Origin of the sequence: Metabacillus crassostreae (assembly GCF_016908395.1) — a bacterium.
Taxonomy (GTDB): domain Bacteria; phylum Bacillota; class Bacilli; order Bacillales; family Bacillaceae; genus Metabacillus; species Metabacillus crassostreae.
The window spans coordinates 115,344-173,014 of sequence record NZ_JAFBDU010000001.1; the positions used below are offsets into that span (position 1 = coordinate 115,344).

Annotated in this window: 49 protein-coding genes (2 of these 49 cut by a window edge); 33 read left to right on the plus strand and 16 right to left on the minus strand. The window is 32.4% G+C overall.

What is annotated here, in order from left to right:
• Positions 1-980, plus strand: the 3' portion of a protein-coding gene (locus tag JOC75_RS00660) for a DHH family phosphoesterase (RefSeq protein WP_204952211.1). Its footprint begins 217 nt before the window's first position; only the last 980 of its 1,197 coding nucleotides appear in the window; the start codon falls outside the window, past its left edge; the stop codon is at positions 978-980.
• Positions 981-1,364: 384 nt separating this feature from the next.
• On the opposite strand, the gene JOC75_RS00665 is transcribed toward JOC75_RS00660, so the two are convergent.
• From JOC75_RS00665 to JOC75_RS00675, 3 genes are all read right to left on the minus strand, one after another.
• Complete coding sequence (locus tag JOC75_RS00665; protein WP_158638518.1) at positions 1,365-1,517, minus strand: hypothetical protein; 153 nt, start codon at positions 1,515-1,517, stop codon at positions 1,365-1,367.
• Positions 1,518-1,613: 96 nt separating this feature from the next.
• A complete protein-coding gene (locus JOC75_RS00670; RefSeq protein WP_204952212.1) occupies positions 1,614-2,057 on the minus strand; it encodes a cupredoxin domain-containing protein in 444 nt (147 codons plus the stop codon).
• A gap of 337 nt (positions 2,058-2,394) precedes the next feature.
• A complete protein-coding gene (locus JOC75_RS00675) occupies positions 2,395-2,739 on the minus strand; it encodes a YflT domain-containing protein (protein WP_204952213.1) in 345 nt (114 codons plus the stop codon).
• A 511-nt stretch (positions 2,740-3,250) separates the two neighbouring features.
• On the opposite strand from JOC75_RS00675, the gene proC reads away from it, so the two are divergent.
• Positions 3,251-4,045: a pyrroline-5-carboxylate reductase gene (proC, locus tag JOC75_RS00680; protein WP_204952214.1), complete on the plus strand. Its 795-nt coding sequence runs from the start codon at positions 3,251-3,253 to the stop codon at positions 4,043-4,045.
• A gap of 229 nt (positions 4,046-4,274) precedes the next feature.
• Here the strand turns inward: proC and JOC75_RS00685 are convergent, their stop codons facing one another.
• Positions 4,275-4,484, minus strand: a complete 210-nt coding sequence (locus JOC75_RS00685) for a cold-inducible protein YdjO-related protein (protein ID WP_204952215.1) — start codon at positions 4,482-4,484, stop codon at positions 4,275-4,277.
• 194 nt (positions 4,485-4,678) lie between these two features.
• Entirely contained in the window at positions 4,679-4,858 is a 180-nt protein-coding gene (locus JOC75_RS00690) for an H-type small acid-soluble spore protein (protein WP_146945989.1), read from the minus strand.
• A gap of 166 nt (positions 4,859-5,024) precedes the next feature.
• Between JOC75_RS00690 and JOC75_RS00695 the strand changes: the two genes are divergently transcribed.
• The 8 genes from JOC75_RS00695 to JOC75_RS00730 all read left to right on the plus strand — a co-directional run bounded on the left by JOC75_RS00695 (position 5,025) and on the right by JOC75_RS00730 (position 12,434).
• Positions 5,025-5,645, plus strand: coding sequence for a DUF421 domain-containing protein (locus tag JOC75_RS00695; RefSeq protein WP_204952216.1), 621 nt, complete (start codon positions 5,025-5,027; stop codon positions 5,643-5,645).
• Between the two features lie 336 nt (positions 5,646-5,981).
• Positions 5,982-6,545, plus strand: coding sequence for a tetratricopeptide repeat protein (locus JOC75_RS00700; RefSeq protein ID WP_204952217.1), 564 nt, complete (start codon positions 5,982-5,984; stop codon positions 6,543-6,545).
• A 2-nt stretch (positions 6,546-6,547) separates the two neighbouring features.
• Positions 6,548-8,494, plus strand: coding sequence for a hypothetical protein (locus tag JOC75_RS00705; RefSeq protein WP_204952218.1), 1,947 nt, complete (start codon positions 6,548-6,550; stop codon positions 8,492-8,494).
• A gap of 60 nt (positions 8,495-8,554) precedes the next feature.
• A complete protein-coding gene (locus tag JOC75_RS00710; RefSeq protein WP_204952219.1) occupies positions 8,555-9,307 on the plus strand; it encodes an amidohydrolase family protein in 753 nt (250 codons plus the stop codon).
• Between the two features lie 46 nt (positions 9,308-9,353).
• Complete coding sequence (locus tag JOC75_RS00715; protein ID WP_204952220.1) at positions 9,354-10,460, plus strand: 3-dehydroquinate synthase II domain-containing protein; 1,107 nt, start codon at positions 9,354-9,356, stop codon at positions 10,458-10,460.
• 20 nt (positions 10,461-10,480) lie between these two features.
• Positions 10,481-11,242 (plus strand): 2-amino-3,7-dideoxy-D-threo-hept-6-ulosonate synthase, encoded by a 762-nt coding sequence (locus JOC75_RS00720; protein ID WP_204952221.1) that lies wholly within the window; start codon positions 10,481-10,483, stop codon positions 11,240-11,242.
• A gap of 12 nt (positions 11,243-11,254) precedes the next feature.
• Positions 11,255-11,449: a hypothetical protein gene (locus JOC75_RS00725; protein ID WP_204952222.1), complete on the plus strand. Its 195-nt coding sequence runs from the start codon at positions 11,255-11,257 to the stop codon at positions 11,447-11,449.
• A gap of 361 nt (positions 11,450-11,810) precedes the next feature.
• Positions 11,811-12,434: a CAP domain-containing protein gene (locus JOC75_RS00730; RefSeq protein ID WP_204952224.1), complete on the plus strand. Its 624-nt coding sequence runs from the start codon at positions 11,811-11,813 to the stop codon at positions 12,432-12,434.
• A 179-nt stretch (positions 12,435-12,613) separates the two neighbouring features.
• Here JOC75_RS00730 and JOC75_RS00735 read toward each other — a convergent pair whose 3' ends face one another.
• Together JOC75_RS00735 and JOC75_RS00740 are read right to left on the minus strand one after the other, a co-directional pair.
• Positions 12,614-12,790: a hypothetical protein gene (locus JOC75_RS00735; RefSeq protein ID WP_204952225.1), complete on the minus strand. Its 177-nt coding sequence runs from the start codon at positions 12,788-12,790 to the stop codon at positions 12,614-12,616.
• A 229-nt stretch (positions 12,791-13,019) separates the two neighbouring features.
• On the minus strand, positions 13,020-13,226 hold the full coding sequence (locus JOC75_RS00740; RefSeq protein ID WP_146945981.1) for an alpha/beta-type small acid-soluble spore protein: 207 nt from the start codon (positions 13,224-13,226) through the stop codon (positions 13,020-13,022).
• A 454-nt stretch (positions 13,227-13,680) separates the two neighbouring features.
• Here JOC75_RS00740 and JOC75_RS00745 point away from each other — a divergent pair, with 454 nt between their 5' ends.
• Positions 13,681-14,463 (plus strand): alpha/beta fold hydrolase, encoded by a 783-nt coding sequence (locus JOC75_RS00745; RefSeq protein WP_204952226.1) that lies wholly within the window; start codon positions 13,681-13,683, stop codon positions 14,461-14,463.
• A gap of 150 nt (positions 14,464-14,613) precedes the next feature.
• The gene (locus tag JOC75_RS00750) at positions 14,614-15,660 is read left to right on the plus strand and encodes an aldose epimerase family protein (RefSeq protein WP_204952227.1); all 1,047 of its coding nucleotides are present in this window, start codon (positions 14,614-14,616) and stop codon (positions 15,658-15,660) included.
• Between the two features lie 45 nt (positions 15,661-15,705).
• Here JOC75_RS00750 and JOC75_RS00755 read toward each other — a convergent pair whose 3' ends face one another.
• Complete coding sequence (locus tag JOC75_RS00755) at positions 15,706-15,897, minus strand: hypothetical protein (RefSeq protein WP_146945978.1); 192 nt, start codon at positions 15,895-15,897, stop codon at positions 15,706-15,708.
• A 147-nt stretch (positions 15,898-16,044) separates the two neighbouring features.
• Here JOC75_RS00755 and JOC75_RS00760 point away from each other — a divergent pair, with 147 nt between their 5' ends.
• The gene (locus JOC75_RS00760; RefSeq protein ID WP_204952228.1) at positions 16,045-16,329 is read left to right on the plus strand and encodes a hypothetical protein; all 285 of its coding nucleotides are present in this window, start codon (positions 16,045-16,047) and stop codon (positions 16,327-16,329) included.
• Positions 16,330-16,475: 146 nt separating this feature from the next.
• Here the strand turns inward: JOC75_RS00760 and JOC75_RS00765 are convergent, their stop codons facing one another.
• Complete coding sequence (locus tag JOC75_RS00765; RefSeq protein ID WP_204952229.1) at positions 16,476-17,246, minus strand: hypothetical protein; 771 nt, start codon at positions 17,244-17,246, stop codon at positions 16,476-16,478.
• Positions 17,247-17,596: 350 nt separating this feature from the next.
• Between JOC75_RS00765 and JOC75_RS00770 the strand changes: the two genes are divergently transcribed.
• From JOC75_RS00770 to JOC75_RS00780, 3 genes are all read left to right on the plus strand, one after another.
• Entirely contained in the window at positions 17,597-18,253 is a 657-nt protein-coding gene (locus tag JOC75_RS00770) for a hypothetical protein (RefSeq protein WP_204952230.1), read from the plus strand.
• 685 nt (positions 18,254-18,938) lie between these two features.
• Positions 18,939-21,263, plus strand: a complete 2,325-nt coding sequence (gene helD, locus JOC75_RS00775) for an RNA polymerase recycling motor HelD (RefSeq protein WP_204952231.1) — start codon at positions 18,939-18,941, stop codon at positions 21,261-21,263.
• Positions 21,264-21,286: 23 nt separating this feature from the next.
• Positions 21,287-21,568 carry a hypothetical protein gene (locus JOC75_RS00780; protein WP_204952232.1) on the plus strand — a complete coding sequence of 94 codons (282 nt, stop codon included), beginning with the start codon at positions 21,287-21,289 and terminating at the stop codon, positions 21,566-21,568.
• A gap of 248 nt (positions 21,569-21,816) precedes the next feature.
• Here the strand turns inward: JOC75_RS00780 and JOC75_RS00785 are convergent, their stop codons facing one another.
• Positions 21,817-21,963, minus strand: a complete 147-nt coding sequence (locus JOC75_RS00785) for a hypothetical protein (RefSeq protein ID WP_204952233.1) — start codon at positions 21,961-21,963, stop codon at positions 21,817-21,819.
• Positions 21,964-22,357: 394 nt separating this feature from the next.
• On the minus strand, positions 22,358-23,119 hold the full coding sequence (locus tag JOC75_RS00790; protein ID WP_204952234.1) for an NADPH-dependent oxidoreductase: 762 nt from the start codon (positions 23,117-23,119) through the stop codon (positions 22,358-22,360).
• Positions 23,120-23,359: 240 nt separating this feature from the next.
• Here JOC75_RS00790 and JOC75_RS00795 point away from each other — a divergent pair, with 240 nt between their 5' ends.
• A complete protein-coding gene (locus tag JOC75_RS00795; protein WP_239589227.1) occupies positions 23,360-24,160 on the plus strand; it encodes a glycerophosphodiester phosphodiesterase in 801 nt (266 codons plus the stop codon).
• Positions 24,161-24,192: 32 nt separating this feature from the next.
• Here the strand turns inward: JOC75_RS00795 and JOC75_RS00800 are convergent, their stop codons facing one another.
• Positions 24,193-24,375 carry a hypothetical protein gene (locus tag JOC75_RS00800; protein ID WP_204952235.1) on the minus strand — a complete coding sequence of 61 codons (183 nt, stop codon included), beginning with the start codon at positions 24,373-24,375 and terminating at the stop codon, positions 24,193-24,195.
• A gap of 500 nt (positions 24,376-24,875) precedes the next feature.
• Positions 24,876-25,175, minus strand: coding sequence for a putative sulfate exporter family transporter (locus tag JOC75_RS00805; protein WP_204952236.1), 300 nt, complete (start codon positions 25,173-25,175; stop codon positions 24,876-24,878).
• Positions 25,176-25,678: 503 nt separating this feature from the next.
• Here JOC75_RS00805 and JOC75_RS00810 point away from each other — a divergent pair.
• Positions 25,679-26,560, plus strand: a complete 882-nt coding sequence (locus JOC75_RS00810) for a LysR family transcriptional regulator (RefSeq protein WP_204952237.1) — start codon at positions 25,679-25,681, stop codon at positions 26,558-26,560.
• Between the two features lie 131 nt (positions 26,561-26,691).
• Here the strand turns inward: JOC75_RS00810 and gltC are convergent, their stop codons facing one another.
• Positions 26,692-27,594 carry a glutamate biosynthesis transcriptional regulator GltC gene (gene gltC / locus JOC75_RS00815; protein ID WP_204952238.1) on the minus strand — a complete coding sequence of 301 codons (903 nt, stop codon included), beginning with the start codon at positions 27,592-27,594 and terminating at the stop codon, positions 26,692-26,694.
• A 140-nt stretch (positions 27,595-27,734) separates the two neighbouring features.
• Here gltC and gltB point away from each other — a divergent pair, with 140 nt between their 5' ends.
• The 5 genes from gltB (at position 27,735) to JOC75_RS00840 (ending at position 37,983) form a co-directional block, all read left to right on the plus strand.
• Positions 27,735-32,303, plus strand: a complete 4,569-nt coding sequence (gene gltB / locus JOC75_RS00820; RefSeq protein ID WP_204952239.1) for a glutamate synthase large subunit — start codon at positions 27,735-27,737, stop codon at positions 32,301-32,303.
• Between the two features lie 15 nt (positions 32,304-32,318).
• Complete coding sequence (gltD, locus tag JOC75_RS00825; RefSeq protein WP_204952240.1) at positions 32,319-33,803, plus strand: glutamate synthase small subunit; 1,485 nt, start codon at positions 32,319-32,321, stop codon at positions 33,801-33,803.
• Between the two features lie 354 nt (positions 33,804-34,157).
• Positions 34,158-35,795, plus strand: coding sequence for a PAS domain-containing sensor histidine kinase (locus JOC75_RS00830; protein ID WP_204952241.1), 1,638 nt, complete (start codon positions 34,158-34,160; stop codon positions 35,793-35,795).
• Positions 35,796-36,524: 729 nt separating this feature from the next.
• Positions 36,525-36,938 (plus strand): YuzC family spore coat inner layer protein, encoded by a 414-nt coding sequence (locus tag JOC75_RS00835; protein ID WP_204952242.1) that lies wholly within the window; start codon positions 36,525-36,527, stop codon positions 36,936-36,938.
• A gap of 325 nt (positions 36,939-37,263) precedes the next feature.
• Positions 37,264-37,983: a response regulator transcription factor gene (locus JOC75_RS00840; RefSeq protein WP_204952243.1), complete on the plus strand. Its 720-nt coding sequence runs from the start codon at positions 37,264-37,266 to the stop codon at positions 37,981-37,983.
• Here the strand turns inward: JOC75_RS00840 and JOC75_RS00845 are convergent.
• Positions 37,964-38,110 (minus strand): anti-repressor SinI family protein, encoded by a 147-nt coding sequence (locus JOC75_RS00845; RefSeq protein ID WP_204952244.1) that lies wholly within the window; start codon positions 38,108-38,110, stop codon positions 37,964-37,966. The genes JOC75_RS00840 and JOC75_RS00845 overlap by 20 nt on opposite strands.
• 125 nt (positions 38,111-38,235) lie before the next feature.
• On the opposite strand from JOC75_RS00845, the gene JOC75_RS00850 reads away from it, so the two are divergent.
• From JOC75_RS00850 to JOC75_RS00870, 5 genes are all read left to right on the plus strand, one after another.
• Positions 38,236-43,332: an AAA family ATPase gene (locus tag JOC75_RS00850; RefSeq protein ID WP_204952245.1), complete on the plus strand. Its 5,097-nt coding sequence runs from the start codon at positions 38,236-38,238 to the stop codon at positions 43,330-43,332.
• 104 nt (positions 43,333-43,436) lie between these two features.
• A complete protein-coding gene (locus JOC75_RS00855) occupies positions 43,437-43,889 on the plus strand; it encodes an SRPBCC family protein (protein ID WP_204952246.1) in 453 nt (150 codons plus the stop codon).
• A 419-nt stretch (positions 43,890-44,308) separates the two neighbouring features.
• On the plus strand, positions 44,309-46,180 hold the full coding sequence (locus tag JOC75_RS00860) for an electron transport protein (protein ID WP_239589228.1): 1,872 nt from the start codon (positions 44,309-44,311) through the stop codon (positions 46,178-46,180).
• Positions 46,181-46,197: 17 nt separating this feature from the next.
• A complete protein-coding gene (locus JOC75_RS00865; RefSeq protein WP_204952248.1) occupies positions 46,198-47,334 on the plus strand; it encodes an alcohol dehydrogenase catalytic domain-containing protein in 1,137 nt (378 codons plus the stop codon).
• 107 nt (positions 47,335-47,441) lie between these two features.
• Positions 47,442-48,089, plus strand: coding sequence for a DsbA family protein (locus tag JOC75_RS00870; protein ID WP_204952249.1), 648 nt, complete (start codon positions 47,442-47,444; stop codon positions 48,087-48,089).
• Between the two features lie 226 nt (positions 48,090-48,315).
• Here JOC75_RS00870 and JOC75_RS00875 read toward each other — a convergent pair whose 3' ends face one another.
• Positions 48,316-49,803: an RQC-minor-2 family DNA-binding protein gene (locus tag JOC75_RS00875; protein ID WP_204952250.1), complete on the minus strand. Its 1,488-nt coding sequence runs from the start codon at positions 49,801-49,803 to the stop codon at positions 48,316-48,318.
• A 386-nt stretch (positions 49,804-50,189) separates the two neighbouring features.
• Here JOC75_RS00875 and JOC75_RS00880 point away from each other — a divergent pair, with 386 nt between their 5' ends.
• The 5 genes from JOC75_RS00880 to JOC75_RS00900 form a co-directional block, all read left to right on the plus strand.
• Positions 50,190-51,356, plus strand: coding sequence for an LL-diaminopimelate aminotransferase (locus JOC75_RS00880; RefSeq protein WP_204952252.1), 1,167 nt, complete (start codon positions 50,190-50,192; stop codon positions 51,354-51,356).
• A gap of 302 nt (positions 51,357-51,658) precedes the next feature.
• Positions 51,659-53,683: a choice-of-anchor I family protein gene (locus JOC75_RS00885; RefSeq protein WP_204953458.1), complete on the plus strand. Its 2,025-nt coding sequence runs from the start codon at positions 51,659-51,661 to the stop codon at positions 53,681-53,683.
• A 626-nt stretch (positions 53,684-54,309) separates the two neighbouring features.
• The gene (locus JOC75_RS00890) at positions 54,310-55,380 is read left to right on the plus strand and encodes a branched-chain amino acid aminotransferase (protein WP_204952253.1); all 1,071 of its coding nucleotides are present in this window, start codon (positions 54,310-54,312) and stop codon (positions 55,378-55,380) included.
• 273 nt (positions 55,381-55,653) lie between these two features.
• Entirely contained in the window at positions 55,654-56,595 is a 942-nt protein-coding gene (locus JOC75_RS24315) for a VanW family protein (protein ID WP_204952254.1), read from the plus strand.
• A gap of 386 nt (positions 56,596-56,981) precedes the next feature.
• Positions 56,982-57,671: the 5' portion of a Cof-type HAD-IIB family hydrolase gene (locus JOC75_RS00900; protein ID WP_204952255.1), read on the plus strand. It continues 129 nt past the right edge of the window; 690 of the gene's 819 nt are visible here — the first part of the coding sequence; the start codon lies at positions 56,982-56,984; its stop codon lies off the right edge, out of view.

Sequence of the window (57,671 nt, forward strand, 5' to 3'; positions counted from 1 at the left end):
GATTAAATGAATTTGCAAATAAAGGTGGAAAAGTTCAACTAATTGATCATCATAAGACAGCTTTGCACTTTAACGAATATAATTGGGGAGCTGTTAAGGTTGAAGAATCAGAAGGTAAGCTTGCTTCTGCTACTTCATTATTTTATACATATTTAGTTGATAAAGGTATGATCGAAACAAATAAAATTCTTGAGGATTATGTAGAGTTAGTTCGCCAGTACGATACATGGGAATGGGAAAAAAATGAAAATCTTCGTGCAAAACGATTAAATGATTTATTGTATTTACAATCAATTGAAGAATTTGATGAAAATATGTTAGCAAGAATAAATAACGATGAAGAGTTTTCTTTTAGTGAATTTGAAGATAAATTATTAGATGTTGAAGAAGATAAAACTGAACGTTATATAAGAAGGAAGAAAAGGGAGATTATTCAAGCCAGGGTTGGTAAGGTATGTATAGGTATTGTTTATGCGGAACTTTATCACTCTGAACTTGGTAATGCACTAGGCAAAGAATTCCCTTACCTTGATTGTATAGCTATATTGAATATGGGAAATAGAAAAATTAGTTTTCGTACAATTCATGATACCTTTGACGTATCAGAACTAGCTGCTAAATATGGTGGTGGTGGCCATGCGAAAGCTGCAGGTTGCTCATTAACAAAGGATGCTTATAAAGAATTCGTAGAAAAGCCTTTCTCGTTAAAACCTATAAGACAGGACTCTTCTTATAATAAAATAAACATGAAAGAGCAATGCTCTCATTATGAAAACCATGAAAAGGAAGAATTTTTACTTTTCGAAAAAGAAAAAGGAAATTGGGCAGTAGAGAAAAATCATGAATTGCTAAAAGAGGGCTACCAATCGTTTGAATTAGCTGAACGTTTTATAAAAAGGTCTTATTCAGCAAGTTTATCAAAAGATGATCAATTAATAGGCTATTTAATGAAAAATTATAAAAATAAGGTAAAGAAATAAAATTTTTCTTTACAGTTTTTAAATAGATTTATGTTAGCTCATAATGTGGATGATCTTACTTAGAGTCACTGTATTTAATGAGGGTCAATAATAGAAGAGGCTGGGACAAAAGTATTTTAACAATAGGAAAACCGAACAATGGTTTTTGGTTTAGTTAGGACGATATTTAAAGATACGTTTGTTACCGCAGGAAGCTTGCAAGCCTCCTGGTGCTTACGCTGTAGAGTCATGCTGATGCTTTTCCCCCAAGGATATACGTATATACAATCGCTAAGCTATTACTATGTTCGGAATTTTCGCTAATTACTTAAGTTATGTTCCAGCCTCTTTCTCTAAATAGTAAATAATCATAAATAAAAGATATGAATGCATGGTATATATGAATTATGAGGCATTATGTTCTAATTGAGATATTTCAGAGCGGTGAACTAGTATAATATCATCAATTACTGAATCAATCTTTTTAAGTTCAATATATCCACTGCTGTATGCATAAAACACTTGATATAACTCTTTATTATAGATGACAACTTCCAAAACTAATCACCTGAACCTTTCCATATTTTTGTATAGTTCTGTACCCTTTATGCTATCTACTTAAACTAGGTATTTATTCCTATTTTTAGTGAGGGATTAATCAACTACAATATAAGCTATCATTGGAACTCCATGACCATTATGTGTATGTGTATCACAAATTAGGCGATAAGTTCCCTCTTCATTAAAATGCAAGGGGATTACTGTTTCTTCACCTTTTTTTACAACTCCTTTTATATCTGTTCCTTCAATATAAAAAGGATGTTCTTTTCCATTTACTCCATAAATACTCAAAGATACATCTTCTCCTTTTGGTATAACAATTGTTCCGGGATCCCATCGATATGCTTCAATTTTCTTTCCATCTGAGGTTGTTGAGGTAAATTCACCAGTTACCATATTAATGACAATATCATTTTGTGATTCGTGACTATTTTGAAATGTTGGTAAAGCTTCTTGATTAAAGTAATATAAACTACCTACTAGTAAGCCTGCTAATACAACAAATAGCCATTTTCTTTTAATAATAATAAAGCGCATATAAATCCCCCCTTAGCTTGGCTTATATATCTATATGTATTTGTAAGGACAAACTTGTCTATAAATTAATAAAAATTTAAAGATGAGGATTTTCGAGGATAACTAGCTTGAAGGTCTGATAGTCCAGTTTATTTCTTTATATGGTAGCGACCTATATCATCGCAACATTTGGTATTAAGAGAGCCACAAAGAAAAGCATTATTGCCTTGTTCATACCTAAAAAGAGCAACACCTGAGATAAAGGCAATAAGGTAAGTGAGATGTTGACATATCGTAGGGCATTTTAGCCTTTTTCTAGTCAAAAAAAGAAGCTGGAAAAATTCCAGCTTCTTTGTATTTATACTAATTGATATTTTTCAGGATTCGTTACAATTAGTAAAACCTTCCCTTTATCTAGTTTCTCTTCATATGTCTCAGCTTCGGTTTTTGAAAAGCCAATTTCGCTTAATTTGTTTCTTAGTTCATCACCTTTTTTATTGAAAAAGTTACCGACTGCATTAGAAATTCCCGTTTCTTCAGAACTGATTGTGTTTGTTTCTGCTTTTTCCGAAATTCTTTCTGTTCGTTCATCATCATGTGAAAGAACATAAACATCATCTGATTTAACACCTTTGTTCTTTAAATCATTTACAGCTTCTTCAATTCGTTCTTCATTCTGATACTCTTCGATATAAGGTTTCATATATTATATTCCTCCTTTAAAAGTATATTATTCTATTACACGAAAGAGGTAGCTTCAAACATAAAATAATAGATTTTATTAAAAATAGTCATATTCTACTAATGATTAATTTGTATGTTTAAGCTTTTTTATACACCTTTACTGTAAGATTTTATGAGTAACATTAAGCTAAATAGAGTCGATTTAGATCAAGCTTTACTAGTAAAAGAAATAGAATAGAAATCATTACCACTTATTAAATGATATTTTCTAGTAATTTTTCTAGCTTTTTTATGTTCATAATGTTATAGTAATAAAGCGATGAGCTGAATTGTGTAAGTCGAATGACATGCCAACTGGCTAAATGCACTATGTGGCGTGCAGTTGTTCGCCTCAATACGCAAAGGACGTCTAATTAGACGTCCTTTTTTATATGTAGAAAAACAAAAAGATTATACCGATAAGTTTTAGAAAGGTCTATGACATGATATAGTAATCTTACTCACTACATAAAATGTAAAGGAGAAATAGGATGAAACCTTCTATATTATTTATTGGGGCTGGAAGAATGGCAGAAGCAATCATTTCAGGTCTCCACAATAAAGGGCAGAAACAAATCAATCAGATTTTTGTAGGAAATAGATCGAATTCAGATAAGTTAAAGGAACTAGAAGATAGATATGGGATTATTCCTGTAAATCAGTTGCAAGATTGTATAAATCAAGTGGATATAATCGTTCTTGCCATGCCTCCAAATGAGCATGAGGTGGTTCTTGAGAATTTATTTTCATTCATTTCTAACCAGTTTATCGTTACGATTGCAGCAGGAATGGGACCAGAATCTTTAGAGAAAAGATTACCTTATGGAACTGCTGTAGGGTGGATAATGCCAAATACTGCTGCAGAGGTTGGTCGTTCTATTTCTTTATATACATATGGTCAATTTATAAAAAATGAACATAAGCAACAAATGGAAATACTTGTAAATGCGATCGGGGATTCACAGTATTGTACTGAAGAAGAAATACATAAACTGACAGCCATTACAGGTAGTGCTCCTGCATTTCTTTATCAGTTTGCAGAAATCTTAATATCTATGACAGAGGATATGGGCGTAGAAAGGAATATAGCTCAAAAGCTTGTAACTGAAATGGTTATCGGTTCTGCAGAAATGCTTAAAACGGGTAAGTTACCTATGGAACTCAGAGATCAAGTAACAACACCAGGTGGTGCAACAGCTGCAGGACTTGAAGTGTTAAAGAAAGGTCATTTTGGTCAACTAGTAAAAGAAGCTGTGATTGCTACAAATAAAAAAGCTAAAGGCTAATGATAAATTTTGTAGAGGAATCTTTAGAATTCCAAATAAATAACCCATGGCTAATTTTATAACCATGGGTTTTTATTTATAACTTTGTTGCAGTGGCTATCTTAAAAGGAAATGGCACTGTTTAAAAGTCTAGTGGCATCTTTAAAAATATGTGTCTAACTGATAAAGAGATCAAATTAAACCATCTTTAAAAAAGCCATTATAAAAGAAGTGTTTCTAATTTATGAAATTATTCTTTTTTAATACTAACAGCAGAAAAATTCTCTAACACAGGCAGTGTCTTTTCATCTTCTACCATTGCGTGTCCACATAGAGGACATTCTGGTTCTTCATCTGACTTGAAATTATCTCTCATCCAACCGTTACAGTCATCTGAATCACATGACCATATTTTTAGGTTTACCTCTGGTGGTTTTTCTACTTGCTGTTGAAATCTCATTTGAACACATCCTTTAGTAAGGAGATTTAGTACTACATACATTATACACATTTTACCTGGCAATATGTATAATTGTTAACAAATTCCTGACAATCCATAAGAAAATCCGTATAACTCAAGTTGTTTTATGTATAAAAACTTAAAATTATATGTCAGAACTCCAGTTCACAGAAATTCTGACATAATAATTTCACTTAAGCCTCGATTAATTCTGAAACTGCTACCTGTGACCTTTCTTCAAGTGGACCTCGTAAATGACAAGTAACCATTTCTTGCTCTTCATGTAATTCATCAATCCAAACAGAAGTACCATTATACATAACTTTAATATCAGCTGATGAAGATAGAATTTGTTTTACACGATTAATATCCATTACAATACCTCCAATAAATTGATCACTTTATTTTGTACAAAAATTTACTGTTTTATACATTTAAGAATTAAACCTCTTATGACAATGTTTTTTATAGCTATTATGTATAAAAAGGTCAAGTAAACAAAAATTAGTAGTAGAAGATGAAAAGGTGGTTAAGTTGGATATGGATTACAGTTTAATATGGAAAGCGATTGTTATTGTTGTTGGAGGTACAATCTTATTAAGGATAGCTGGGAGAAAATCAATTTCGCAGATGACACTTGCTCAAGTTGTCATAATGATTGGACTTGGATCATTACTTGTTCAACCACTTGTTGGTAAAAATGTATGGAGCACTTTAATAGTAGGTCTTATGTTAGTACTTACTCTTGTTTGCTTAGAATTTAGTCAAATAAAAATGGATGGTATTGAAAAGTTTATTACCGGTAGAGCAAAAGTGATCATAAAAGACGGACAGTTACAGGAAAATCAATTAAAGAAAGTACGCGTTTCAGTGGATTTATTAGAAATGAAACTAAGACAAGCAAGTGTAAGTAAAATAGAAGATGTGAAATTTGCAACGATAGAGCCTAATGGTCAAATTGGCTTTGAATTAAAAGATAACAAAAAACCTGCTACTAAAGAAGATATTGATAATATATTTCAAGAGCTTCAGGTCCTTAAACAGTCATTAAATATTCTACCTTCTATAAATAAGCAAAACATACCTTCAAATCAACCTGACTTATTTACTGAAGTTGTCAAGAATAGGCATGATATAAAACCTCCAGAACATTTACAGTAAGTAGTAAAGTTCAAATTACGGCCCTACAAAAGTAGGGTCTTTTTTGTGCAGAATTACTTCGACATTCTTCACTAAAGAAAAACTTAATATAAGACTGCTGAGTTTATTTTGTATATAGCACATTTTATATTACTAGTATTTTCATCCACACATCTATTTTTTTATAGGAGAAAACATTGAAGAAAGTCACATTAATGTAGACTCTATTATCAATTAAGTTCTTTTCCATTATCGTCTATCACCATCTTCTCTCTTTTACATAATGTGTAAATGTATTCTAAAACTATGAAACGTTAAAGAGTTCATAGTTGCTTTCTGAAGGAGGTGCAAAATATTTTGAGCAATAAAGAAGATTGGAAAGAAGATCTTAAAGCAGCGGTTGCACTTCATCAAAAAGCCATAGAGGGTGATAAAGAAGCTGCAAAAAAGGCACTTACGATACTAAAAAAACTTAAAACAGATGTAATTAATAATCCAACAATTGAAGCCTATTTTGGAAGTGCCTCTGCTTTAGTAGCGAAAGATCATATAGATTTAATTGAAAAAATGAATCTAGCAAAAAGGGGTCTTAAAGCATTAGATAAAGCTGTTAAGGCAGAGCCGGAGAATTATGAATTTAGATTACTAAGAGGTAATGTAGCATTTCGATTGCCTGAGATGTATTTCAAAAGAACAAAAACTGCAATAGAAGATTTTCAATTCCTTATCAGTGAGTATAAAAGTAGGAATAAAAATATAACGAAAAATCTATATTGTGAAATTCTATTAAATCTAGGTAAATGCTATCAAACACTTGGTGATTTTGAGAAAGCAGATCAAGCTTGGAATCAATTGTTGAAAGAAAATAATAGAAAATATAACACTCTTGTTGAAAATGCTAAACGAAATGGAGGTGAATAATCATGAATTTACAAAAAAGAAAGTTAATAGAAAAATTAGCAAAAGCTAATCCTTATTTATTAGAAGCAGGATTTGCAAATAACCTAAATGAAGAGCATGAACATTATCAATACAAACAGCATGTTAATTCAACTACTTCTTCAGGTGAAGAAAAAAAACCAGTAAACACAACTAACAAAAAAAATAGAGTTTTAAAAAGTACTAATAATCTAACATTTAGATTACGCAAGCAGAAAAAAACAATAAATGAAAATCCAACTGAAAGTCACTCAGGAGTATTAGACGAGGTTATAAAAGAACATGATGCTGGGTTAAAAGGAAATAAACAATCAGTTAAAAATGCCTATGATCAATTAAAAAAGTTGTATGAACAGCAGCCTAATCATAAAGAGATTAAAGCTTATTTTGGAAGTGCAACATGTTTAATAGCCAGAGATACACATAGTGTGACAGATAAGATGAAATTTGCTCTAGAAGGCTTAAGCCTATTAGATGAATTAATTGAATCAGATTCTGATTGTATTGTTGCTAGATTTTTAAGAGGGCATGTTGCATATCGACTACCTGACCTTTATTTTCAACGTTCCAAAACAGCAATTGAAGATTTTTCCTATTTAGTGGAAGTTTATGAAAAGAACTCAACAATATTAAATGATGATGAGTATACAGAAATTTTAAAAAACTTAGTAGAAGTTTACAAACGGTCAAATCAGATAGACATGGCAAAGAACTATCAAGAGAAACTTAGAGCCTTCAAAATGTTAAGAAATCCATCAATAAATAATACTGAATTAGACAGTGAACAAGATATTGATGGTCAAATAGAGATGGAAGGAATGACAGATGAAGCTTTCTCTATTTATAGCAAGGCTCTAAATGGAACATCAGATGAAGTAAAAGAAGCTTTAGACTTTTTTGAGGTGTTTGTTTTAACAAATTCATCTCCAGAAGTAGAAATGTATTATATCGATTTACAATCGATGCTTGGCAGAGATTCTATTAACACCTATGAAATGTTTGGTGCAGCTATAAAGTCAATGAAAGCGATGGATAGTTTGATTACTGAGCATCCAGATCTTAATGAATTAAAACTTATTCGTTCAAGACAGAGTTTAAGATTACCTGAATTATTTTTTAGAAGAGCTGCAATAGCTAGTGCAGATATCGAATGCTTAATAAAGAATCAGGAATTTCTGGAAGAAAAGGGTTCAGAGATTCACCATCAATTATTGTTTGACCTTGGTATTGCCTATGAAAAGCTAGGTATGATACAAAAAGCAAAAGAAGCTTGGGCAAAATTAAATAACCTTAATCCTTCTATGGAAATACAAGAAAAATTGGAAGAGAAAAAGGAAATTTATGCGTATAAAAAGATTGATTTAAGAACACTTACTGTGGCAACAAAAGACAAATTGTATGAGAAAGCCAAGGAAATGCATTTTATGGGTGCTAAAGGATGCAAGGATGCGGCTATTCAAAGTTTAGAAGCATGGGAAAAAGCAAGGAATGCATTTCCAGAATGTGAAACAGCTCAAACCTACTATGCAGCATCAGTGGCATTAATGGGTAAGTTCGCTAATGACCCACAGGAAATGTTCAAGGATACCATACGGGGTATAAAGTTGTTGAATGAATCGATTCATTCAGAAAATCCTGAGTTGAAATATCTAAGAGGAGTTATCTATCAATCTCTTCCTGAAGGTTTTTTTCATACAAGTGATAAAGCAATCAAGGACTTTAAAGCTGTAAAATCTGCATATGAACAAAATCTTGAAAAACCTCCAATAACAAGAGAGCAATACTTGAAATTATTATATGATTTAGGTCATTTATATAAAAAAACTAGTTTGATAGATCTTGCTGAAAAAACATGGAGTGCATTATATAAAGAAGATTCTGAATCAATGTACGTTGCGAGATTAAAAGCTCGAGGTATGACATTTGAATAATCGAGTTTTCAATCCAAACTAAAAGAAATTATAAAGAGCAAGGAAACAGAGGTGAAAAGTATGATTATTGACGCACATGCCCATTTATCTAATACAGAGTATGGGAACATAGAATTATATCAGAAGTTAATGAGCGAGATCGGTATTGATCAGGTAGTGGCAGTTCCTGGAGCAATGCTAGATGTACGTAAAATGACTGAGTATATCACAGGTAGAGCAAAACCGGATAATCCTGTTCCAGATAATCAATATATTGAAAAAGCATGCCATGAAAATAAGAACATCCATGGTTTTATCTGTATTAATCCGCATGACAAAGATGTAGAGCAACAGCTTGAAAAGGGTAAGAAACAAGGATTTAAAGGACTAAAGCTTTCTCCGCTATCACATCAGTTTTCGTTTTCATCAAAAGGAATTACAAGCTTAGCGTCTCTATGTGGCGATTATGATTTTCCATTTTATACACATGTTGTATATAGCCCAGGTGCATCAACTGCAAAGTTTATTCAGCTTGCAAAGAAATTTCCAAAAACTAAATTTATTATTGGTCATATGGGATTTGGTCCAGCAGACCAAGAGGCATTGGAAGCAGCAAAATCGTTAGATAACTTTTTTTTAGAAACATCAACAGGTAATTTCCTTCATATACAGGAATCAGTTAAAAAAGTAGGCTCCTCAAAAGTGATTTTTGGATCAGAATATCCACTATCACATCCAGGAATAGAACTGGAAAAAATCATGAAGCTAAATATTACTGATCGTGAACGTGAAGATATCGTAAGTGGAAATATAAAGCAATTATTAAAAATTTAAAGTGTGATAACTGTTAATCTAGGTGAAATTGAAGGGAGAAATTATTATGCAACAAAAACAACGACAAGTTTGGTATGACGGTAGAGGAGTTTCAGTTGAAAATATGGATGTTTGGGAGTTAATTAATCACTCTCCTATTGATAAAGCGTTGGTAACAGTTCAGCAACGTCAAGAAGGATATTTTCCACAAAAAATGTCTTTCATTACAGAAGTATCAAATGTTGAGGAATTAGAAAATGTTCCTTCAGAGGATGTTGTTTTTTCTGATAATAAAGCTTTACTAGAAGAAGCAAAAAAGCGAAACTATAAAACTTGTATTTTTTATTCAGTTGATGACCGTGAAATGCTAGAACGTTGCTCAAGAGAAGCTAGTGAATATGACTTTGCTGCAGTTGACTTTGATTTACCAACAAATATACCTCTAGAATTAATCATTGCTAGGCTGGAAGAAAGTAACACAGTGTTATTACGAGCAGTTAATACAGCGATTGATACAGAAATTGCTTATGGAACCCTTGAAAAAGGTAGTGATGGCGTATTATTTGCAACAACTGATATTGATGAGGTTAAACGTTTAACTGCATTTATGTCAAAGCAAGCATTACCGAGCTTAGAATTACATCCAATGGTCGTAACAGAGGTTGTTCATGCTGGTATGGGTGTTCGAGCTTGTATTGATACGACTGGTATTATGAACCAGGACGAAGGAATGATTATTGGTTCAACTTCTGGTGGTGGAGTTTTTGTTTGTTCGGAAACTCACTATCTTCCTTATATGAATTTAAGACCATTCCGAGTAAATGCAGGAGCAGTTCACTCTTATGTGTGGCAGCCAGATGATGCTGCTGAGTATTTAAGTGATTTAAAAGCAGGTGATAAAGTTCTTTGTGTTAATACAAAAGGTGAAACTCGAGTATTAACAGTAGGAAGAATTAAAACTGAAGTACGTCCGATGTTGCTGATCAAAGGAAAAGTGGGAGAAAGTGAGTTAAATGTGATTGTACAGGATGATTGGCATATCCGAATCATGAGTGCAGATGGCAAACCAAGAAATGCTTCTACAATTCAACCTGGAGATGAGTTATTGTCTTATATTTGTGAGCCTGGTCGACATGTAGGAGTTAAAGTTAGCGAAACAATTATTGAGAGATAAAAAGTGGGGGAGTTTTCACTATGTCAGGTAAAGAAATCCGTTTGAAAAAATTATATCATCATTCCGACAAATTATTAATTGTTCCAATGGATCATGGAATTACGATTGGACCAGTTAAAGGTTTATCTGAAATTAATCACACAGTAAATGCTGTTTTTGCTGGAGGAGCAGATGCTGTTGTTGTGCATAAAGGTCTTGTTCGTTATCTAACAGATTCAATTGGCTCTAATAAAGGTGAGTTGATTGTTCATTTATCAGCTTCTACAGCACTTGCTCCAGAATCACAATCAACAAGAAAGGAAGTTGTATCATCTGTAGAGCATTCAATTCGCTTAGGTGCGACAGCAATTTCGACACATGTAAATTTAGGCTCTCCATTTGAAGCAGAACAAATTAGAGATGTAGGTTTAATTGCAGAAGAGTGTGATAAATGGGGCATTCCACTACTTGCAATGATGTATGTACGTGATGGCTCTAAACAACATGAATTTGATCAAGAAAGAATAAGGCATGCTGCAAGAGTTGCAGAAGAATTAGGGGCAGACATTGTAAAAGTTAATTACAGTGGTTCAGCAGAATCATTTGCTGAAGTCGTTTCTGGTGTGAAAATTCCTGTGTTGATTGCAGGTGGAGAGAGACTATCATCAAATGATGACCTACTTGTTATGATTGATGATGCTTTGAGTGCAGGTGCAAATGGAATCTCAATTGGCCGTAATATTTTCCAAGACGAAAATCCTGAAAAGCTTTGTGCAAGTATACGATCTATTTTAGATCAATAATGAGGTGAACTAATGGACAATAAAAATTTAAATGAAGCAGTCAGTAATTTTTCAACCAAAATTAAAGAATTAAAAGAACAAGGAGCAACAAGTAATCAAATTCAAGCTGCAGTTTTTGAGATGATTGAAGGTTTAGGGATACAAATTCCTTTAGAGAAAATCAACGAAAAACTATTAACGATGAAAAATGATAATGAACTAAAATGAAATTAAGAAATTCGTTTGAGACGTTTAAAGAACAAGTTAACTGTCTTTAAATGGTAATATCAACGAGAAGGAAAAAAAGCTGTTTATTTTATGCTTAAGTCATTAAATATCCAGGTATCTTAAAATGAATGAAATAAGTGGAAAGTTTTGGCGTGAATTCTACTATGAATTCACGTTTTTTTGGTAAAGCATTTTTAACCCCCGATCTTTTTTATAATCAGCTCAAGCATAAATTAGGGCAAAACATTAACATAAAATTAGGTTAGTTTTATATTTTAAAAAATACCGTATGAAATCAAAATTGTAAGCCAAACTATAATAGGTGAAAAAAATACACAAGAAAATACATAGGAGTGAAAATATGTTAAAAAAATTAATAGCAGTAACTTTTGTTTTATTATTAATCATGCCAGCTGTATCACATGGTCAAATTAAAACATTTAAAGAGCCACCATTTGAATTTTATAAAGTATCAAAGGGTGATTCATTCTGGTACATTGCACAGCGATATGGATTAGATTATAAAAGGTTAATGGAATTAAATCCTTCAATTGAACCTAGAAATATGCACGTAGGTGAAGTAATTCGTTTGAAACCATCAGCTAAAAGTGTTAGTAGCTTTGAAGAACAAGTTGTACAGCTAGTAAACCAAGAACGTGCTAAAGCTGGGTTAAAGGCACTTACACATCGAGCAGATGTTAAAAATGTAGCTCAAAAGAAAGCAGAAGATATGATAAACTCGAATTACTTTTCACATACGAGTCCGAACTATGGATCACCGTTTGATATGTTAAAAACATTTGGAATCAGCTATACAAATGCAGGTGAAAATATAGCCAAAGGTCAAAAAACACCTCAGGAAGTTATGAAAGCTTGGATGAATTCTTCAGGTCACAGAGCGAATATTCTAAAACCAGAATTTGATGCAATTGGTGTTGGGTTTTATCATGGTGCATGGGTTCAAATGTTTATAAAAGGTAGATAAATAAGGAAAAGAAGAGGATGGGAATTCCCATCCTCTTCTTTAATTTTTTAGCTTTAGCAATCTTTAAGAAAGTCTGTTTTCATAAATTGCACCTTTTAAGCCAATAATACACTGTTTACAACAGATAATGACTCTACTATCAACAATCTTTCCAAATAGAACCTTTATCATGTATTTATCTATTCATTTGTTTCCTTAGATATATCTCTACCTTCTGCTCCTACAGACATATCGGTGTCACTTCTTGTGTTAGTCTTCTCATCATTAATTTTATAAGGCTCTTGTGTAGAATTTACATATTTAGACTTGTGTTTTGCTTCTGTTTTAATAAATTCATCAAAGTTTTCATTTACCAATGAAAATCAACTCCATAATCAAATTTTCAACTCATTAGTATCGTATCCAATGAAAGGGAAATTAATTAGAACAGTTAAAAAAGGTAAGTACTAACTTATTGCATGCTCCAAACCACAAGGTGCATGCATAAAATATAGCCATAATTGAAATTAAATGATTAAAGAAAAAAAGAGGCAGACTCAACTGAGTCGCCTCTTATATCCATATATATTATTTAGTTAAGTGTTATTATTTGCTACCTAATTGTTGTTCTGCAAAAGAAACTAAACGCTTAGTAATTTCTCCACCAACAGATCCATTTGCACGAGATGTTGTTTCTCCACCAAGGTTTACGCCAAATTCATTAGCGATTTCATACTTCATTTGGTCGATTGCTTGAGAAGCACCAGGTACCACTAATTGATTAGAATTGTTGTTATTACTGTTGCTTGCCATAATAAATCCATCTCCTTCATGAATAGTTTTTGGTGGGTTAGGCTGGAATTGCACCAAACCGTTAACCAACTAGGTTAACCCGATAAGAAAATAAATGATTATTGCACTTAATTATGCTTTTGCGTTTGAATAAGTAATTGCTGTAAGCGATGTTGATAATTAATATTTCACGATTTAAAAAATATATGCTAATTTTTTTCGAGAAATTTTTCCCAGTGAAAATTGGTTAACCACATAACTATGTGGAATACTACAAAAATAATAATTTTTCTTATTAGAATTCTGCTGATTTACAACGATGTAGTACCTAACAAAAGTTGTAAAAGTTCTTTTTAGGAAGAGCTGATGCTTACTGATGATTGAAGTACTTTTTGTTTAGTTTCTAACTAAAATCAACAAGATGAAGTAGAGGAAACTACAAAAAGTAGTATGGAAAATAGAGGAGGTAAAATAAATGCCAAGTGTTATTCTTGAAAATGGCAATAAAATTACGTATGACGATATTGGTGAAGGAACTCCAGTTATTTTTGTTCATCCACCAGGTATGGGTAGACATGTATTTTATTATCAGCAAAAACTAAAAGACCGTATGAGATTAATCATTCCTGATTTAAGTGGACATGGAGATAGTTCAAGAGTTGATTCCAATAATGTTTCAGTAAGTTATTTCGCGGATGAAATCATCCACTTTATGGATAAATTAGGGATTGAAAAAGCTGTACTTTGTGGTTATTCTGCAGGAGGAGCAATTACTCAATTTTTAAGTATTTATTATAAAGAGCGAGTCAAAGGGCTAATTTTATTTGGTGGTTATCCTGCTGTTTTGAATACTTTTTTACAATGGGAACATAAGGTAGGAGCTTTTATGGTTAAACATCATAGAAGATTATTAGCACAAATTTTGGCATTAAGTCATACGAAAAATAAGAAATTACAGAAAAAACTTTTCCATCATATGTTAAAGTCACAAAAAAGTGTTTGGTATAAATATTATCAGGAAGTTCTTCAAATCAACCTAATACATGATTTGAATAAGATTAATGTTCCAGTTTTATTAATGTATGGCACCAAATCTGATTTGATCAATAAATATAATACTTATTTTAAAGAGCAGATTAAGAGATATAGAATCGTTTATTTCAAACACACAAATCATCAAGTTCCTACAAAAAGGTGGAAATTAGCGAATGCTGAGATTGCAAGATATATAAATGGAACAATAGATCATAAGAAATAATTGAATGTAATTCATAGATATTTGTAATGTATCAGGTGAAATGATTGTTGTTTTTACACCATAAAGTTATAATGAAAACATAAAATGTTAAATATCTATTATTTGTAATTGTTAACGCTTCCTTAAATAATAAATAGAGGAGAGGAAAATATGAAGGTTGTAAAAGAGAGATTTGGCGAAACTAACGGGGAAACAGTTTATTCTTATGAACTACAAAATGATCAAGGATTTAAAGTGAGCTGTATATCACTAGGATGTATTATTACTAGTATTTCAACTCCAGATAAAAATGGAGACGCAGAAAACGTTGTATTAGGCTTTGAATCTGTTGAAGACTATTTAGAGCATTCTCCATATTTTGGTTCTATCGTTGGAAGAGTAGCAGGAAGAATTAATAACGGTAAATTTGAATTAGATGGTGAAACGTACTCTTTACCACAAAATGAAAAGACAAATCATCTTCATGGTGGACCAAATGCATTCGACAAGAAGGTTTGGGATGCCGAAATAATTGAGAATGAAGATGAAATAGGTGTGAAATTTTCACTATTAAGTAAAGATGGTGAAAATGGTTATCCTGGGAATGTTACTGTTAATGCTACTTATTTAATTAATAATCAGAATGAGTTAACAATTACATATACAGCAACAACAGATAAAAAAACCCTTATAAATCTAACAAATCATACTTATTTTAATTTAAGTGGAAATGTCAAACAAGATATCTTATCACACAAATTAAAATTGAAAAGTAATGAGTATTTGGAGTTAAATGAATTGTTTATTCCAACTGGAGAAAAAGTAAGTGTAGACAAAAAACCATTTGATTTCGTAAATAAAAAAGAATTGAAAGAAGCAATCTTATCAAATGATGATCAAATTAAGAAGGTTGGTCAAGGAATTGATCACCCGTTTTTATTAAATGAAAATCATAATGAAGAAATCGTGTTAGAAGACGAAACAAGTGGTAGAAAATTAATCATTGAAACTGATGAAGAAAGTGTTGTTGTATATACATCAAACATGCTAGAAGGAGATTTTCAAATTAGAGGTGTACAAGCTCAAAAATATTTAGGCATTTGTCTTGAAACTCAGGGCCTACCTGATTCCATTAACCAACCTAATTTTGATCCATGTATTCTAGATGTTGGTGAAGAATACAACACAACAACAAAATATAAATTTACTACAATCTGATAATAAAACGGCCTTAAAGATAATAAGGCCGTTTTATCTTTTTACTCAATCTCCATAAGGATATGGTACGTGTATACTATTTATCGTACCAGGTTCATCTTGAATCGTATTTAAAGATTGCAAGTAGGAGCGTAATTCGTTTTTTAATTCTTTAGGAGCTCCCTCTTTAAAATGCCAATTCCCAGGCTCATCCACAAAATATTCGCTATACATAAAACTAGGATGTTTTTCAGGCATCTTTATCCCTCCTTTGTTTCTCTTTTATCATTCCCTTCAATGACCTTATCCATAGTTCAAGAAGAGCAACTTTCAAAAAAATATTTGTATATTTTTAGTTTTTTAACAAACTTTAAAGAAAAAGAAATATATAAAGGAGTTTGGTTTATGATTTTCTATGCTTGTATAAAGTCAGATCCTAACAATGTAAACTCATATAAAGGAATTGAAGTTTCAACATTAGGCAATTCTACAGATGTGGTTGCGCGATTCGAATCTTATGATCCTTTGGAAGATTTTCGTAATTTTGTAAGTTGGTCTGAAGGTGTTGGAGATGATAACGTTGGCTTTTGTGATAGCTTAAAAAGCTTTGCTAAGCAATATGAAGTCATCTCTGAAAATGATTCTCATCAAATGTTATCTATGGTTTATGGTGAACATTTCGAATGTTAGAAATTGATTTGTTTGTATCTTCATAATGATTTTCTAGTATACATAAAGCAGTACAAAAAAATTTAATTAAAAAAAGCTGAAGCAACAGGAAAGTCCTGCTTCAGCTTAACTACCTATTGATTTAAGTTGTGTAAAGTATGTTTATTCTACTTGCTTCCTACCGTTTCCTTCTGTTTTTCCTCTTCCATTCTTACAGCAGATTTATCTTTTTTAAATAGCTTTCCAAAGTATGTGATGATTGATTTATAATTGTCTTCAATTTTCTCAATAACATAGTTAATTCTTTCATATAATGTTGATTTTAGAGTATCTAATTCATTAGCGGTTTTCCGGTTCAAAGCATCTTGTTGATCTAACTTTTCTAATACCGTTTGATGAAATGCTTCTTGAAGTTCAAGTGACTTTAATATTTCTTCATTAGTTTTGTGTTGAGTATTAATCTGATTGTTTAAATCTTTATGAAGATCGGTATAGGTTTCAATGTTTTTGGACATTTTTTGAAGTGCATGATCTTGTATTGTCAGTTGATCCATCATTGCTTGATGTATAACTTCTTTATCATCATGCTTTTGAACAAGTTCATGATGTAGTTGTTCTAATTTATTTAAACGGATTAAAAACATATCATAGACTTTTTGTTGTGTATCAAGATTTTCAATTAGAGGAGTTGTTCGCTTTTCTTGTTCTTCTAACTGTCTTACAAGATGGTTGAATTGCTGAAATTGTTCGAATTTAGTTTCATTTAATATACTGTTGACTTCCTTTGTAGACTTATCAAGTGACTTATTCACCTTATCCTGATTATTAAGAAGCTCTTCTAATGAATTTTTTCGAAAGAATTTTTGATTAGACTTAACCATAATTTCACTTGGTTGCTTATATAGGGAAGGATTTGAATGGTTTTTTATATATACCAAAATGACTCACTCCTCTCTGCAAAATTCAAATACTACTATTATCTTATGTGTTAACCCACTTAATTGATCATTATTTTTTTATTTAGAATTTGTTAAACCTAATAAATTTTACTGATTAATAATTTGAGTTGAATATATCTGCGTAATGAGAATGTCCAGTATCCAGGAATATTCTATAGGCACGCAGCTTACAAGGAGTCTTTGTACCCGAGGAAAAAAGGGATTAATTTTTGTACATCTAAAGCAAATGGCTATATAAGAAAATAATAGTTATATTTTTTGAAAAACTATGTTTGTTCCTTCAAAAAAGGGCATACTAGTTTGGACAATAATGTAAAGGTGGTAGGAAGATGAGTTTAGAATGGTTTGACCGTGTGAGCAGTGAATTGCAGGAGCATCTTGAATCAATTTGTGAAAAGTATGATCAAGTAGGACATATGTCAATCGATCGCGGTGCAAAACATCCTAGGATTGAATTCTTTGTTTTAAATGAGGAAGATGAGCGTGAATATTTTTGCACTTTATTTTTTGATCCACATAACGAAGAATTTTATTTTGAAACATTCGACTTAGAATTCGAGCAAACTTCTAGAACTCTTCTTTCAGATATTGAGGATATTATTGATGCTGTTCATGAAAGTTTTCATGATTACATGAATGATGATGAAGATGATTACGAAGAAGTGTATGAAGTTGATCTTGATGATCAAGGTGAACATTATCTAGAAGATGATGATGGAGATATCCTTGAAGAGATTGATGTTGAATGGGAAACACCGGAAGTAACAGCCTTCAAGTATGAGGATGAGGTAGAAGTTACTTATCAATTTGGTATTGTTGAAGAAACGGGAGATGGTGTATTACGACGCATCAATAGAATTAAAACAGATGATGATGACTTAATAAAAGATGAAACGAACTTCATTTTTAGTAAAGAGGAAGCAAGCACTATTATAGCAATGATAGCAAGCCATATGGACTCATTATCAGAATTTGATTTGCAATAAATAATAAGAAGGTTGGAGGTAGTGATTATCACTGCAATCAACCTTCTTCTTATTTATTTGTCAGAAACGGCTTGAACAGCTGTATGACTAATCATATCAATTATTTGTGAAGTGTAAGTATAAGTGATACCGTTAAATTATTACCTTTAACATAATTAGATTTGCAACTCTATTTATATAACAGATTTTATGAAAATTTTCTGAAAAAAATTTCTAAAACGTGAACATGTAATATGTAAATTCAAACTAAATTTATACAAAGAGAAATTATAGTAGGAATTTTATGATATTCCTCGAATTGAATACTATAATATAAGTTTTTAGCTTTGATAAAGGCTCTGTTAAACTTTTTTGTTGATTTCCATTACAGGCATTCGCTTTCCCCGGCAGTTCGTTTTTTCCTAGGGAAGAATAATAAAAAATCCCAACTGCCGGCTTTTTTAAAGGACAATTCTTCCTAGGTCCGGGAGCCTCCCTCGTAAGCTTGAGAGCTTGTGGGGTCTCCCTTTGCAGGCTTCTCTAAGCAGGAGTCTCATATATTCACCTGCAATCAACAAGTGCTAATAATCATCATTAAGCTTTAACATAGCCTAGATAAAAATGGTTTTAATTATAATGAAATTTAGTTATAGTTATTTAACTTATAAGGGTAGCCTATAAATTACATAAACAAGGCGGGTTTTCTATGAATCAATTTGAGATAGATTTAACCGAAGAACAATCTAGGATTAACTCAGTAATAAAGAAAATGAAACAAAATCTTTCTGAGCTAAAAGCACAATCATCATCGATGAAAACTGATATTGTTTCAATAAGGAAAAACTTTTGGGAAGATGTAACAGTCAATTTAGACGACGCAGTTGAAGCAGGGGAAACAGCTACTAGTATTAAACAACAAGCTGAATTTTTAGCTGAAAAAGAACACCGTCATAAACATCTTGATCGTGATTTTAAAAATTTAACAAGACTTGTTGAATCCCCTTATTTTGCTCGAATTGACTTTAAAGAGGACGGAGAAGATGAGGTAGAAAGTATCTATTTAGGTATTGCTTCTTATATTGATCAAAATACGGATGAATTTTTAGTGTATGATTGGCGAGCACCTATTTCAAGTCTATATTATGATTATAGTTTAGGTTCAGCTCATTTTACTGCACCTGGTGGATGTATTAGTGGTGAATTGAAGCTGAAGCGCCAATTTATCATAAAAAATGGATCGATAAAAGCCATGTTCGATACAGGAGTAACAATAGGAGATGAATTACTACAAGAGGTATTAGGAAAACAATCTGATTCACAAATGAAAAGTATTGTTGCGACGATTCAGCAGGAGCAAAATAAAGTAATTCGTAATGAAAAGGGAAAGCTATTAATTGTGCAAGGAACTGCAGGTAGTGGAAAAACCTCTGCTGCACTTCAACGAGTGGCTTACCTATTATATAAATATCGAGATAGCCTAGAAGCAGAAGAAATATTATTGTTTTCACCAAATACAATGTTTAATAGTTATATACGCAATGTATTACCAGAGCTTGGTGAAGAAAATATGCAGCAAACAACATTTCAAAATTATTTGCAACACTCACTTGGAAATGAATTTGAAGTTGAAGATTTATTTACACAAATGGAGTATATGCTAACTGCAAAAAATGATGAAAGTCTTCTATTACGTATAAAAGCAACAAAATATAAATCTTCTTTTGAATATATGGAAGTGATGGAAGATTACCTTAAATTGTTAAGCAAACAAGGATTAATCTTTAATGATATTCTTTTTAGGGGTGAAATTCTTTTTAAATCAGAGGAAATTTATACTTATTTTTATTCTCTGGATTCTGCAATCACAATAACTAATCGCATAAAGCTTGTGGAAGAGTGGTTGTTAGCAGAGTTAAAGAAAGTGGAAAAACGTGAACGAATAAAACCGTGGGTAGAGGAAGAAATTCAGTTTTTAAGTAAAGATGAATACCAATTTTATTTTGAGAAATTAAGTAAACAAAAAAGATTTTCTCAAGAAACCTTTGATGATTATGACCGTGAGCAGGAGCTATTGAGTAAATATGTAGTTAAAAGAAATTTAGTTGCAGTAAAAAAAGGAATTAAATCATATTCATTTATTAATATGAAAGCAATTTATCAGCAATTATTTGATCTTAGTCATAGTAAAACCTTTGAGAAAAACGACTGGAAACGTATAGGGGAATATACCGTTGCAGAGATAGAAGAAGGGAAGATTCCATACGAAGATGCTACACCGTATTTGTATTTAAAGGAAAAAATAGAAGGATTTAAAGTAAATACAACTGTAAAGTATGTTTTTATAGATGAGGCACAAGATTATTCAGCATTTCAATTTTCTTTTTTAAAACATCTGTTTCCTAATGCGAAGTTTACAGTATTGGGTGATAATAACCAGGCAATTTATGCTCACCAATCCTACACAGGCTTGGGTGCACTTTCACAGTTGTTTGAAGAAGAAAAAACTGAAAAAATCGAATTAAATAGAAGTTATCGTTCGACATTTGAAATTGTAAACTTCACAAGTGAGATGTTAGTAAATAAAGATACAGAGATTATTCCTTTTAACAGACAAGGGCAAAAGCCTGTTGTTATAAAAAAACAATCTGTAAACGACATTATAAACGGAATCATTGAAAAGATTAAGCTTCTACCTGAATATAAAAGTATTGCTATTATTTGCAAAACAGCTGAAGAAAGTAATAAAGTTTATGAGCTACTAAAGGGGTTTATTGATGTTCATTTAGTTGATAAACGAAGTAATGAATTTGATAAAGGTATTGTCATTATACCAGCATATTTGGCAAAAGGAATTGAATTCGATGCTGTTATTATATTTAATGCTTCGAAAACAGTTTATGAAGCTGAATCATTAAGAAATCTTTTTTATACAGCCTGTACAAGAGCTATGCATGAATTATCTATTTTCTATGAAGGGGAGCTCACAACTTTTGTAAAGGATGTTTCTCGAGACCTTTATATTGAAGAATAAAATCTATGAAATAGGAGGGCAATGTGGAAATTATCGCTAAAATACCATATGTTATAGTGAATAGGAAAATTGAAGATAATACACAGTTTCATAAAGAAGAAGAACATAAGATCACGTTGTCCTGTGAACGTGTTGTTACTTCTTTTGATTCATTTTTACTTGAAGAAGTTTTAGATATCTCTTTTCGTTTCTTCTCTTCGGAAGAAATGGGTTTATTATACCTACATACAACGAAAGGGATGTATTCATATACAGTAAAAACGAGTCCACAGCATTTTATAGAACAATTTAAGCAAATGAAATAAGAAGGCTTAATAGGTTATATGAAAGTTTTTAGCCTTTTTGTAGTGAATATATGAAGACGCTTGATGGAGGTGCATCTCTGGTGAAGAGTCCACAGGCAACGCTACTTTCGAGGGAGGCTAGCGGACTGCCTTCGGAAACAAAAGTATCTGTAACGGTAACAATCAATATTGTTTTATAGACCTTATTCATAAAAAAACAATGGCAGATTAACTGTTTAAATTTTGTAAACAGTTGATCTGCCATTGCTTTAGTTCATATGTTTTTTCATTTCTAGCTTTTTTAATTCGATGTATTGTTTGAATTCTTCTTTATTTACATCAGAGTTTAAAGCTTCTTTAACAAGTTCAATAAGCTCTTGGTTGTTTGTGGTATTCATGCTTTTATTATTATTCATATACTTAAAAAATACCTCCAATACAGTTTCATCATTAACTAATACCCTACTATTACAGTTCTTAAACCTTTTTTAGTTTTAGGCTTGTTAAACTTTGTTGTTGATTTCCGTTACAGGCATTCGCTTTCCGCGGGCGGTCCGGGAGCCTCCTCGTAAGCTGCGCGCCTGTGGGGTCTCCCTTTGACACGCTTCTCCCACAGGAGTCTCATGCCTTTCACTCCAATCAACAATGTGCTAAAAATCAACAATAACCTTTAACATAGCCTAGTTTTAAATTGCACTTTTTGGTGTGGAGTTCTTTATATTATTAAATCATAGATTGATTGTTAACTTTTAATGAAAAAAGTTGACAAAAAGTGGGGTATATGGAGATTTCCACCGTGTAATGAGAATTTTACTTTTCGATATCTTTACAGGTGAAGCCTTGCTGTTTTAACATTGTTGGTACTTCTGAATAGTTGTGGTTATAATGCTGTTCTTTGTAAAAGCCTGAGATTTTATTAGTCCAGGTTACATCTCTTTCGCCGTTTGACTTCTTAAGCTGATGCTGTCTAAATGTCTCATTGTATGTGTTGATATATGACGCTTGGTTGTTGTCATATTCTTCATTGTGAACAAAAGCGTTTTTAGGTAATCGTGGATTTAAGCCAGGATCATTTAAGCCATAACCAACACACAAACCTGCAATTGGAATCACATATTTAGGTAAATTTAATAATTCGATTACATTTAAAGGTTTACGACGGATGCCACCGATAGGCACTGTTCCAAGTCCTAAAGATTCTGACGCCGCAATCGCGTTACTAAGTGCAATTCCTACGTCTGTTGCACCAACAAGAAGCATATCAGTATCATTAATTGCATTAAATGGTACTTTTTCAATTTCACTAGCAATTTTAGCCCGGTTAAAATCAGCACAAAAAACAAGAAAGGTTGGAGCTTCAATAATGTGTTTTTGATTTCCGCAATAATCTGCAAGCTTTTCTTTTCGTTCCTTGTCTTGGATAACTATTATAGAAACTTGCTGTCCATGAATCCAAGAAGGTGCTGATTGAGCTGAGTTAAGAATGGCATCGAGATGGTCGTTGGGTATTTGTTGATCCTTGTATTTACGAAACGAGCGGTGACTGGTTAATGTTGTAATAACATCATTCATTCGTATCCCTCCGATTTGTGTAAACAGGCATTTTTAGATTAGTAAAGGCTTTACGAGCTACAGGTTGTTAAATTGTGTGATAAAACACCAATAACTAACACAATGGCATATCGTATATAGTCTTTATACTATTACTGTACTTTAAAAAATTATATATTTCAAAGATTTTGAATAGAGATAGTAAATGCCTCGATATGCTTTAATGGTGAGTAATAGTTAAAAGTGGAAGGGAGTATAAAAATGGTTCGTTTTTTTAAGAGGTTTCTGAATAAGAGCTATAAAAATAATCAATTAATAGTTGTTGCTCATCGGGGAGCTGCGGGTTATGCGCCTGAAAACACAATGGCAGCTTTTTATAAAGCGAAAGAACTAAAAGCTGATTTTATTGAATTAGATATCCAAATAACAAAGGATGGCGAAATAGTTGTTATTCACGATCAAAAAGTGGAACGAACAACAAATGGTGTAGGTGAGGTGAAGGAATTTACTTACCGTGATTTAATTAAGCTAGACGCTGGAGAATGGTTTGACACAAAATTTAAAGGTGAAAGAATTCCAACATTAAAACAAGTTATATCAGAATTTTATGGGCAAATGGGGATATTGATTGAAATTAAAAATCCAGCTCTTTATCCTGGAATCGAACAGAAGGTAGCGACTTTGCTCAACGAAATCGTTGGAGAAGAAAACCTTAGTGAATCACAGATTATCGTTCAATCCTTTGATTTTGAACTGTTACAAAGATTGAACCAAATTTCCTCTAACCTACCATTAGGGTTACTTGTGAAGTATCGTGTTCAAGGAATTTCAACAGCACAATTGAAAGACTGGACTTCAATCGTTCAATATATAAATCCTAATAAAGCACTTATAACGAAAAAACTAGTAAAAAAAATTCACAGCTATAAAGTTAAAGTCATTCCTTACACTGTTAGAGATAAAAAATCGATAAACGGATTAGTTAATGCCGAAGTAGATGGCATAGTTACAGACTATCCTGATTATATTGTTGACTTTATGATTAAAAGAAAAAGCTCATAAATACGTTTAAATTAGTATTCATGAGCTTTTTTTTATGAATTTTCTCGTTGTTGACCTATTTCTTTTTCTGCCATAAGGGAGTTAGCTACTTCTTGATTTTTATGTTCATCAACTGAGTCTCCAGCAAAGTTCTTAAGATTTGGATAGGATCCATCATTTTGTATTGTTATTTTCTCTTCTTTCGGTGCATTTGTTAAGTATTTATCTTTTTCCATTACATGACCCTCCTTGTTACTTTGTGATATCAATTTTTAGTATGTGTTTTTTTTTTGATAATGATTCTTAATAAAAGGCTATTTTCATAAACTTAGCAAAAAGGTAGCGAAAACAGTCTCAAATGATTAATCAAAACTGTTTTCGCAAACTTTGTTACTTTTAAATACTCGAGAAATCAGCACAGTAGTAAATCTAGTGGCATCTTTTCTTCATAAAATGGAAGCTTTATATGCGAAAATACATTTTACAACTGTTTATATTAGTCACATAGCAAAAATCTTTAAGAAAAGAGCCTTAATCATAAACAATGACAAATCGAATAATCAAATAGCATAAAATAACTAGAGTAACGCTTCCTATAAAGCTAGCTAACAAAATGCTTTTTCCATTTCTTTTTAGTGAAGCAAGCTTTAAATTTAACCCTAATTCGGCCATAGCCATGCCCATTAAGATATAGGAAACAGAAACAATACTAGAGGCTATGAAATCAGGAATTAAGTTAAGAGTACCTGAATGTACTCATTACTAAAAACCCAACGATAAACCATGGGATTGGTAATGATGTACCTTTCTTTGCCTCTTGATTTTGACGATTCTCTAGTATTCCAAAAAGAATAGCTACTGGAACTAACATGACAACTCTTGTTAGTTTAACAATCACAGCCATATCTATAGCGTCAGAGCCAGCTGTTGCTGAAGCGGCTATAACATGAGCTACTTCATGAAGGGTTCCTCCTGATAAAACGCCAAACTGTAAGCCTTTATTTGTGAAGAAATAGAATAACTGCAGCTGCACCACAATAGCTGTTCCACATGCTATTAAGATTGTTAATTAATTATTGATTTTTAAAAGTTTACCTATAAGATAGACAACTGACAAAGTAAACAACACATTAATTAATGAAAGAAGAAACAGATCTATTTCTGCTTGATAAATATCAAGTAAATTCAATCTCACACCTAATAAAACACTACCTAATATCAAAAAACTTTAACTTGAAAATGTAAGTTTCAAATAAACCGGAACTCCTAAAGTAGATCTCCAAGTAAATCTAATTAATATCGCTATTACAAGTGGATCCATTATTGAGCGATATAGATTGCCATAATGGAGAGAGCTAGATTAAGTAGTAAGCCAGTAATAAATCTATTGTTTTTCCTATTTATAACAAATGCTCCAGACAAATAAACACTCTTAAAATATAATTCTAATAAAAACACTTTATAAAACTCTTGTTTATTAGTAAAATATTGATAAGTGATCATTGTTATTAATATTTTTAATAATAGGAGATGTAGAATTTGTATTATGATGCATTAAAAACATTTATTACTGTAGTAGAGCAAAGAAATTTTACGAAGGCTGCAGAAAAATTACGAATTTCTCAACCAAGTGTTAGTGTTCACATTAAGAATTTAGAAGCTGAATTTCAAACACAACTGTTTATTCGTTCTCCAAAAGTACTTAAAATAACACCTTCGGGTGAAATTCTACTCGAGCGGGCAAAACAAATGGTCCAAATATATGAAAATACGAAGAACGATATATATGAACAGCAAAACACAATTAAAGGAACTTTAAAAATAGCCGCTAGTTTTACGATAGGGGAATATGTGTTACCGCCATTATTAGCGGATTTATATAAAGAATACCCTAATCTTAATTTCTCTGTTACGATTGGGAATACAAATGAAGTAGTTAAATTAACACAGCAATTTCAAGTTGATATAGGGTTAATTGAAGGAAATACAGATGAAAAAGATGTTATTGTCCAACCATTTATGGAGGATGAGCTTATTATCATAGCACCTCCTAATCATCCTTTAAAGAATAAAAATGATATTGTAACAGAGGATCTACAAAGTGAAACATGGATAAGTAGAGAAAGTGGTTCAGGTACAAGAGAATATTTAGAGCACTTTATACGCTCAAATGGTCTTAAAATAAATGATCTTTTGACTATTAGCAGTAATCAGGGAGTTAAAGAAACAGTTATAAATGGTCTTGGAATATCAATTCTTTCGTTTTTTACAGTGAAGAGAGAACTTAAACAAGGTGCTTTAATTGAAATTAAACCTAAGGATGAATTATTTAAACGGAAATTTTCTTATGTGATTTCACCAATTAGTGGTGAGAAAAAATTAAACACCGTTTTCTTAGAAGCTCTAAAAAAAGATAATTAATATAGAAGAAACTTGTCTTTAAAAAAATGGTTGGCCATAAATAATGCCAACCATTCCTTATTTTCAAAGTAGAAAGTGGGAAATTCTAGAGTTAGTATTACGGTCTAGGCTCAAAAAGCCATTCGCTTTCCTTATTGGTATTGCTCAAGCATAGAGAAAAAGTCTTTCACATACTTGTAAAACACCTTCTCTGACGGTGCAAGGTCTCTTTTCTTCGATACAATAATTCCTACTGTTCTTCTGACTAATGGAAGTTCAATAGGAATCTTAACAGTAAAGCGTGGGATTGATTCATGAAATGTACTCTCAGGTAAGAGAGTAACCCCCATACCGGCAGATACTAGACCTTTTATAGCATCTAAATCTTCACCAACTGAAGAGATATTAGGTACAAATCCTGCCTGTTTACACGCTTCTACTACGATTTCTTGTAGAACGAAGCCTCTAGGAAATAAGACAAAAGAGTCGTTTCTTAGTTCATTAAGCAAAATGCTCTTTTTTGAAGCTAAATGATGTGTAGATGGTACTAATGCTGAGATACTTTCAGTGAATAAAATTGTTCCTTCAACATCAGGATTGTTTAGTGGTACAGGACCAATAAACGCGAGATCAATTTCACGGTTTATTACTGAATCAATTAAAAACTTATATGAGCCTTGTCTTAAATGAAAAGCTACATTAGGATGTTTCTCCTTGAAAGCCGATATAACTGTAGGTAATAAATGACTAGCAAGGCTTGTTGGAAAACCAATTTTAATTGAACCTCTTTCAGGATCTAAATATTCATCGATTTGTTTCTTAGCATAATCAATAGCCTTCATGGCTGTTTTAGTGTGTGTTAAAAATACTTTTCCGATGGGTGTGAGCTTAACATTTCTTCCTTCTCTTTCAAATAATGTCACACCTAACTCTGATTCAAGATTGGCAATTTGTCTGCTAATTGCTGACTGAGCTACATGTAGGTATTGTGCAGCTTCTGATACATGCTCACGTTCTGCAACTTCCATAAAATATCGTAGTTGACGTAATTCCATAATTGGCCTCCAATCACCATTCATATCAAAAATAGATTGATTTAATCTAAATTATATATTGTTTATATCAATTTGGAAATATATAATGTAATTATCTGAAAATTATCGGGTGTAAGATTATCTAACGGGGGGAGATATACATGACTTACAATCAAATACCTAAAGCACAAGGTCTCTACCGTCCTGAATTTGAACATGACGCATGCGGTATCGGTTTATACGCACATCTTAAAGGCCATGCTACACATGATATTGTGAAAAAGGGACTAAATATGCTTTGTCAACTTGACCACAGGGGAGGACAAGGTAGTGATCCTCTAACAGGTGATGGCGCTGGTTTAATGGTGCAAATCCCTGATGCTTTTTTCAAGAAAACTTGCCAGGAAATGACCCTTCCTGAAAGTGGACGATATGGTGTTGGGATGATGTTCTTTTCAAATGATGATAAAGAACGCCAACAAATTGAGGCACAACTAAACAAATTCATTGAAGCAGAAGGACAAATCATATTAGGTTGGAGAGATGTTCCTGTAAATGCTGAAGAGGTTGGACCAGTTGCAAGAATGAGCTGTCCTGTTGTTCGCCAAGTATTTATTGGTGCTAATGATAACATACAAGATAATATTTCCTTTGAACGTAAATTATATGTAATTCGTAAACAAGCAGAAAATTGGGCTAGAGAACGCGAACTACGCTTCTACTTTACAAGTCTATCAAGCAGTACGATTGTTTATAAAGGACTTTTAACTCCTGAACAAGTCGATGCTTTCTATTTAGATTTACAAGATGAAGATTTTGTTTCTGCTTTCTCTTTAGTACACTCAAGATTTAGTACAAACACATTCCCTAGCTGGGAAAGAGCACATCCAAATCGCTACCTTATTCATAATGGTGAAATCAATACACTACGAGGTAACATGAATTGGATGAAAGCAAGAGAGCAACAATTTGTTTCAGAAGCTTTTGGAGAAGATATTCATAAAGTACTACCTATCTTAGACGCTGATGGTAGTGACTCATCTATTTTAGATAATGCATTTGAATTTTTCGTTTTAGCAGGTCGAAAGCCAGCACATGCTGCTATGATGATGATTCCAGAGCCTTGGACTGAAAACCCACATATGAGTCCTGAGAAAAAAGCATTCTATGAATATCACAGCTGCTTAATGGAGCCATGGGATGGACCAACTGCTATTTCTTTCACAAATGGAAAACAAATCGGTGCAATCTTAGATCGTAATGGTCTTCGTCCAGCTCGTTACTATGTAACAAAGGATGACTATATCATTTTCTCTTCTGAAGTTGGAGTTATTGATGTTGAAGAAAGCAATGTATTATATAAGGACCGTTTGAGCCCAGGTAAAATGCTTCTTATTGATTTAGAAGAAGGTAGAATTATCTCTGATAAAGAAATTAAAGAAGAAATGGCAAATGAAGAGCCATATCAACAATGGTTAGATGAACAGCTTGTTAAATTGGATAATCAATCAGCAGTATTAGCAGAAGAGGTTGTTTCAGATATTCCTGAGCGCCAAGCAGCTTTTGGATATACGTACGAAGATATTCAAAAATATCTGTTACCGATTATTACAGAAGGAAAAGATCCTCTTGGTTCTATGGGGAATGATTCACCACTTGCTGTTCTATCTGATCGCCCACAATCATTGTTTAACTATTTTAAACAGTTATTTGCACAAGTAACCAATCCTCCTATCGATGCTATTAGAGAGCAGATTGTTACATCAACAATGACATTACTAGGATCTGAAGCTAATATTCTTCACCCTGGTAAAGAAAACGCTAGAAGAATTCAATTAGATTCTCCTGTTCTTTCTAATGATCATTTAGCACAATTACGCTTAAATATTAACCCAGGCTTTAAATGCAAAACAATTCATGCATTATTTACAGAAGATTTAGAGTCTTCTATTAATGAAATATGTGCAGAATCTGATAATGCTATAGCGAATGGTGTAAATATTATTATCCTTTCTGATCGTTTAATGAATGCAGAAAAAGCTGCTATACCAGCACTTTTAGCAGTAGGAGCTTTACATCAACATCTTGTGCGTCAAGGAACTCGTTCTAAAGCAAGTATTGTTATTGAATCAGGTGAGGTTAGAGAGGTTCATCACTTTGCTGCGTTAATTGGTTATGGTGTGGATGCAATTAACCCATATCTTGCTTTTGCAACATATAAAGAAGCAATTCTTGACGGAAGTTTAAAATATAACTATGAAGAAGTTGTTGCAAAATACATTAAAGGTGTTACTGAAGGTGTAGTAAAAGTAATGTCTAAAATGGGGATCTCAACTGTTCAAAGTTATCGAGGAGCTCAAATTTTTGAAGCTGTTGGAATTAGTCAACAGGTTATTGATAAATACTTTACTGGAACAGCGTCACAGCTTGATGGTATCGATTTAGCTACAATTGCTAAAGAAGCAAAATTACGTCATGAAGATGCATACTCAGAAAAGATTGATAAAACATTAGATTCAGGTAGTGACTTCCAATGGAGAAAAAATGGTGAGCATCATGCATTTAACCCAACAACAATCCATACTCTTCAATGGGCTTGTCGCAAAAATGATTATGAGTTATTTAAGAAATACTCTTATTCAGCAAACGAAGAAAGAATTGGTTTCTTGCGTAACTTATTTACACTTAAGAGTAATAGAGAGTCAATCTCAATTGATGAGGTTGAATCAGTCGACTCAATTGTAAAACGTTTTAAAACTGGTGCTATGTCTTTCGGATCATTAAGTAAAGAAGCTCATGAAACACTAGCTATCGCGATGAACCGTTTAGGTGGGAAAAGTAACAGCGGTGAAGGTGGAGAGGATCCAAATCGTTTTACTGCTGATCAAAATGGTGATTTACGTCGAAGTGCAGTTAAGCAAATTGCATCAGGTAGATTTGGAGTAAAGAGTCATTATTTAGTAAACGCCGATGAACTACAAATTAAAATGGCTCAAGGTGCAAAACCTGGAGAAGGTGGACAGTTACCTGGAAATAAAGTATATCCTTGGGTAGCGGATGTACGTGGCTCTACACCTGGTGTGGGATTGATTTCACCTCCACCTCATCATGACATTTATTCTATTGAAGATTTAGCACAGCTTATTCATGATCTGAAGAATTCAAATCGTGATGCACGCATAAGTGTTAAATTGGTAGCAAAAGCTGGTGTCGGTACAATTGCAGCTGGTGTTGCAAAAGGTGCTGCAGATGTAATTGTTATTAGTGGCTATGATGGTGGTACTGGTGCATCTCCTAAAACGAGTATTAAACACACTGGATTACCGTGGGAGCTTGGTTTAGCAGAAGCACATCAAACACTAATGTTAAACGGTCTTCGTGATCGTGTTGTGTTAGAAACTGATGGAAAGCTAATGACTGGTCGTGACGTTGCTATGGCAGCTATTTTAGGTGCTGAGGAATATGGTTTTGCAACAGCTCCACTTGTTGTTATGGGATGTATTATGATGCGTGTGTGTCATTTAGATACTTGTCCAGTAGGTGTTGCTACTCAAAATCCGGAGTTACGCGATAAGTTTGCAGGAGATCCAGATCATATCGTAAATTATATGAGATTTGTAGCACAAGAAGTACGTGAAATTATGGCTGAACTTGGCTTCAAAACGATGGAAGAAATGGTTGGAAGTACAGATGTACTTGAAGTAAGTGAACGAGCAAAAGAACATTGGAAAGCGAAGCACTTAGATTTAACAACTCTTTTATACCAACCTGAAGGAGCACGAACAGCTAAAATTAAGCAAAATCATAAAATTGATCAATCTCTTGATATGGTTGAAATATTACCTACGGTTGCAGATGCAATTGAAACAGGTACTCCAATAGATGCGTCATTTAATATAAAAAATATAAATCGTGTTGCAGGTACGATTGTTGGTAGTGAAATTTCAAAGCGTTATGGTGAAGAAGGTCTACCAGAAGATACTATTACACTAAGATTCACTGGTTCTGCTGGTCAAAGTTTTGGAGCATTTGTACCAAAAGGTATAACAATGCACTTAACTGGAGATTCAAATGATTATCTAGGAAAAGGTTTATCTGGTGGAAAGATTATTGTTAAGCCATCAGCTGACTCAACAATTGTGCCATCTGATAATGTCATCATTGGTAATGTACCATTCTATGGTGCAACAAGTGGTGAAGCTTATATCAATGGTCATGCAGGTGAACGTTTTGGCGTTCGTAACAGTGGTGTGAATGTTGTTGTTGAAGGTGTTGGAGATCATGGTTGTGAATATATGACTGGTGGTCGTGTTGTAATCCTTGGAGAAGTTGGTAAAAACTTTGGTGCAGGGATGTCTGGAGGAATTGCTTATATCCTTACTGACAATAAAGAAGAATTCAAAGCATTATGTAATGATGAAATGATTGAATTTGAGAGTTTAGTAGATGACCAGGAAATTAACTTTTTACAAGGTATGATTCAAAATCATTTAGCTTATACAGATAGCGCTAAAGCAAGTTCGATACTTGCAAATTGGGAAGAATCAATTACTAGATTTGTAAAAGTAATTCCGAAAGATTATAAACGTATGATGAATCGTATTGCTGAGCAAATGGAAGCTGGCTTAACAAATGATGAAGCAATTATGAGTGCGTTTGAAGCAAATGCAAAATCTGAAAAAAAAGAACCAGCAGCAAAATCAGCTCGTTCAAAAGCAGTAGTACAGTAGAAAGGGGAGAGGAAGATGGGGAAAGCAACAGGATTTTTAGAGTTTAAGCGTGAAGAGGCGGCCGAACGTGACCCTCTCAAACGTTTAAATGACTGGAAAGAGTATTCAGCTCCTTTCTCTGAGGAAAAGTTAAGCAGACAAGGAGCACGCTGCATGGATTGCGGCACTCCTTTCTGTCACATTGGAACTGAAATTAATGGTTTTACCTCTGGTTGTCCAATTCATAACTTAATTCCTGAGTGGAATGATTTAGTTTATCGTGGAAGATGGAGAGAAGCATTAGATCGTTTAATGAAAACGAATAATTTCCCTGAATTCACGGGTAGAGTATGTCCAGCACCATGTGAGGGTTCTTGTAACGTAGCAATCAATGACCCTGCTGTCACAATTAAAAATATTGAAAAAGCAATCATAGAAAAAGGCTTTGAAAATGGTTGGATAACGCCTAGAATTCCTGAGAAGCGTACAGGGAAGAAGGTTGCAATTGTTGGTTCTGGTCCTGCTGGTTTAGCAGCTGCAGATCAATTGAATCAAGTAGGTCATTCTGTAACTGTATACGAACGTGCAGACAGACCAGGTGGCTTATTAACATATGGTATTCCTAATATGAAGCTTGATAAAGGTATTGTAGAGCGTCGTATAAACTTATTGACACAAGAAGGAATTACTTTTGTTACGAATACTGAAGTAGGTAAGGATATTACATCTGAAGAACTTCGTGAACAGTATGACTCAATTATTCTTTGTGTAGGTGCTCAAAAGCAACGTGATCTTGTTATTGAAGGACGCGAAGCAAAGGGTGTTCATTTTGCAATGGACTATCTAACTGATGTGACAAAGAGCTATTTAAATACAAATTTTGAAGATGGTCATTTCATCAATGCTAAGGGTAAGGATGTTATTGTTATTGGTGGAGGAGACACTGGTGCAGACTGTGTGGCAACAGCACTTCGTCAAGAATGTAATAGCGTTGTTCAGTTTGGTAAACATCCTAAATTACCAATGTCTCGTAAAAAAGAAAATATGTGGCCAGAATCTCCACATGTTTTTACAATGGAATATGCATATGAGGAAGCTAAAGCTAAATTTGGTGATGATCCTCGTCAATATTGCATTCAAACAACAAAACTAGTTTCAGATGAAAATGGGAACTTAAAAGAGCTTCATACGATCAATATGGAGAAATTAAAAGATGAAAATGGTTTATACTATTTCAAAGAAATTCCAGGATCTGAAAAAGTATGGCCTGCACAACTAGTATTTATTGCAATTGGTTTTGAAGGTGCAGATCAACCTGTATTAAAACAGTTTAATGTTGATACAACAGCTCGTAATGTTGTTGCTGCAAAATACGGTGACTTCCGTACAAACATTGAAGGCGTATATGCTGCTGGTGATGCACGACGTGGTCAAAGCTTAATTGTTTGGGCAATTAACGAAGGTCGTGAAGTTGCACGTGAAGTAGATCGTGCTTTAATGGGAAGTACAGTTTTAGTATAACCATATAAAATTAATATGAATGAGAACAAGACCTATAGTGTGACTATAGGTCTTTTTTTAGGCTCTTTTCTGAAAGATTGTTGCTATGTAACCAAAATATTTGCAGTAGAAACAATGTATTTTCGCATAACCTACTATTTTGTGAAGAAAAGATGCCAATAGACATAATACAAAGCTGATTTCTTCTGGTATATATAAGCAACAAAGAATGGTAGTAGAGATATAATGGAAGTAGCATAAATGACTATATAACTTAAATGAAAAATACTATAATAATGAAGATGAATAATAGTTTACTTGGAAAAAGTGAGACATAATTATTCACGTTAATGTTTTGCAATAAAGGAGAGCAGCATGACAAATAAATTTAGACTTCTTTTTATTTATATAGTATTCAGTTCAATATGGATAGTTGTTACTGACAATATAATTGTTTATTTAAATTTACCAAAAGAAATCCTAATAGTATTTCAAAATATTAAAGGGTTTATTTTTGTACTAATTACAAGTTGTTTTATTTATTATTTGGTATTAAAAAAAGAAGCATATGAAAGTGAAAAAGAAGAAAATAATAAATTAACTATTCTAATTAATTCAATGGTGGATTTTGTAAATTTTAAGGATGGAAATGGGAAATGGATCGAAGCAAATGATTTTGCATTAAAGCTCTTTCAATTAGAAGGAATAGATTTTCGTGGAAAAACAGACTCTGAGCTAGCTCAATTTACAGATTTTTATGGAGATGCATTAAGGTATTGTGAAATATCTGATGAACAAGCATGGAAACATGGAAAACCAAGTCGATATATTGAAGAAATTCCGATGCCAGATGGTACATTAAAGACTTTTGATACGATTAAAATTCCAAGCTTTCATGAAAATGGTGAGAGAAAAGAATTAGTTGTTATGGGAAGAGATGTTACTGAAAAAGTTTTCGCTGAAAAGAAGTTGGCTGAAAGTGAACAAAAATATAAATCACTATTTGAATTTAATCCTGAGCTTGTTTATATGGTCGATATTCAAGGAAGATTAACAAATGCTAATGATCATTTTTATCGATACACAGGAAATGAGCTTGACAGCTATCTTTATAAATCGATTCTTCCAATTATATCTGAAAAAGATCGTCCAAAAGTGCTAAGGGCTTTTTTAGAAGTTATTCATACTAACAAGCCTTGGATTAATGAGGAAATTGAAATAGTGACAAAAGAAAATGTAAAAAAGGTTCTCCGATGTACAGCAGTTCCGATGATTATCAATGATGAGATCGTTGGAGCAATTGGTTATGCAACAGACATAACAAAAGAAAAAGAAACAGAAGAATTACTAAGAAAAACAGAGAAATTATCAGTAGTCGGCGAGCTTGCAGCAAGTGTGGCACATGAGATAAGAAATCCGTTAACATCGATAAAAGGCTTTATCCAAATGATTCAATCTACTCAGATGAAAACTGAAAATGAATTATATTACAAAATAATGTTAGATGAGCTTGAACGAATTAATATCATAGCAAGTGAACTATTAGTATTGGCTAAGCCTCAACAAATCCAATTTCAAGTAAAAGATATAAATATGATTCTTACAGATGTTAAGTCTTTATTAGAATCAGAAGCAAATTTACATGGTGTTACTTTAAAAGTGGAAACAGATGTTCATTTACCTAAAATTGAGTGTGAACCTAATCAGTTAAAACAGCTTTTTATCAACTTAATTAAAAACTCAATTGAAGCTTCTGCTAAAAATATCACTATTTCTGTTTCCATATTTGATGTCCAATCAATTTGTTTAATTTTTACAGATGATGGCTGTGGCATTGAGGAAGAGCGAGTAAAACATTTGGGTGAACCTTTTTATTCAATGAAGGAGAAAGGAACTGGTCTGGGGTTAACAGTTAGCTATAGAATCGCTGAATTTCATAACGGAGAAATAAAGTTTTCCAGTAAAATCAATCACGGAACAATTGTTAAGGTTATACTTCCGATAAAAAGATAAAAGATGATTTTCCTCACTCACGCACTTACCAACAATTTCGAACTGGGGAAAATCGAAATCAAAGCTTTTGTACCTTATTTAAAGAATCAAGCTCTCCTATAGAATTGACTAATGAAGTTAGTATTCAATTCAAGGATTGTGTGGTTCTTTTTTATTTTATTTAAATTATCATTCATTTTAGAAAAATACACACATTTTCTGAAGAATCTGATAAAATATAAGAAAGTTGCGTTTAGGAAAAATTCTTGAACTTACTTAAAGATTTTATGTCTATGCAAATGAGAAGGAGGGATTGAATTGGAGAGGTCAAGTGAATTAAAGAAATTTGACAAGAGGTTTGTTAAAAAGCGCCTCATCAGGTTCTTTCAAACTGTTATCCCGATATTCATCGCATTCTCAATATTGGTCTTAATTCAGCAATACACATGAAAAAGGTTTTTGATTAAGAAATTGACCGGGGTAAAATAAATTTATTTATTGTGGAATATTTAATTTATTATGCAAAAAATTATACGAAAACCACATTATTTAAGGCTCTTATCTGAAAGATTTTTACTATAACCAAAATACGCAGTAGAAACAGTGTAAAAGATGCCACTAGACTTAATACAATGCTCGGGTATATATAAGCAAAAAAGTTTTCGGAAAACGGCCTTATTAAAACAGTCACTAAAATTTCTTTTTACAGTATATTAATGTGTGTGAAAAAATAATAAGGAGCTGCTATATGTGATTAACTATTACTGTCAGCCTATGTATCAGCCTGTATACTATGGAAACCTAAGTTTCATCAACCATTCCCCAGCATATGTTGCTACAAATCATTATAAGTCTAATCCAAGTCGACAATATCCTGATGTGGACTCTACAATTTTGGAAAAATCTGCTAAATCAATGAGGGATATAATGAAGGAAGCAAGTATTGTATTAAACAAATTGGCTGATTCCAAATCATTTGCAAATAAAGTGATGTATGCAGCCCAACATTCAGATATGACAGAGGTAGAACGCCTTATTCAATCAACAGGCATTACATCTAAGGTGAAAACAACCTTTAATCCAGATGGAATTATGCTGAAGTTGTCGTCAAGTATTGAAAATGTAGAGTGCTGTCATTTAACAATATCACTAAGGTGGTTGTAAACAATCAATCGAAAAATAATAACTTAACAAGTATGAGCAGAAGTGAAATTTATACCTTCAGATGAATGACAAAGATCTAATAAATGAGATTAATTACACTTTTAAGTTATATAGCTACTGCTCACTTGTTTGGCTAAATTCAATATATTTCCTTAATTTGCATATTATAGATTGAAGTCTGTTAAAATCGGGATATAATAGAATATGTTAATTATATTTTAAGAAGTAATCTATTTTTATTGTAACTTTATTGAAGTTTTAAAAGCCAGAGGGTTTACTAGTATTGTTGAATATTGCTTATTTTAAGACGGAGGATTATTAACTTATGGCAGGAGAAACAATATTTATTATAGATGATGATTTAGATTTGAAATCTATTTTACGAATGTATCTTGTAAAAGAAGGATATAGGGTAATAACTTCAGCTGTTGGGATTGACGCTGTTAAATTAGTAGATTTACATAAACCTAGATTAATTATCTTAGATATCTTACTTCCTGATATTGATGGATATGAAGTTTGTCGACTACTTCGTCAAAAAACGAATGCACCAATCTTATTTGTAAGCTCTAAAGAAGAAGATTTTGATAAGATATTAGCACATAAAATTGGGGGAGACGATTATATCACAAAGCCATTTAGCCCTGCAGTATTAGTTGCAAAGGTACAAGCACATTTACGAAGAAGCACTGCAGGATTTCAGCATGATTATGTGCAAACTTCAAAAGTGGAAAAATCAATTCTCATCTTTCAAGATCTATACATTGATAAAATAAGCTGTACAGTTAAGGTGAAAAATAGACATATCACACTGTCAGCGAAGGAATTTCAACTGCTTTGCTTACTAGCTGAGAATCCAAATCGTGTTTTTAATGTAGAGCAAATCTTTGATATGATTTGGGGAGAAGATAGCTTGGGTGATTATAGAACCGTTATGGTCCACATCAGTAATCTTAGAAAAAAGATTGAACCAAATCCATCTGAACCTATTTATATCTTAACGCTTAGGGGTATGGGCTATAAATTTAAAGCTTCTGATCAATAGAAGGATATGATTTCAAAAAGAAGATAATCTCCTCTTTAGTGATTCCCATTTCTAAAGCTTCTTGTATAAGAGCTGTCCATTCACAATCAAGTTCCGCAAACTTATATGGTGGAAGTACAGGATTCATTTAACCCCTCCTAAAAATTAGATATGTGATTAGAATACTTGAAGTTCTATAAATCTATCTTAAAGATTGCTAAAGATTAGTTAAAGTTTTTAGGTTATATAGTAGGTAAAGGTGGTTACATTTAGATGGTAACAATACAGAATGTTAAATCATTAGAAATTGTAGCAAATCTTCAATTATCAACTTTTTATTACGGATACTCGACTATTTACAATCAAAAAGTGCTTATAAAATTAATTAAATCAAATTCACATTCCTATTTAGAGAAAGCTAACAAAGAGATTAATATTTTAAAAGAGATAAAAATAACAGAGGCACTGCAGCCATTGAGTGTTGAGGAAGGCGGGATAATAACAATTTACAGATATACACCTGCACTACCTTTACGAAATATTATTGAAAAAAGTCAATCAATTGATGAATTTCTGGAATTCTCAATTAAATTAACCTCTACAGTTGGGAAATTACATAAACAGAATTATATCCATTGTAACCTTTCACCCTCAACCATTTTTTTTGACCCAATATCTAAGCATATAAAACTTACCGGCTTTCAGTATAGTAGAAACTTAGGGACAAAAGAAATCACTCCTTACATTAATGATGTTAATTTAGAGCTTCCATATATCTCCCCTGAACAAACAGGAAGAATGAATAGACCTCTTGACTATCGATCAGATCTATATTCATTAGGAGTCATATTTTATGAATTACTTACGAAACGGACACCATTTTATGCAAATACCTCAATTGAATGGTATCAAAGTCATTTAACAAAACAACCTCCGCATCTTAGTGAAATTAATCAACAGATCCCTAATTCTTTGGCAGAAATCATTTTAAAGCTTCTTAATAAATCACCAGATGAACGATACCAAAGTGTTAACTCCTTAAAGGAAGAATTATTAAGCTTTAAACAATTACGGGAAAAAGGTATGTCAGATTTGTTTTTTATTAGCAACAGCAATACCACTTCCCCCATGTTTTTAAATCAATTAATTGGAAGACAAGAGGAGCTAGAGCAAATAAGGTCAATAAATAATATTGTGGAAAAGGGAAAATCTCAAATTTTATTAATTGCAGGGGAATCAGGTACTGGTAAAACTGCATTGGTAGAAGAATTTAAACATGAGCTTAAAGGTAAGCCAAGTTATTTTATTGATGGTAAATTTGATTTACTTGTTAAAAATTATCCGTACAGTGGTATTTTAGATGCAATAAAAATTTTACTGAAAAAGATATTAATCGAAAATAATGTGAAGAAGAGATGGTCTAAACTAATTCAGGAGGAGCTATCCTCTTATCTTCCTATGTTAATCAATGTGTTACCTGAATTAATGTGGATAATAGACATCAACTATGATCCTGTTCCTGGGCATGTAGCTTCTTCTGATACTCAATCACATTTCTATTATATGTTTCAAAAACTCATACGAATATTTGCAAAAAAAGAGCATCCATTAATTCTATTTTTAGATGATATACAATGGGCTGATTCAGCTTCACTGGAGTTAATTGAATATTTGTTATCAAATAAAGAGACTGAATACTTTTATGTTATATGTGCATTTAGACAAAACGAAGTGAAATTAGGACATCAGATTTATCATCTACAAAATAATCTAAGTGAAATAAGGTCTATTAATAAACTGATATTAAAATCCTTAACAGAAAAAGATGTTGTAAAATGGTTGAGAACGATAAACTTTAGTAGTGAAGAAGATCTATCATATATATCAAGCTATACATTGAGAATTACACAAGGTAACCCTTTTTATATTAGACAATTATTTCATGTTTTTATAACTGGAAAAGTAATTGATTATGATGACAGTAATAAGATGTGGACAATTGATAAAAACAGATTGATTTCTACAAATATGCCAGAAGATATTATCACTTATATAGAAAATCGAATTAATATATTGCCGAAGAAAACGCAAAACATACTGAAAATCGCTGCTTGTATTGGAAACATCTTTGATTTGCAAACATTATCAATGGATAGAGATTATGGTTTGACAAAAGCAATTCTTCATAGAGCTATTGAATCAGGATTAGTTATACAACAAGTTTCTAGCAATAATCAAAATCAACATGACCATGGGAAAGAAAAATATAAATTTGTTCATGATCAGATACAAGATACAATCTATTCTTCTATCAATGAAGAAGAGAAAAAAGCTATTCATCTTAAAATCGGTAGATATTTGTTGGCAAATAACAAGAATGATAACTCAAAGTTATTATCTATTTTGTACCACCTTAATTATTCTAAAGAAAATATTTCCGATGAAGAAAAAAGTAACCTTGTTAAAATGAACATTCAGGCAGGGGAGTTTTCCAGAAAATCAGCAGCATTTCAGTCAGCTTTATCATATTTTCTTAATGCGTACGAACTGATGGGAGAACAATGGGAATTACATTATGAGTTGACCTTTGATCTATTTATTCAGCTAGGTGAGGCCTACTATTTAAATAGTCAATTTGAACAATCTGAGTATATATTTGATGTTATTTTAAATAATGCAAAAACTAAGGTCGAGAAACTAAAAATTTATCACCTTAAGATTACGTTATACACTCATGTACATCGTGTTAAAGAAGCTGTTACCACAGGAATAGCTGCATTAAGATTATTTGATGAAAAATTTCCGAGCAAGCCGAATAAACTCGATGTTTTAACAGAGTTAGTACTAGTGAAATTTGCACTACTAGGAAAAAAGCCAAGAGATATACTGACTTTACCTCTTATTACTTCAGAGGAGAAAATTTTAATTCTTAAAACACTTATAAACTTGAATGGACCAACTTATCATGTTGACCAAAATTTATCATCAATATTTATGTTAAGAGCTATGAGAATGACAATGAAGTATGGCTTAACCGAATTTAGTCCACTAGTTTTAAATAATTATGCCTTAATATTAAGTGCTGGATTTAGTAATTTTAATCAATCCTTTGAATTTGGGGAACAAGCTCTTTTATATTCAAAAAAGAACAAAATAATAGATGTTCAAGGTAGAGTGCATTTTGTGTTTGGGAGTTTCGTCAATCATTGGAAGAAGCATATAAAGAATAATATTACGTATCTAGAAAAGTCTCAAAAATTTTGTTTACAGGCTGGAAATATTCATCTAGCTGGAGCTAATAGCTCTTTTATCGTCATTAGCCATTTGATAAATGGGACTCATTTGAATGAGCTAGAAAATATTACAAATAAACAAAAATCTTTTATTTCAGATATTAAATATAAAATATCTGAAGGCTACCTTGCAGAAGTTCTAGAATGGATTAAGCAATTAACAGGAACAAAAAAACATAATTGGGAATTTAAAAAGATAATTGATGATGATTCAGCCAAGATAATGCATTATACAATTCGATTAAAGATGGCCTTTATTTTTGATAATGAAAGCTTTTCATCATTGGTTTTACAGGAGCTTTCATCCTTAGTTACTAAAAGATTAACATTGGTCATTGCCCCTGAATTTTACTTTTATGAAGCACTAGTTCTATTAAGAAGGTATAGAAATGAAGAGCATTTAAAGGTTAGAAATGGGCTTTTTATTAAAATCCTAAAAAGCTACAAAATGCTAGTGAAATACGCTAAACAATCGCCTGACAATTACAAAGGAAAACAATTATTAATTAAAGCAGAGATGTTAGTTATTACAGGTAAGAAAAAATCGGCAATGCAGGTTTATGATGAAGCAATTTTATCATGCGAAACTAGTTCGTTTGTTCACGTTACAGCTATTTGTTATGAATTAGCTGGAAGATTTTATATCGACCAATCTAAGCAAAAGCAAGCTAGCTTTTATTTAACTGAAGCCTATCATTATTTCTTAAAATGGGGAGCGCTAAACAAAGCCAACGAAATGTTATCTGAATATAATCACTATATAAAAAGTTCTCCTTTAGCTCATCAAGTTGGAAATCAATCGATGAAAACCCAGGAAATAAACGCTGTTTATCATGCTGCTCAAATTTTATCGGGTGAAGTTCAAATTAATTCGTTATTAGAAAAGCTTATGACAATAACAATAACTAATACTGGTGCAACAAAAGGAACAATTTTATTAAAAAAAGATGATGAAATAGCTGTTGAAGTTCAATCACAACAGATAAATCAGCTAAAAGAACAACATTTTTCAAAAAGTATCGTTCAATTTGTTTTTAGAACGGGACAAATAGTACAGTTAGACAATGCTAGTCATCACTCTATTTTTCAAGAAGATCAATATATAAAAGAAACAAATGCAAAATCAGTTATTTGTTTGCCAATAACTTACAATCAGGAAATGAAAGGTATTCTTTATTTAGAAAATGAACAGGTTTCACATGTATTTACTGAGGAACAAGTGAAATTTCTTAAGCTTTTATCAACTCAGGCTGCCATTTCAATTGAAAATGCTAATTTATATCACGATTTAGAAGACAAAGTGAAAGAACGAACCATTGAACTTGAACATGCTAAAAATGAACTACTAGAAGCTAATGAGCAAGTCGCATTTGCAGAAGAAAGAAGGAGAGACTTGTTGTCAAATATCTCTCATGACCTAAAAGCTCCTATTGCAAGTGTACAGGGGTATATGGAAGCAATTTTAGATGGGTTTGCTAAAACGGAAGAAAAAAGAAATGAATATATACGAAATAGTATAACCAGAATTAAAAGTCTAAATATACTTATCCATGATTTATTTGATTTAACACAACTAGAAAATGGTCAATTATCGTTCAGCTTTGATTATGTCAGAATAGACCTGTTGTTAAAAAAGATCAAAAAATCGTATGAATATGAAGTGTCTAAAAAGGGATTGAAGCTGCAGCTACAAATAGAGGAAGTTACTGAAGGTGACTATCCACTTATTGAAGTAGATTATGAACGAATGAAGCAAGTGTTTACCAATTTAATAACAAACGCTGTCAAACATACAGAAGAGGGCGGAATTGAATTATGTTTAATTATTGAGAAGCAGCATGTTCTTATTTCATGTTCTGATACTGGTTCAGGGATTGAGCAAGACGATTTACCGTATATTTTTGACAGGAATTTCACAGTGTCAAATCACCGATCGCTAAAAGGTAATGGATTAGGCTTGTCAATAAGTAAAGAAATCATTAAGAAGCACAAAGGACATATTTGGGCTGAAAGTAAAATTGGAACAGGAACAACAATTTTTATAAAATTACCAATTGTTGATGTGAAAGAAATTTGAATTGGTTAAGTCATAAATCACCTTATTTTTTGCATAACATTTAGTTTTCATGAATAAAGTCAAATTAATACTCATGAAAATGATGTGAAGAAAGGGATGATGATATGCCAAGTGAATTACATCAAATACGTGTTAAGCTACCTATTCATTCTATTTGGAATTTTGTAAGTGTTATGGACCATTGGGCACCTCTTGTTCCAGGTTATATAGACCATGAAACGCTAAATTCAACAGATTCGATTTGGAAATTTAAAAGTGACTTTGGGTTAATTAAAAAGAAGGTGGAGCTTCGAGTTGAAATAACTAGTTGGGAAGAGCCTAATAAAGTGACATTTAATCTTTATGGGATTAACGAAAAAATTTCTGGACATGGTTATTTTCTGGCTGAAGAAATAAATTCAGAGGAAACAATGATGAATGGATTTTTAGATTTATCATCAGAAGCTGCTATGTCTAAAATGATTAATGCTAAATTGAAGAAAAATATAAAAGAAATGACACAAGACTTAACAACAGCAATAGCAACTAGGATTCAAGAACTCGAGGAAGTAAAATAAAATGAAAGCTACATTTTGAGCATCCTTTTTTGAGGGTGTTTTTTTGTTGTTTAGGAGATAACAATAACGTACTGTAGATTAGTGCTTTGACAGCCAATGCCAGTCTTTTCATTAGATTCACAATGAAAAAGAGAATACAATTTTCCCCATGAATAATAAGGAAAACTCAAGAGCCAGTTATCCTAAAGCGAGATTTTTCCTAGGTCATAATGGAAATTGGAAGAAATAGGCGTCTTCTTTTCTATATATTTTTAATGCTTCTCGATGCTGTTCGAGGCTCTTGTGCTTTTGTTTCAAGATAGTTAGTTTTTTTGAATAAGACGTATTTATTACATTTTTAGCAGAATAATAAGCAAAGTAGCCTAACAATTGATCAAAAAATTCAATTGAAAATTCACAAAATTTAGGGGGACTTGACTTTGCGCAAGGGCATAATTACTTTGCTGATTATATTCGTTATGCTAACAGGAATCATTATTTTTTTAACAATTGTCGAACCAGAATATGCCTATGTTCCACCAAATGAGAAGGTTGTAAATAGTGAAGACAAGGATTTAAATAAGTTTCATCAGGTTTCATTTATTCAAAATGAAGATCAAGATAAGTTAATTGAAAAAGGCAAGGGTTTCTTTTATCAAGATACATTTGGAAATGAGGTTTTCTTTACAGACATTATGGGAATGTTTGACGGAGCTTTTTCTTTTCCTACTATAACAAAAGCCATTATTAAATTAAATGGAAAAGGTACAGATAATTTAATGGTCGAATCTGCACAGAAAGTTAAGATTGGAGATCGAATAATTGAAAAGGGTGAATTAATTGAGACTGGATTAGATGTTCCAAAGGGTGCTTATGTTCCTTTAGGTGTAAAGTTTAAATATGATGAAGGAAATATTAAGGCAGGCATTAGCTGTGCATTATGCCATGCTACTGTAAATCAAAGTGGTAAAGTTGTTCAAGGAATTTCAAATAATGATCTTGATATTGGCCTAATGTTAGCGTTAGCGACAAATACAGCCTCTTATTTTACACATACTGAGATGGAAAGTATTAAACAATTTATTAAAGATGAAAACCGTGTGATTGAAAATTCAAAAGGGGATATTGAGGCTCTTCCTAATATGGAACAACTTGAAGAATTTGTTGATCGTGAAGTGATGAAATGGCCGAAAGGGAGCATCGATACAACAATTGATTTTAAGAATAATCCTATTCAAACTATTGATGTATTTACAAAAGGTGATCAACCTTATGGATGGAGTGGACAAGGTCAAATTGGACCATTTAAAGGGTTAAGTGCAGCAATTAACAATGCACATTCACAAAATATGGATTCAGTATCACAAACAGCAATAAGTAACGAAGTATTAAATATTGATAAGGAATTATATCTGGCAATTCTTCTTCAAAATGCAGCAAATGAAAAATACCGATATGATCCTAAGACGGGTGTAAAACCTAGTGAATTTTTTTCAAAAGTTGATCCAACTCCTGGTGCTGACGGAGTTAACAAACTAATTCCATCCTCGACTTATCCTAAAGCATCTTACATGACAAGTGTTGGATTGTTTTCAAGCTCAGATGGACTTAGGGCGTGGGAGCAACAAAATGCGATGTCGGCATTCATGAATACATTAGAGCCACCAAAAACAGGGCTAAAAGCAACATCTACAACAAGTAGAGCAGAGGGAAGAATTGTTTTTGAAAATGCAGGTTGCATTTCCTGTCATGGTGGGACATATTTAACAAATAACAAGGTTATACCTTCTGAAGAAATTAAAACAGATAATTCTAGAGCTATGGGGTTTAAGAAATTAGAGAATTTTTTTACAACGCCTACTATATATGATCCTGAAACACCAGTACCATTGCCGGAAAACCCTATTATTAAAGAAGTTCCAATGACAAAAGAACAAGAACAACAGCTAAGACTTGGTTGGGCCTTTGGTGGGTCAGAAGGTGGATATAAAACCATAAGTTTATATGGTCTATATTGGAGTGCACCATATCTTCATGATGGTGGTGTGGCTGTTGGACCAAATATTGAAAAAGATATCGGAGTCCCAGGAACTATTTTCAAAGGAATAAAGCCGTCAGCAAGAAATAGTCTACTTGCAATGATTGATTCTAATTTACGAAAAAAAGTTATCAATGAAAATAAAAAAAATGAAAAATTAAGAACAGCACATGTCAGTGGAAAAGGACATGAATATTGGGTTGATTCTTCAACAGGCTTTTCTAAAGAAGAACAGCAAGCATTAATAGATTATTTACTAAAGGTCACTGATTAAGCTAAAGGGGTAAAGGAATGAAGGCTGTCACATACCAAGGATTCATGGATGTCAAAGTAAAGGATGTTTCAGAACCTATAATAAAGAATTCGGATGATATTATTGTAAAAATAACTCATTCTTCAATTTGTGGATCAGATCTTCACTTTTACCATGGAATGATTCCAAGCTTACAAAAAGGATCGATTATTGGTCATGAAGCAATAGGAATTGTTCATGAAATTGGAGAAGGTGTTTCAAAAGTAAGTAAAGGTGATAAAGTAGTGATTCCTTACAATATAGCTTGTGGTGTTTGTGATAATTGTAAAAATTATTTAGAAAGTCAGTGTATGGTTGCAAATGTAGAAGGAGAAATAGGTGCTTGCTATGGGTGCTCAAGATTATACGGTGACTATAGTGGCAGTCAAGCAGAATATGTCAGAGTGCCCTTTGCCAATTTTACTCCTTATGTTGTACCAGCTCATAATACAATAACCGATGAAGAATTACTTCTATTAACTGATGCTCTACCCACAGCTTATTGGGGAATTACACAATCAGGAATGAAAAAAGGTGATACAGTTATCGTAATAGGCTGTGGTCCTATTGGTTTGTTAACACAAAAGCTAGCATGGTTATATGGGGCCAAGAGAGTTATTGCTGTTGATCGTATTCCTTATCGAATTGAACATTCAATTAGGTGGAATAAAACCGAAGGATATAACATAGATCAAGAAGATTTACTTTCTGATGTTATAAGAGATATAACAAATGGCGGAGCAGATATAGTAATTGATTGTGTTGGTATGAGTGGTAAAATGACAGCAATAGAAATGCTCGAAACAGCGCTTCAACTTCAAGGTGGAGCACTTGGGACAATAGAGTTCGCTAGTCAAGTTGTTAAAATAGGAGGAACTATTCAATTGGTCGGTATTTATGGCTTAAGATATAATCAATTTCCATTAGGAGATTTTTTCGCCAGAAATATTACCATCAAAATGGGACTTGCACCTGCTGTTCATAATGTGCCGTTATTATATAACTTATTGCAAAAGCAGCAGCTAAATACAAAGGATATTATCACACATTCATTTCCTCTTACAGAAGCTGAACATGCTTATCGGATTTTTAATCGTCGTAAAGAAAATTGCTTAAAAATTATTTTAAAGCCATAGTAATTTAACCCTAATGTAAATCCAAAGCAAAACGTTAGGTATGATCAACTTGTACCTTATATAATATAATTCAATAATCTATAAGGTAAGTCAAGGGGTTGATAGAAGTGACGCTAAAAATAAAAGTATATAGTGATTATGTTTGTCCTTTTTGTTTAATAGCTAAAAAGCCTTTTGATGAAGCAATCAAAGGTAAGGATGTAGAAGCTGAGTGGATGCCATATGAGTTAAGACCTTATCCTAATGAAACGTTAAAACCAGAAGAAACTTATTTACAATCAATTTGGAAACAATCTGTTTATCCTATGGCAAAAGAAATGGGAATGTCAATGGTATTGCCTAAAATATCTCCACAACCATATACTCATTTAGCTTTTGAAGGATATCAATATGCGAAAGAAAATGGAAAAGCAATTGAATATAATGAGCGAATACTAAGTGCATTTTTCCAAGAAGAACAAAATATCGGTGAAATTGAAGTACTAACAAAATTAGCAATTGAATTAGGTTTAAATGGAGAAGAGTTTAATAAAGCATTGAAGACAAGAAAGTATAAAGAAAAGCACCAACAAGAATTAAAAAAAGCTATTAACGAAGTGAATATTCAAGCTGTACCTACATTTATAATAGGAAATCAAATGGTAGCAGGTGTAAGGTCTAAAGAGGAGTTCGAAGAAATTATTAATCAAGAGCTAAAGCCTACTAGCTTACAATTCTTTGGAGAAGGTATGTCGTGTGGAATTGACGGTTGTTAAAAATTACTTTATAAAATCAACTATTATTTCTCGGGAAAGCGCAAAAATTGACAAAAAAATAGAAAAAAAGAGGGTATGGACAATTTAGTTCATACCTTTTTTTGCAAATTGTTGCTAAAGTATAGTTTTATTGAATAAATAATTAATTTTTGTTTAACTAGACTGTAAAATTACTGCTGCCTTCAAGTATTTTAAAGCAAAGCAAAAATGATCTTAAGCTCAAATATTAACTATCATCTTCAAGTTTATCTATTAAAGAGGCTCCTTTATCAGAGACAATAAAACCTGTACTATGTTTTGTAATCCACAATTCTTTCTCTAGTGTTTTTAATAATTTATGGATATCTTTTTCTTCCCACTTTTCTAGAAAACCAAATAAGAAATGTTGATCTAGTTTTTGTTCACGAAGAGAATATGAAGTTCTCCCTTTCAGGATTTGTGCAATTACGTGGAAAGAAAGATTCTCCAACGAAATAATTCCCTTTAAAATTCTTGCGACCATAAAATAGGTAAGATGATTTTTTTTTATTATAATAAGCGTTTCATTAGGCTTGATATCAAAATGTCGAAGCACATGCACAAGTTCTTTTTGTAAAGATTTGATGCTTTCGCTAATCTCATCAAAGGAATAGTTGTTAAATGTTTTTAGTAAAGCAATAGTAGGTATATGAAATTGGCTTATCCAAAGTAAGCTAGAAGCTGGACGGCTTAAAGGAACATTAATTTGAGAAAGCTCCTTTATTAAATTCATAGCAAACTGATTTTCTATTGTTATATTAAATGGTAGATGACCAATTTGATTGACTAACCTTACTATTTTCGATATATCTATATTCTTTTTTATATATACGAGAAATTCTAAACTATTTACTAGTTTGATGTTTTTCTCAATGATTTCATTAAACTGATTTTCTATTGTTGAAATCCGCTTGATTGCTTGGTCCATATTGGGGTTTTCATTTAATAAATACTTATCTTCTTTAAGACAATAATGATACTCTTTCTGACAAAATGAACAATCACATTTTAGTAACTTTTTTGAGGATAAAACAGTTAATGATTTATCGTGTTCACACCACAAAGGTAGTTTTCGATAAGGCCAAAGAACGATTTCGACACGCTGTCTCCAATATGAAACATCTTCTGGTGGAGAAAGAACAGACAGAAGAGGGGAGCGATTAGCTATTTCTACAGAATCAACAATTTCTTGCTTTTTAAGATAAAGCTGAACAAAAGGATGCTGATTATAAGCTTTTTTCATTATTTGTATCCATTGGTTTTCTGATTTCTTGCTGAGCTCTGCACAAAACAAATATTCTGCTATTACCTTTTTTAAAAAAATTATTAATTCGTCATTTGATAGTTTGGAGATATCCTCTTCATAAAATGATTCCTTTTGATAGGGTATACCATGATTAGGAGAAAAAGATTTCCAAAGGAGGAAATCTGGGTTGATGATTTTTGTTTCTACTTTTTCATCTTTATTCATCATTACTGGTAAAAAGACTTCATGTTTGATTTGTAAAAAGTAATGTAGATTTTTTCTTTCATCAATAGATAAAGTCATCCTCGAAAGAGCATCATTTAACCTGTTGAGTATTGATTTATCTGTTTTATGTCCAATCGATCTAATTTTTTTATTTTTTTTCCCAAGTGGAATTAATACGATATTTGGATATTCTTGAAAATAATAATAATGATTTTTAAGGCTCACATTTATTCCTACCTTTTTTATGATATTTTTCATTATAGTTAGATTTATAAGCTAATGAAAATTTAAAGGTGTTTTTAGTTAAGGCTCTTTTACGGAAATTTAATTAAAAGCAAATGAGGTTAAGCTTGTATATATAGACTTTATTTTATAATTATCAGAAAATATGTCAAAAAACAACAAAAAACATATCATATTTCACTTGTCGACAATTTACATTTACATCTGTTCATGCGCGTTCTTTATAAAGAATTCCTAAGCTTCTTTTATTCGACAATAATATATAAGGGTATCTTCAAAAATGAGAATAAAATATGATACACTTATTTTCAGAAAAAAATAAATTATATAAATATATTTTACTTGGGAAATAAAGGGGGGGGATATAGATGAAAATAACATTATCAGAACGGATGGATTTCTTTAAACCATCGATATTTACAGAGCTCTCTCACTATAAAAATAAAAAAATTGCAAAAGGTGAAGATATCATTGATTTAAGTATTGGTAGTCCGGATTTACCACCTCCTGATTTTATAACATCAATATTATCGGAAGAGGTAAAAAGAGAGGATCAGTATGGATACTCCTTAACTGGTACTGCCGAATTTAATCAAGAAGTTGTAGCATTTTATAAAAGAAACTACAATGTTCAGCTTCAAGAAAAATCAGAAGTGTTATTAATGATGGGGTCCCAAGATGGTCTTGTCCATTTTCCTTTAGTGTTTGCTAATCCTGGTGATTTGATTTTAGTGCCTGATCCAGGGTATACCGCTTATGCAGCCGGCATAGCAATGGCAGGAGCAAAACCTTATTTTATGCCGCTAAAAAAAGAAGAACAATTTTTGCCAAATCTTTCTAGTATCCCAGTGGGAATTGCAAAGGAAGCAAAGCTGATGATTTTGAATTTTCCTGGTAACCCAGTTCCAGCTTTAGCTAGCAGTGACTATTTTAAAGAAGTAGTAGAGTTTGCTAAAAAATACAATATTCTTGTACTTCATGATTTTGCCTACAGTGAGCTCTATTATGAAGGGAAAAAGCCAATTAGTTTTTTATCAATAGAAGGTGCGAAGGATATTGGAGTAGAAATGTCATCGTTTTCAAAGAATTACAATTTAGCTGGTACTAGAATTGGTTATTTGGCTGGAAACGCCGAAATTGTAAAAGCGATGAGCCAACTAAAAAGTAATTTAGATTATGGAGTTTTCTTACCTGTGCAAAAAGCTGCCATACATGCGTTAAGAGATGGGGAGGAATTTTGTCAAAAAAGTCGTGATATTTATGAATTAAGAAGAAATACACTTGTTGATGGATTAAATGAACTAGGTTGGGCTATTGGAAAACCAGAAGCAGGTATGTTTCTTTGGGCGGAAATTCCAAGGGGCTGGAACTCATTAGATTTTACTTATGCTCTTATTGATAAAGCGGGTGTTGTTGTTACACCAGGTCACGCTTTCGGACCACATGGTGAAGGTTTTGTAAGAATCGCTCTTGTGCAAAATAATGAGAAATTAACTAAGGCAATTGATAATATTCAGAAATCTACTATCTTTTAATATTCTATTGAATACCTAATAAAGACCCGAATTAGTCTAATAATTCGGGCCTATATTAGCTTAAATACTTATGTTTAGCAGTTCTTAATTTTTATTAGTATGTTTTACCCCTGAAATAGAGTATAGACATATTTCTCCGTATGAAACCTTAATATAAAAAACTACAAAATTCCCCTCTCTAACCATATTTTGACGAATAATGGTGAAATTAACAAAAAAATTACAAAAATGACATTTAATCTTTATAGGACTCTACTAAAATTATCATGTGTATAAAAATATAGTAGGGGGATTTAATCATCATGTTAAAAAGTATTGTTTCAAAGGTAATTGTTACTGCAGCATCATTTGTTGTATTGCTTTCAGCTAATTCAACTCAAGCAACAGGTTTATTAACAAAGTATGATAGTGAAGCAGGAGAACAGCTTCATGTTGAATTCGTAGGACAATATAAAAGTGGAGCAAAAATCGGTGAGGGTGGAACAGAAATTGTTGCCTATGATTCTATTAATAAGTATGCATTTTCTGTAAATGGTGCAGCTAAAGCTGTAGATATTCTAGATTTGAACGGATTAAAGGATGGAAAACAGGATATACCTTTAGTCAGACAAATCACTTTATCAGATCTTGGTGTCTCAGCATCTGATGTAACGAGTGTTGCCATTCATCCTGAGGGTCAATATATAGCAATTACTGCGCCTGCAGAGAATAAAGTAGATCATGGTCATGTAGTTTTTCTAACAAAGAATGGAGATTATCTTTCCCATGTAGAAGTTGGGGCTCTTCCTGATATGCTTACATTTACCTCTGATGGTACAAAAATATTAGTAGCTAATGAAGGTGAACCTAATGATGATTACTCGATAAACCCTGAGGGTACGGTTAGTATTATTGATCTAACTGGAGAAATAAACTCTGTAACAAATGAACATGTAACAACAATAAAATTCACGGATGATGTTATAGATAGTAATGTTAGAAAAGTGAATAATGATAATACATATTCTGAAGAACTAGAGCCTGAGTATATTGTAGTTGATGAAGAAAATAAGTATGCATATGTAGCATTGCAAGAAAATAATGCAATTGCTAAACTAGATTTACAAAAAAAGCAAATTATTTCTGTAAAAAGTCTTGGCTTTAAAGATTATTCTATAGAAAAAAACAAAATGGATGCATCGAATAAGGATGATAGTATATCTATTAGAAATTGGCCTGTATTATCCATGTATCAACCAGATGGACTTTCTTTTTATAAAGTAGATGGACAAACATATATATTATCTGCTAATGAAGGTGATGCTCAAGATTATGATGGTTTTTCTGAAGAACAAAGAGTTAAGGACCTAAAAGATTCATATGAATTAAATGCTAGTTTATATGAAGGTTACACACAAGAGGAATTAAATAAATTAGTAGAAGACGGTTTGTTTAAAGATAACCAATTAGGAAGATTAAATTCAACAACTTCAGCTCCGAAAAATGAAAATGGTAAATATGAAGCAATATATGCATATGGAGCACGCTCTTTTTCTATTTGGAATGGAGATAGCTTAGAACAAACGTATGATAGTGGATCAGATTTTGAAGATATAACACAAAAGGTCTATGGGGAAAACTACTTTAACTCTAATAACGATGAAAATAGCTTTGATTCTCGGAGTGATGATAAAGGTCCAGAACCAGAATCAGTTATAGTCGGAAAGGTACAAGGACAAAATTACGCTTTTATCGGATTAGAGCGTGTTGGTGGGATTATGATTTACAATGTTGATAATCCTAGTGCCCCTACATTTACAAAATATTTCTCTAGTCGAGTGTTTAATGAGGAAGAAGAAGTTACATCTTCTAGTGGAGATGTTGCCCCTGAAGGTTTAACGTTTGTTTCTGCCGAAGATAGTCCAACTGGACAAAATCTTTTACTTGCAGCACATGAAATTTCTGGAACAATTGCTGCATATCAGATTGGAATTGAAGTAGAAAAACCAGGAGATGGTAATACACCTGGTACACCTGATGAAGATCCCGTGGAAATAAAAGATCCTGTTCCAGGTGATGATGGTGTGGAGCAACCAAAAGAAGAAGCTGAGGTTTTGATTCCTGAAAAAACAAACAGTGGTAAGGAGTCACCAGAAGGAGTAAAAGAGCAGGAAAAGAAAAAGGTTGAGAATGTTAATGGACAAGAAAACAATGAATCCCCAAAAAATGCTTCATTAGATAGTCATAAATTACCTAATACTGCTTCAGCAAACTATAACTTAATTTTTCTAGGTGTAATGTTTACTATGATTGGGTTATTAGTATTTCGAAAAGTAAAAGTACAATAATACTGATGAAAGCATCGATTAAATGATCGATGCTTTTTTTATACTAGGCTATGTTAAAGGTTAATGTTGATTTTTAGCACATTGTTGATTGGAAGTGAATATATGAGACTCCTGCTTAGAGAAGCGTGTCAAAGGGAGACCCCACAGGCGCTCGCGCCGAGGAGGATCCCGGACCGCCCGCGGAAAGCGAATGCCTGTAACGGAAATCAACAACAAAGTTTAACAGAGCCTTATACAAAAGAAACTTATTGTAATTTGTAGTGATAATTCGTATATATTTAGTCATTAATTCTGAAAATGTTAATAAAAATCAGTAAGATAAACAGGTAATCTCCCTAAGATAGAAAATGGTAAAGCTAATGTTAAATTAGCAAAATATATTTGTTAAATTAACCCATGTTTATTGAAAAAACCTTGTAAAATCCACTGGAATCATAGGGATCCTATATGAAAATAATATTTTTATAGATTATTTTGAATCTTTTGTCGAAAAACAGTTGTTAACTACTTCCTTATAGTTATAAAATAGGTAAATATAGTTCAATGACAAAATTTCTATTGTTTATATGCTTCAGAGGTTACTCTTAGATGTAACTTCTTTAAATTTATAGGTGGGAGAGTTAGAGATGACAACAAAAATTGATATCACGTTGAGCGAAACAAAAAAAGAAAAACCTGAATCAGGTCAATTGGAATTCGGCAGAGTATTTACTGACCATATGTTTGTTATGGATTACAGTCCAACTAAAGGGTGGCATGATGCTCGTATTACCCCATATGAGCCAATATCATTAAATCCATCATCAATGGTTTTCCATTATGGGCAAACTGTATTTGAGGGCTTGAAGGCTTATCGAACAGAAGATGATAAAGTTTTATTATTTAGACCAGAGAAAAATATGCAAAGGTTGAATTTATCAAATGAACGTCTTTGTATACCACAAATTGATGGAGATTTTGTTATTGAAGCATTAAAACAACTTGTAGCTATTGATAAAGATTGGATTCCTACAGCTGAAGGGACATCACTATATATTCGACCATTTATCATCCCAACAGAATATTATTTAGGTGTTGCTCCTTCTAAATTTTATCGGTTTATGATCATTCTATCACCGGTGGGCTCTTATTATAAAGAGGGTATTCACCCAGTTAAGATTTTGGTTGAAAATCAATATGTTCGTGCAGTTGCTGGTGGAACAGGTAAAGCAAAGACAGGCGGTAACTATGCTTCAAGTTTAAAAGCTCAAGAGGAAGCTTCTAAAAAAGGCTATTCTCAAGTATTATGGCTAGATGGAGTGGAAAAGAAATATATTGAAGAAGTTGGAAGTATGAATATCTTTTTCAAAATTAATGGTGAAGTAATTACTCCAGAGCTTAATGGAAGTATTCTAGAAGGTGTAACCAGAAACTCTATTTTAAAAATGCTTTCACATTGGGGAATGGTGGTTTCAGAAAGAAAGCTATCAATGGAAGAGGTATATCAAGCTTATAAACAAGGATTATTGGAGGAAGCATTTGGTACAGGAACCGCAGCGGTTATTTCTCCAATTGGTGAATTTTATTATAACGATGAGAAAATCATCATAAATAATGGTGAAACAGGAGAAATTTCTAAGAAATTGTATGACACGTTAACAGGTATTCAAAAAGGTACACATAAAGACATTTTTAATTGGGTAACAGAAGTAAAATAACTCTTTTTTAGCAAGGCTACATGTAGTCTTGCTTTTTTATTTTTTTTATTTCTTCATTGTTAAAAGTAATTTGAAATTTTTTCCAATTTTTTCGTCTTACTGTTAAAGACTTAACGATTGACCTGAACTTTTAAAAAATCTCATGAAAATTAATGGGAATAAATAACATTATAGGATATTTTAATTAATTTTGAATATATATAAACTTGCTAAATGTTATTATAGTCAATCCTTAAGGTAACTAATATAGTGAGAAATGTGGGTGAGAATATGGTGAAAAAATATGTTTCTACAATTTTATTATTAATGTTTGCTACAGGTTGTAGTGGGGTTAGTGCTGTAAGTGGTAATCAAAATGAACCATTAAAAGTAAGGAGCGTACCTACGCACACATCACAGGTTACAAACAAAGAGATGGAGTTTACTATTAATTTAGTTCATCCAGAATCGAAAGAAGTACTTTATTCTATTGTTCCTACTTTAGATCCTGTTAATGATGAAGAATACAATGAACAGCTAAAAAAAGTTGCATCAGACTTAGCTTTGAAACTTGATCGACCGATGGTTCCAAGTAAAGTAGATAGTAACGGTAAGTTAACAGCTGGTATAAGCCGAATTATTCTTGATGAAGAGAAATTAGTGACAATGTTAAGAAATGTGAAGGCACTGGATAAAGAGCTTGATATACCATTAGAAATTACAAATCCAAACGTAACAGAAGAAGCTGTTAAATTGATTGATGAGGTTGTTATTGGTAGCTATAAAACATCTTTTAATCCAGGCGTGACAGGCAGAACCGAAAATATTTCTTTGTCTGCTAATGCCATTGACCAAATAGTACTAGGACCAGGAGATCGATTTTATTTTAATTTAGTTGTTGGTGAAAGAACAACTGCAAGAGGATATCAAAAGGCAATGGAGATAGTAGATAAAGAGTTTGTTGAAGGAATAGGTGGTGGAATTTGCCAAACTTCATCTACTTTATTTAATGCAGTAGATCATGCAGGACTTGAAATTATTGAACATCATTCACATTCAAGATCAATTGGTTATGTTCCTGCAGGTAGAGATGCGACAGTTTCTTGGAATGGTCCTGATTTTAAGTTTATAAATAGTAAAGATTATCCTGTTATGATTAAAACTTATGTTAACAAAGCATCAGGAACAATCGAAGTTCAAGTAACTGCTGCAAAGAATTCTGTAAACAGAATATGAACCTATTTTCTTTTCTTAAGTTTATTGTCATTGGTATAAGACAATAAACTTTTTTTATATTTAGGCTCTGTTAAACTTTGTTGTTGATTTTCCTTAAAGGCATTCGCTTTCCCGGGGAACAAAATGCAGTTCGTTTTTTCCTAGGGAAGAATAAGGGCAATTCTTCCTAGGTCCGGGAGCAGCCGCGTAAGCTGCGCGCCTGTAGGGTCTCCCTTTGACACGGTTCTCTTAGCAAAAGTCTCATATATCCACCTCCAATCAACAATAACCTTTAACATAGCCTACATTAAAAAAAGATTTTTTTCAGGAAACATTGATTAGTCTCCCATCATCTCTAAATTTATAGTAGGATAGAAAGATATTGATTGTTTAAAGGGGACGTATAAATGGATTATAAAATGATTGTATTAGATTTAGATGATACATTGCTTCGCGATGATCATACAATTTCTATTCGAACAAAAGAGGCATTAATGAATGCTCAAAATAATGGTGTAAAGGTTGTTCTTGCTTCAGGTCGCCCTACTTATGGGATGAAGCATATTGCTAAAGAGCTTGCATTGGATGAATTCGGGAGTTTTATTCTTTCTTTTAATGGTGGGAAAATCATCAATTGCCGTACAAACGAAGAAATGTTTAGTAGTACATTAACACCTGAATCTATTCATCAACTATTTAGTATTAGTCGCCGTGAAGGGGTATTTATTCATACCTATGTTGGTGATGAGATTATTACCGAGGATGAAAACCCTTATACAACAATTGAATCAGAATTAACAGGACTTCCTATCAAGCTTGTAAATTCATTTGTAAAAGAAGTAAATGAGCCTGTTGTAAAAGCTTTAATGGTAGATCATCCAGATAAATTAAAACTAGTTGAAGAGAAGCTTCAAAAGGAATTAGACGATTATAGTATTATGCGGTCTAAACCATTTTTCTTAGAGTTTACTGAAAAAGGTGTAACAAAAGGAACTAGCTTAGATCAACTAATTAAAACTTGTCAGATTAAAAGAGAAGAAGTTATTGCTATTGGTGATAGTTATAATGATCTTTCGATGATTGAATTTGCTGGATTA

Bases quoted from the DNA above. Each gene is read 5' to 3' on its own strand.
- JOC75_RS00670 (WP_204952212.1), bottom strand. From the start codon at position 2,057: ATGCGCTTTATTATTATTAAAAGAAAATGGCTATTTGTTGTATTAGCA.
- JOC75_RS00675 (WP_204952213.1), bottom strand. From the start codon at position 2,739: ATGAAACCTTATATCGAAGAGTATCAGAATGAAGAACGAATTGAAGAA.
- proC (WP_204952214.1), top strand. From the start codon at position 3,251: ATGAAACCTTCTATATTATTTATTGGGGCTGGAAGAATGGCAGAAGCA.
- JOC75_RS00685 (WP_204952215.1), bottom strand. From the start codon at position 4,484: ATGAGATTTCAACAGCAAGTAGAAAAACCACCAGAGGTAAACCTAAAA.
- JOC75_RS00690 (WP_146945989.1), bottom strand. From the start codon at position 4,858: ATGGATATTAATCGTGTAAAACAAATTCTATCTTCATCAGCTGATATT.
- JOC75_RS00695 (WP_204952216.1), top strand. From the start codon at position 5,025: ATGGATTACAGTTTAATATGGAAAGCGATTGTTATTGTTGTTGGAGGT.
- JOC75_RS00705 (WP_204952218.1), top strand. From the start codon at position 6,548: ATGAATTTACAAAAAAGAAAGTTAATAGAAAAATTAGCAAAAGCTAAT.
- JOC75_RS00710 (WP_204952219.1), top strand. From the start codon at position 8,555: ATGATTATTGACGCACATGCCCATTTATCTAATACAGAGTATGGGAAC.
- JOC75_RS00715 (WP_204952220.1), top strand. From the start codon at position 9,354: ATGCAACAAAAACAACGACAAGTTTGGTATGACGGTAGAGGAGTTTCA.
- JOC75_RS00720 (WP_204952221.1), top strand. From the start codon at position 10,481: ATGTCAGGTAAAGAAATCCGTTTGAAAAAATTATATCATCATTCCGAC.
- JOC75_RS00725 (WP_204952222.1), top strand. From the start codon at position 11,255: ATGGACAATAAAAATTTAAATGAAGCAGTCAGTAATTTTTCAACCAAA.
- JOC75_RS00730 (WP_204952224.1), top strand. From the start codon at position 11,811: ATGTTAAAAAAATTAATAGCAGTAACTTTTGTTTTATTATTAATCATG.
- JOC75_RS00740 (WP_146945981.1), bottom strand. From the start codon at position 13,226: ATGGCAAGCAACAGTAATAACAACAATTCTAATCAATTAGTGGTACCT.
- JOC75_RS00745 (WP_204952226.1), top strand. From the start codon at position 13,681: ATGCCAAGTGTTATTCTTGAAAATGGCAATAAAATTACGTATGACGAT.
- JOC75_RS00750 (WP_204952227.1), top strand. From the start codon at position 14,614: ATGAAGGTTGTAAAAGAGAGATTTGGCGAAACTAACGGGGAAACAGTT.
- JOC75_RS00755 (WP_146945978.1), bottom strand. From the start codon at position 15,897: ATGCCTGAAAAACATCCTAGTTTTATGTATAGCGAATATTTTGTGGAT.
- JOC75_RS00760 (WP_204952228.1), top strand. From the start codon at position 16,045: ATGATTTTCTATGCTTGTATAAAGTCAGATCCTAACAATGTAAACTCA.
- JOC75_RS00770 (WP_204952230.1), top strand. From the start codon at position 17,597: ATGAGTTTAGAATGGTTTGACCGTGTGAGCAGTGAATTGCAGGAGCAT.
- helD (WP_204952231.1), top strand. From the start codon at position 18,939: ATGAATCAATTTGAGATAGATTTAACCGAAGAACAATCTAGGATTAAC.
- JOC75_RS00785 (WP_204952233.1), bottom strand. From the start codon at position 21,963: ATGAATAATAATAAAAGCATGAATACCACAAACAACCAAGAGCTTATT.
- JOC75_RS00790 (WP_204952234.1), bottom strand. From the start codon at position 23,119: ATGAATGATGTTATTACAACATTAACCAGTCACCGCTCGTTTCGTAAA.
- JOC75_RS00795 (WP_239589227.1), top strand. From the start codon at position 23,360: ATGGTTCGTTTTTTTAAGAGGTTTCTGAATAAGAGCTATAAAAATAAT.
- JOC75_RS00800 (WP_204952235.1), bottom strand. From the start codon at position 24,375: ATGGAAAAAGATAAATACTTAACAAATGCACCGAAAGAAGAGAAAATA.
- gltC (WP_204952238.1), bottom strand. From the start codon at position 27,594: ATGGAATTACGTCAACTACGATATTTTATGGAAGTTGCAGAACGTGAG.
- gltB (WP_204952239.1), top strand. From the start codon at position 27,735: ATGACTTACAATCAAATACCTAAAGCACAAGGTCTCTACCGTCCTGAA.
- gltD (WP_204952240.1), top strand. From the start codon at position 32,319: ATGGGGAAAGCAACAGGATTTTTAGAGTTTAAGCGTGAAGAGGCGGCC.
- JOC75_RS00830 (WP_204952241.1), top strand. From the start codon at position 34,158: ATGACAAATAAATTTAGACTTCTTTTTATTTATATAGTATTCAGTTCA.
- JOC75_RS00840 (WP_204952243.1), top strand. From the start codon at position 37,264: ATGGCAGGAGAAACAATATTTATTATAGATGATGATTTAGATTTGAAA.
- JOC75_RS00845 (WP_204952244.1), bottom strand. From the start codon at position 38,110: ATGAATCCTGTACTTCCACCATATAAGTTTGCGGAACTTGATTGTGAA.
- JOC75_RS00850 (WP_204952245.1), top strand. From the start codon at position 38,236: ATGGTAACAATACAGAATGTTAAATCATTAGAAATTGTAGCAAATCTT.
- JOC75_RS00855 (WP_204952246.1), top strand. From the start codon at position 43,437: ATGCCAAGTGAATTACATCAAATACGTGTTAAGCTACCTATTCATTCT.
- JOC75_RS00865 (WP_204952248.1), top strand. From the start codon at position 46,198: ATGAAGGCTGTCACATACCAAGGATTCATGGATGTCAAAGTAAAGGAT.
- JOC75_RS00880 (WP_204952252.1), top strand. From the start codon at position 50,190: ATGAAAATAACATTATCAGAACGGATGGATTTCTTTAAACCATCGATA.
- JOC75_RS00885 (WP_204953458.1), top strand. From the start codon at position 51,659: ATGTTAAAAAGTATTGTTTCAAAGGTAATTGTTACTGCAGCATCATTT.
- JOC75_RS00890 (WP_204952253.1), top strand. From the start codon at position 54,310: ATGACAACAAAAATTGATATCACGTTGAGCGAAACAAAAAAAGAAAAA.